This window comes from Paenibacillus glucanolyticus, assembly GCF_037333485.1.
GTDB lineage: Bacteria > Bacillota > Bacilli > Paenibacillales > Paenibacillaceae > Paenibacillus_AQ > Paenibacillus_AQ glucanolyticus.
On record NZ_CP147845.1, the window covers coordinates 5641885 to 5690000 of the forward strand.

Genomic DNA, 48116 nt, shown 5'->3' on the forward strand with positions numbered 1-48116 from the left:
GCTGATGCAGCTCTCGGCGAGTGCTGCTGCAAGGCCACCCTCCGACACGTCATGCGCGGATTGAACCAGACCGGATTGGATCGCCTTCAGTACGCCGTCAAGCAGTTTCTTCTCGGTACCGAGGTCAAGCTCCGGCGGTCTGCCTTCCGACACCCCATGAACGACCGCTTGGAACTCACTGCCGCCCAGTTCTGCAAGGGTATCGCCCAGCAGATAAATCGCATCGCCTTCCGCCTTGAAAGCTTGTGTCGTAATATGATCCGTATCATGGATCAGACCGACCATGCCGACAACCGGCGTCGGATAAATCGCGCCCTTCGTGTTCTCGTTATAGAGGCTGACATTGCCGCCAATGACCGGAGTTCCGAGCTCGCGACAAGCCTCGGCCATGCCGTCAACGGCTTTTTCCATCTGCCAGAATATTTCCGGCTTCTCCGGGCTGCCGAAGTTCAGGTTATCCGTAATGGCAAGCGGCTCTGCGCCAGAGCATACGATATTGCGCGCTGCTTCGCTGACCGCAATTCTGCCGCCCCGCTCGGGATCGAGATAGACATAACGGCCGTTGCAGTCCGTTGTCATCGCCAGCGCTTTGCGTGTTCCATGAACCGTCACGACAGCGGCATCCGAACCCGGACGAACCGCCGTGCTGGTACGAACCATGTAGTCGTATTGATTGTATACCCATGCTTTGCTTGCAAGGCTTGGTGAGCCCAGCACCTTCTTAAGGGCACCGCCCAAATCCTTCACTTCTTCATAACGGAGTGTATCCACGGCGGCCTGCTCTTTATAGTAAGCGGGCTCTTGGGATGGTTTATCATAGATCGGACACTCGTCAACAAGTGCTTTCACCGGCATATCGCCCACCACTTCATCATGATGGATCAGCTTCAAGCGGCCATCGTCCGTTACCTTGCCGACTTTGGCGCAGATCACGCCCCACCGGTCGAAGATTTCGCGAGCTTGAGCTTCATCCTTCGGCTCTACCACGAACAGCATCCGTTCCTGGGATTCCGACAGCATCATTTCATAAGGCGTCATGCCCTCTTCACGCTGAGGCACCTGGTCCAGGTACAGTTCAAGACCATTGCCGGCTTTACTTGCCATTTCCGCACTGGAGCAAGTCAGTCCAGCCGCGCCCATATCCTGAATGCCCAGCACGATGCCGGAATCGATCAGCTCCAGGCAGGATTCCATGACCAGCTTCTCCATGAACGGATCGCCGACCTGAACGGCCGTACGGTTCGCTTCGGATTCCTCCGTCAGCTCAACGGAAGCGAAGGTCGCGCCGTGAATGCCATCGCGTCCGGTTGGAGGTCCAACATAGAAGACCGGATTACCTACCCCTTTTGCCACACCGCGCTGAATCTTGTCATGGTCGATAATGCCGACACACATCGCATTGACCAGCGGATTGCCTTCATAACTCTCATCGAATACAACCTCGCCGCCTACCGTCGGGATTCCGATGCAATTGCCATAACCTGCAATACCGGATACAACGTGCTCAAACAAATATTTCACGCGATCGCTCTCGAGCTTGCCGAAGCGAAGCGAGTTCAGGATCGCAACCGGTCTTGCCCCCATAGAGAAAATATCGCGAATAATGCCGCCCACACCCGTAGCTGCGCCTTGATAAGGCTCAACCGCGGACGGATGGTTGTGGCTTTCGATTTTGAATACAACCGCCTGGTTGTCGCCGATATCCACGATCCCTGCGCCTTCGCCTGGTCCCATCAGGACGCGCGGACCGCTTGTCGGGAAGCGACGAAGGAGCGGCTTGGAATTTTTATAAGCACAATGCTCGGACCACATGACACTAAACACGCCGATTTCCGTATAATTCGGTTTGCGTCCCATGAAGGAACAGATCAGCTCATACTCGCTGTCCGAAACTCCCATCTGCTTATAAATCTGAAACTCTGCGATCTGTTCTGCTGTCGGTTCCTTAACGGACGTTTGCTGCGCCATGAGTATCCCTCCATGCCTGTAATATGGATGTGAACATTGCCTTGCCGTCATCCGAGCCGAGCAGACTGCTCACCGCGCGCTCCGGATGCGGCATCATGCCGATTACGTTGCCGCGCTCGTTGCAGATGCCTGCGATATCCTCTACCGAGCCATTCGGATTGTTTTGATACGTAAATACGATTTGCCGGTTGTCCCGGAGCTTTTGAAGCGTTTCTTCATCACAGTAATAGTTGCCTTCACCATGGGCGATCGGAATGACAATCTCTTGTCCTTGTGCATAATCGCGCGTAAATGGCGTCGTATTATTGTTCACTTTCAGCACACTGTCATGGCAGCGGAATTTCATCGAATCGTTGCGGCGCAAAGCCCCTGGAAGGAGTCCCGCTTCCGTCAAAATCTGAAATCCGTTGCAGATGCCAAGAATATACTTGCCCTCTTCCGCCGCCTTCGCCACTTCATTCATAACCGGGGCGAACCGGGAAATCGCACCACACCGCAGATAATCTCCGTAGGAGAATCCGCCGGGTACCAAAATACAATCATATGGGGAAAGGTCGGTTGCCGTATGCCATACGTAATCCACCGGCTGACCAATCGTCTCTTCTACCGCCTTATAACAGTCAATGTCGCAATTCGAGCCAGGAAAGACCAGCACTGCAAATCTCATCGGTTTAGCCCTCCAATTCATAACGGTAGTTCTCAACCACCGTATTGGCCAGAAGCTTCTCGCACATTTCTTTCACACGCTGCTCGGCTTCCTCACGGTTATCCGTACCCAGCTCAAGCTCCATATATTTACCGATGCGAAGACTCTCTACTTCCTTATATCCGATTGAATGAAGTGCACCCTGTACCGCTACCCCTTGAGGGTCCAATACGCTCTGTTTAATCGTGACGTAGACCTTTGCTTTCAACATTGTTTCCTGTTCCTCCTCGGTATATATGAATGAAATGGTTTATAAAAGCTTACAAGCTGACACCCGTGATTCGGCTGTAAATATCAGTGTAGCGGCGTGTTGTTTCCTCCACCACGGCTTGCGGCAGGGGACCCGGTTCACTGTTCTTATCCCAGTCGGACGAAGCGAGGTACGTGCGCACCGGCTCCTTATCCATACTGTCAATTTCAATGTCGAGCGCATAATGGTTCACATCCCAGAAACGGGAGGAATCCGGCGTAAAAATCTCGTCGATCAGCACGATCTCTCCATCGATCAAACCGAACTCAAATTTGCAATCTGCCAAAATAATGCTGTGCTTGCTGCAATAGTCGCGGGCGAACTTGTAGAGCATGAGGCTGCGATCCTGCAGCTGCAATGCGAGCTCTTCACCGACAAGCTCTTGCATCCGATCAAGCGAAATATCTTCATCATGACCGACATCGTTCTTGGCAGCCGGCGTGAAGATCGGCTTGGGAAAAGCCTCATTCTTGCGCATGCCCTCCGGCAGCTTAATACCGTTAACCTCGCCCGTGGACTGATACTGCCTCCAGCCGCCGCCGGTAATATATCCGCGGACGACGCATTCGATATCGATGCGCTCGGCTCTGCGGCACACCATGATTCGGCCATCGAGCAGCGCCTTATCCTTGACGGCATCACCCAGGAGATTCACGTCCGTATGCACAACATGATTGCTGATAAGCTGTTCCGTTTGCCCAAACCAGAAAGCGCTCAGCTTGTTCAGCACGGTTCCTTTGGCCGGTACAGGCGGCTCCAGCACATAGTCAAAAGCGGAAATGCGATCGGTGACGACGATGAGTACGTGCTCCCCCAGGTCGTACAATTCACGCACCTTGCCCTTGTACAGCAGCGGTACGTTGACCAGATGAGTGGCGGTCGATAATGCCGGTAATGTCATGTGTTCCTCCCCTTGGGGCGACGTATATCTCAATCTGAGACTGTCGCTCCCTGTATTTCTGTCGGATGAAAAATAGAATGCTCAGTATCATGTGGACTAAAGATCTTTAGCTTGTTCATCACTACGAATGCGGATTGTTTTTCCGATCCCTGTTGCCCCCAGATTTCCATGAATATGATTCAAAGGTTAAAATCCGGGGGCAAAGGGGACCGCTATCGCTTCTACAAAACAATTCCGCCTTCTCCGCTGTAGAACTTCTTATACCGACATCCTTACTCCAGCCCCAGCTTGGCAAAAATCGTATCCACATGCTTCAGGTGCCAGCTTGGATTAAATGCATCCTCAATCTCCTCAGCGCTGAGCACCTCGGTGATCTCAGGCGTGGCTTCCACGATCTCGCGGAATTGGCGCTGCTCTTCCCATGCCTGCATGGCGCGCGGTTGAACGGTATCGTACGCTTGCTCGCGGCTGAAGCCTTTGTCGATCAGTTTCGTCAGGATGCGGCCCGAGAAGGGAACGCCATAGGTGCGAGCCATGTTGCGCTTCATGTTCTCCGGGAATACCGTCAGGTTCTTCACGATATTGCCGAAGCGGTTCAGCATGTAGTTCAGCAGCATCGTCGCATCCGGCAGGATGATGCGCTCTACCGAGGAGTGGGAGATATCCCGCTCATGCCAGAGCGGCACGTTCTCGTAAGCGGACACCATGTGACCGCGAATGACGCGCGCCAGGCCCGAGATGTTTTCCGAACCGATTGGATTGCGTTTGTGCGGCATCGCGGAAGAACCCTTTTGACCTTTAGCGAATGCTTCTTCTACCTCGCGAACCTCACTCTTCTGCAATGCGCGAACCTCAGTTGCAAACTTCTCAAGCGATGTAGCGATAAGTGCCAGGGTTGCCATGTATTCCGCATGACGGTCACGCTGCAGCGTCTGGGTCGAGATCGGCGCTGCCTTCGTGCCGAGCTTGCGGCATACGAATTCTTCTACGGAAGGATCGATGTTGGCATATGTTCCGACCGCCCCCGAGATTTTACCGTATTGGACGCCGTCAGCCGCATGGCGGAAGCGCTCCAGATTGCGGATCATCTCTTCATGCCACAGCGCCATTTTCAGACCAAACGTTGTAGGTTCAGCATGAACACCATGCGTTCTGCCCATCATCGGGGTATGTTTGTAGGCCAGTGCCTTCTCTTTCAAAATACCGATAAAACGCAGGATGTCCTGCTCCAAAATATCGTTAGCCTGCTTGAGCAGATACCCCATCGCGGTATCCACCACGTCCGTCGAAGTCAATCCATAGTGGACCCATTTCCGTTCCTCGCCCAGGCTCTCCGATACCGCGCGGGTAAAGGCGATGACATCATGGCGGGTTTCCTGTTCAATCTCATATATCCGATCCATATCAAAAGTCGCATTCTGTCGAAGTTTAACGGTGTCTTCCTTCGGAATGACGCCAAGGTCTGCCCATGCCTCACATGCGCACAGTTCCACTTCCAGCCACGCTCTAAATTTGTTCTCCTCGGTCCAAATTGCTCGCATTTCCGGTCTGCTGTAACGTTCAATCATCGTTTAATCCTGCCTCCAAATATTCATTTTCTCTACCCATTCTAGGGCGGCATCCACATCCCCGCACAAGAGGTTGATATGTCCCATCTTGCGGTTAAGCTTCGCCTCGCTCTTGCCGTACAGATGAAGTTTAGGCACAACACCCAGAGACTCTGCCAGCGTATCCTCATTACCGAAGCGCTGCACGACCTCCTCCAGATGCTGGCCGAGCACATTCACCATAACAACCGGGCTCAGCAGCGTGGTATCTCCGAGTGGAAGATTACATATGGCTCTCACATGCTGCTCGAATTGGGAAGTTGAGCAAGCCTCCATCGTGTAGTGGCCCGAGTTGTGCGGACGTGGTGCAAGCTCGTTCACGTACAGCTCGCCATCCTCGGTCACAAACATCTCCACGGCCAGCAGGCCAATCGCTCCTAAGCCTTCAGCCACGCGTTCCGCGAGCTGACAGGCCCTGCGCTGAACGTCGCTTTGCACACGCGCAGGTACAACCGACAAGTGCAAAATATTGTTGACGTGCACGTTCTCTGCCGGCGGAAAGCTCTTCACGATACCGCTTGGGGTGCGTGCAGCGATCACGGAAATCTCGCACGCAAACTTCACAAACTTCTCCAATACGAGCTCCGTTCCACTGGCTGCCAGCTCCCTGTAAGCCGACCCCAGCTCATCCTCGCTGCGGAGAACCGCCTGCCCTTTACCATCATAACCTCCCGTAGCGGTCTTAAGCACGCACGGAAGTCCAAGCTCAGTGGCGGCGGACTGCAAATCTGCAAGGCTTGTTATCTCACGATACGGTGCAACCGGCACGCCTGCGGCTTCAATTGCCGCCTTCTCACGCAAACGGTGCTGCGTGGTATAGAGCAGCTTGCTTCCTTGCGGAACATAAGACTGCTCCTCCAGAAGCTTGGCTACGCCCGCATCGACATTCTCGAATTCGTACGTAATGACATCAGCACTCTCTGCCAATTGACGTGCAGCTTCGACATCATCGTAACCTGCCGTAATCTGCTCAGCCATCTGACCGAGCGGCGAGTTCGGCGTCGGGTCCAGCGTGACGAACGAATAACCCATCCGGATGCCGTCCAGCGCGATCATCCGTCCAAGCTGGCCGCCGCCCAGAACGCCAATGACGGAACCAGGCAAGAGCTTTTTACCGGATCCGGTTGTCTGCTGTGTTCCGTTCTCCATCATAAGTTATTGCTGCTTTCCAGCACTTCGTCACGAATACGGTCACGACGCGCCTGCACTCTTTCACGAATCCCTGCATCCGAAGTACCCAGTATTTGAGCTGCGAGAAGTCCAGCGTTAGTGGCCCCCGCTTTGCCGATGGCTACGGTGGCTACCGGAATGCCCCCTGGCATCTGTACGATCGACAGCAATGAATCCAGACCCTTCAGCGCTTTGGATTTAACCGGAACGCCGATGACCGGCAATACCGTCTTGGATGCGACCATACCAGGCAGGTGCGCGGCTCCACCAGCTCCGGCGATAATGACGCGAAGCCCCCGGCCCTCCGCTTCCTCGGCATAACGGAACATCAGGTCCGGTGTGCGGTGAGCAGATACGACTTTTTTCTCATACGGAATTTCAAGCTCGTCTAACACCTCGCATGCATGGGACATCGTATCCCAATCCGATTTGCTTCCCATAATAACTCCTACTTGTGCTGACATGAAGTTACCCCCGCTTTCTTCGAAATTCGACAATTCGTTGCTGACCACTGAAAAAAGTCCGATCCCGTAAACACAAAATCTGTGCAGGTCTCGGACATACAAGGATTACGAACGCTGCTGCTCCAAGCAGAAGAGTCATTCGCATCCGCCGCCAAAGAGGCAAACAAGAAGTCAGGCCCCGTTGTTGCCGCACCGTTTGTATTCCCTCGTAGTCCGAAAATTTACGGTTTTCGGGTAGAGACTTCCGGGCCATATCCCCGGTTTTATACGAGAAATATTAAATTTCATCAATCACGCTTCATAAGTTATTTTGAACCTCAACATCCTCAGTTTATCAATTTCTGACACCTAGTGTCAACCTAAACACGAACAATCAGATTTGCACAAAAAAATAATGTTCGTATCTGGCAAGTGAGGCGTGCAGCAGCAAAAACTTCTTGGAGACTGCGGGCTTTATAAGGCCTGCCAATTGGTGGATATGAAAAACTGTAAGCAGTACATGTTGAGCAATTAGCAGCGCTGCGCTGACGCATCGTGATTCCGATCGCTGTTAAACACGGGAAACTGGATTGAACTATAATGGATGTTTCCCGTGTTTAAAGGCGAACGCTGGCGCTTCTCCATCCACGATTCGTCCGCTCCGCTGGAGCATATTCAATGGAGATTTTTTTGCTGCTGCATTGAGGGTAAGGGAAAAGTATTATCGCAGAATAAAATAAGACCGTATTCTGCTCTTTAATTGTAGTTACTTACACGAAAGATGGGGGCTAGTGTCGAAATCTTATCATCCGACATCTGGGGGGGAGTTTATCTTGCGAGATAAGAATGGAAAGCCTCTGACGTTTATACTGTCTTATCTTTATAAAAAAAGGGACGCTCTCAGCGTCCCCAACATCATTATTTCACGACCAATACTGGAACCGTTGCATGCTGCACCACGTTATGGCTGACACTCCCGAGCACAAACTCGCGAATACCGCCAAGACCGCGGCTGCCGATAACGATCAGGTCACTGCCGTTCTGATCTGCATACTCCAGAATAACTTCAGCCGGAGGACCCTGAATCATCTCCACCTGACCAGGCACGCCAGAATTCTCAATTCGCTCGCGGATCTCCTCAGTCGTCTGCACGGCAAGATCGTAAACATCTTTATTGAGTGAAGCTGGAATCGGAGCTAGCCCTTCCCCAACGAAAAAACGCGGAAAATCGTAAGCATGAATGACATCCAGCGCAGCTCCCGGCGTTACCTTCGCAAGTTCAACCGCACGTCCGAGTGCTTTATTCGCTGCCTTGGAGCCGTCGTAAGCTAGAAGAATTTTAGTAAAAAGCATACAGGCCACCTCTTTCTGTTGTTAAAAGACCTACTACTTATTATTAAACAACTTCATACCCATATGAAACGAGCTAACTGACTTGCTGTTCGGCTGTCCCCTTATGTAAAAACCAGGCTAATCCGACTTCAACCCCAGAAGTACGTATACAGCGCAACGTTCACGATTAATAACAGCGGTACTCCGATTTTAAAAGATAAATGCCTTGTCTTATGACGTTTGCGGTACATCGCAATCCATACGCCCAAGGCACCGCCAATTGCAGCCAGCAAAAAGAGCGTTCTCTCCGGAACACGATCCCGTCCCAACCGGGCACGCCGCTTATCCTCGGACATGACCAGATAGGCTACCGCATTGATAAAAATAAACCAAACGATCAGTGCAGGTCTCACGTTGGCTCACGCACCCCCATTTCAACTGATCCATGCTGCTCAATCAGCCATTAGTTCTACCATCATTATAAAACCGCAGGCTATTGAAGACAATGCCCGGCTAATCAGCCCTGCCGCCGCATCATCCGCAAATGCCATTACGAGGACACCGGTTTGCCGGCAAGAACCGACTCCCCGATGCCCAGCACAATGACAACTAAGATAATCGAATCATTCGACCGTTACGAAAGCTCAAGATTCATTCTTGGGTATTTCGTTCAGGCTTGGTACATAGTCTGCAGCCTTTTTCGGTTTGAGGGTTTTACTCTCCTCAAGAATGCTTGATTTGTTCTGCTGATTTTCGGTTTTTCTCGCTTTATGATTCGGCATGCAAATCACCCCCTGTCCGTAGAATGGGCCATTGCGCCGGAGGTTATGCTAACAGCGGCAAGAAAAAAAGCATTTCGAGCATCTGAGGTCTCATAAACAACCGACTACTCCTTGCCCTTCTGTTCAAGAGCTGCTTTCAACAGGTCGCCCAGATTCGAACCGATCGACTCCTGTTTGCTGAATTGCTGTACGAGCTTCCGTTCCTCCCGTTTGTTCACATGTTTGGCGTCCTGCTTCAGCGTTTCGGTAATGCCGCAGCCAAGGCACTGCACAAACATTCCCGCCTTGCCTTCTTTCATCTCCATCTTCTTATGGCACTGCGGGCAGCGACGGTTTGACAGACGTTTCTCACCGGAACGCTTATATCCGCAATCTTCGCTCGGGCAGACCAGCAGCTTGCCGCGCTTGGTCTTCTTCTCCAGCAGCCTTGTACCGCAGTCCGGACAGTGGCTGTTCGAGACATTATGCGGCTTATATTCCGCGTCGCTTCCCTTAACCTCGGTGACCAGTTTCTTGGTCATGTCCCGAATGCCACGCAGGAACGGCTCCGGCTTGCCTTGCCCCTTCGCGATCCGCTCCAGCTCAGCCTCCCAGCGTGCCGTAAGCTCCGGTGTTCTCAGCTCTGGAGCAACAAGCTCAATCAGTTGCTTGCCCTTACCTGTCGGATGCAGGGATTGCCCCTGCCGTTCGATGGTGTCCGAGCTAACCAGCTTCTCAATGATGTCCGCCCGGGTCGCGGGTGTTCCAAGACCGTGCTTCTCCATCTGCGAGAGCAGTGCCGCCTCGTTGTAGCGCTTGGGCGGCTGTGTCCGTCCCGGTTTCAGCACGCAGCGAACCACCTTCACCGTCTCTCCTTCCTTCAGTTCAGGCAGGAGTTTGCCTGAGGACGCACCCTGGGCATCCTCAGGCTCATCATCGCCGTCATCATCATAATCACCGCCATAGACCTCACGCCATCCGCTGTCCTTGATCGTTGTCCCTTTCGCGTAGAGCAGCTCTCCTTCAATCTGCACGGTTACCGATACGTTATCGTACCGGGCAGGAGGATAGAATAGGCTGATGAAGCGGCGCACGATGAGATCGTACAGCTTCCGCTCATCAACAGACAGCTGATTAAGCAGCACGGTTTGCTCCGTTGGAATGATTGCATGATGGTCCGTTACCTTGCTATCATCCACAACCCGTTTGCCTGGCGATATATTTTTGCGCAGCAATGGACGTGCAAGCGATGCATAAGGTCCTATCGCAATGCTCGACAATCTCTCCTTCAACGTCCCCACCATATCGGATGTCAGATAGCGGCTGTCCGTTCGCGGGTAAGTGACCAGCTTATGCTGTTCATACAGGCGCTGCAGCACATTCGAGGTCTGCTTGGCCGAGAACCCGAACCTGCGGTTGGCATCCCGCTGCAGTTCGGTTAAATCGTAAGCCAGCGGATGCGGCTCGTTTTTCTCGCTCTTCTTCACGCTGGTGATTTTCCCGGTGCTGCCTTCCAGCTTCGACTTCAACTTCGCGGCCTTATCCTTCTCAAACAGACGACCGTCTCCGCCCGCCGGACGCCACGAAACCTCGAAGCTTCCCAGATCGGCCTGCAGTGTCTCATACTCTTGGGAGCGGAAATGGACAATCTCCTTCTCACGGTCCATGATCATTCCGAGCGTTGGCGTCTGAACCCGGCCTGCCGACAGCTGAGCATTGAATTTGGTCGTAAGCGCACGCGTCACATTGAGGCCAACCATCCAATCGGCTTCCGCCCGGCAGCGTGCGGACTCATACAGTCGATCAAACTGCTGTCCCGGCTTCAGCGATGCGAACCCTTCCTTGATTGCCTTATCGGTCTGGGAAGAAATCCATAACCGCTTGAACGGCTTGTTCCACTTCGCCATTTTCAGAATCCAGCGCGCAAGCAGTTCCCCTTCGCGGGCGGCATCGGTAGCAATGATCATCTCCCCGACATCCTGTCGCTTCATCAGATGCTGCACCGTCTTGAACTGGTGGCTGGTTTCCTTAAGCACTTTAAGCCTGGTGTTATCCGGCAGGATCGGCAAATCCTCCAGCACCCAGGTTTGATATTTCTTATCATAATCCTCGGGTTCTGCAAGACCTACCAAATGCCCAAGCGCCCAGGTCACAATATATTTCGGTCCTTCAAAATAATTCTTCTGCTTCTCTCGGCTGCCCATCACTCTGGCAATTTCCTTCGCGACGGACGGCTTCTCAGCCAATACTAATACTTTCATAGCCCTCCCCTTCCTCTGTTCCCCTATTATAACCTCCCTTCGTTTATTTCCACAAAAATGAATCAGATCGTTCGCTTCGCGAGCCAGGCAAACGTATGGCTGGCACATATCGGGCAGCCCTGGTTCTTCAACTCCTCTATCGTGGGGAAATCGCCCTGGATGCCCACCTGCAGCACGCCGCCGCATTGAATGCATCTGTAGGTGCGGACCGTTCGCCTCACCTCGCCTGTATAGAGCTCATCTTCAAAAAAATCCGTAATATGCGGCGCAGTTAATTCCGTTGTTTTCAGTACAATCATTTGCCCGCTGTTCCCGATCATCTGCGCTCCGATATATTGATTGAAATGAAGCAGCACTTGTTTCACCGACAAGCCCATCCGGACAAATTCGCGCTGCATGGATAACGTAACATCAGGAGACTTATGCGCGAAGGACAGAAAGATGGGATTTCCCTTCCCTTTTTTCAACGTATGAATCCCCCGGGACAAGAACAGGGTCATCCCTTGAAGCGTGTATGGCGGATCCGTGAAGAAACAATCATACTGTCCGCTCCATTCCCTGGCTAATGGCTGCCTGAGATCGATACGTAGGCAGGCAATCGATAAGCCTTCTCTCTCGGCCATGCCGCTTATAAATTGCAGAAATCGCTCATCGATATCGATTACGGTTATACCCGCTCTTTGACCCTCCATGTTCGGGAACAGCCGTTTAAGCAACAGACCGAGCGAGATGCTCACAAGATCGTCGTCTCCAACACACATAATGTTCTTACCGATCAGACTATGCTCCCTCAGACACAGGACAGCCCTTCGCAGACTGGTTTCCACCGTGCATTGGGACTGATCAATCTGAACATCAACCTGCGGTCGCAGCTCAAGAATTTCCGTGAGCCTTGTCAGCACATCCGAAAGCTCCGTCTGCCAATCGTTCTCCTCTGCCATAAGGCTCCGATACAGCTCCTGATCCAAGCCGCCGTATCCAAGCTCATGCTCAACATACAGCTTCCCTAAATGGGTGCAGCGCACACCTCGCTCCTGGACCAAAGCTCCTGCCTTCATAAACTCCTTCTTGATCGCTGCGGCAACAGGTACAGGGAGATAAGTGTGCCGAGCCAGCTCTTTGGTGGAAATACCGGGCCGCATATAACTCGCTATCAGCAGCTGTTCAATTACCTGTGGGCCTTCCTGCAGGCGAACTCTTGATTGTACAGCCTCTATATAATTAATCACGTGAATCACGCTCTTTTCCTTGAGAATGGACTTGCCTTTACCCTGGAAAAGAACACACGCGATCCCATAGACGCTTCTTCAGTAAACGAACAAAAGGACAGAAGTCCATGAACCATAGTCCACCTCCTGTCCCTTATGCGGGAAGCCGCGCCAATCGCACAGCTATATACAGTCAATATATAATGGATGGGTTGTTGTGTTCTTAACCAGGTTGACTCCATTCCTTGCGCCATAGCAAAATAAACCTCGCATCAAGCGGGCTTTTTTCCAATAAAATGCACAAGTCAAGAGTCTATAAAGTTTGGTTAGTTAAGAACACACACCGACATCAAAACATCTCCTAAATTTCATAGTGGAATCAGGCAGACCACAGCCTGCGGAACATACAATAGTTCAAACTTCGCTTATACTGCTTGTTCATATCGACTACGCAGCTATTGCTGTTACCCTAACATTCCCCACATTTCTCATCGGCATGGGGAATGTCTGAACCGTCCGAGCGCTGACCCTATTGGGGATAGGAGCAAAGTCATACAGACTTAACTCCTTACCTAATATCGGGTCATAGTTCACGTTCCTTTCGGAAGAGGGATCCAGTCTGCTCGCCAAAATGCCGCGAGCCCGATGCAGCCGGGATTTCACCGTACCTTCCGGTACTCCTACGATTTTGGCGATATGCCGAATCGGCATATCCCTATAATAGTGAAGCTGAATGACCTTGCGTAAATCGTCTTCCAGATGCGCCACAGCTTCCTTAACCTCAATCGCTTCATACGGCACGACATCAACGTCCTTAATAGTGGTTTCAGCCGTTCGCAGCCGCTTCTGAGAGCGCAGCAATTGAAGGCATTCATGTATAAGGATGCGGCACAGCCAGGTTTTGAAATAAGCAGGCTCCTTCAAGGTCGAGATGGCTCTAAACGATTTGAGGATCGCTTCCTGTACGGCATCCGCACAATCCTCATCCTGTTTCAGGTACATCCGGGCTAAGCCATACAAGCTGCGTTCGTAAACCCTTATCAACCTGCTGAAAGCTTCACGATCCCCGTATTTGGCAAGCTGAACATCGCGCTCTATATTAGGTTTCTTATTCACATTGCGAGACCTCCTCTGCTGCATAACATTGCTTTCTATAAGTTTAGATACCTGAGGGTCTAACTAGGTTCACGTAAAAATAAATTTTTATTAAAAAAATGACGGATATGTTGTGGACACCTTCATTTTTGCACATTTTCGTTCATCGTTTCCATACGAAATCATAACACGGAGCTTCACTTGCTTGTATTTATAAAAAAACACCGCAGGGAGTTTGTCCCAACGGTGTCCACGTAACCCTGTTAATATTTCATATCATGAAGCTGAATCCTATCCTATAGATTTCCATCCCATTCAGTTCATATCTTTATTAACGTATCGTCCATGATCGGGAACGGCAAGGCGGTTAAACTCTCGGGCCAGCCGATCCAGCGAATCCCTCATCTCATCCCCGTGCATCGACACGCCGTGTCCAGTTATTAGAATCCGGGGTTTTAATTCAGCCAGGCGGCGAACCGATTCCTTTGCAAGGTCCCAGTCCGGTGTAAAGTACATCGGTGGGCCATGCAGCTCCTTCTCCTGCCCTATGACAGCTAATGCAGATTCCTGCTTCACCGTAATGACAGCATCTCCGGCAATTAGAACGCCGTCTGTAGCGCGATACAGGGAGATATGACCGGGACTATGCCCTGGTGTATGAATCCACCGCCAATCAGGGAGATTCGGCACCGTGCCATCATGGGGCAATGGACGAATTCGTGAGCCCAGATCGATCGCTTTATGAGGATACATCGGGGCGACACGGGCCAATAATCCACCGCCCACGCTTGGATCTGCTGGAGGGTAATCCTCATCTCCAGTCAGGAACGGCATTTCGTTCCGGTGAGCGTAGACAGGTACGCCCCAGCGGTCCGACAATGCCTTCACATTGCCCACATGGTCAAAATGGCCGTGCGTAAGCACAATACAGACAGGCGGACGAGCGAACCTTTTTTCTGCTGCCTCTGCAATCGCTTCTTCAAAATTACCTAGGCCGCTGTCCACCAATACCCAATCACCTGAACTCGGCAGGCCAATCATCTGGATGTTCACCATCACGATGCGCATAGAAAGGATATCCGGCACAATCTCTTCAGACTCTATCGCACCCGTCTTTAACATACTGTGATCATTCATTATGAAAAGTCGCCCCCATCCTCGTTATAAAGTGCTTCTTGTAATAACATACCCGTTTTGACACTTTTCAACGAGGAAACAGGGGAATGCTACTGAATCATTTTGTTGAGACGCTCCAGGTAACGCCATCGAGTAATAAAGAAATACATGATCTGTATGCTGAGGAAGAAGATAAAAATCTTCAAACTGTGACCTACAATGGAGAAGTCGACCAACTGCTGAAGGGCAACGAAGGCAACACCGCTATGGATCAGTGCAATGAGCATCGGAAGGAAGAACATGATGACAAGCTGCTTGGTGATGATGATGCCAAGCTCTTTTTTACTGAGACCGACCTTGGCAATCATGCGATATTGCTGTTCATCCCGTGCAAGATCCGCATACAGGCGGAAATAGACAAAGCTTGCTGCAAAGGTAAAGAAGACGATGCCAACCAATCCGCTTACCATGAGTAAGATGCCGTTCTGCTGCTGGGCGTTTTTCCAATCGAAATACAACGATTTTAGATAATAGCTGTTGTCTTCATTCTCGTTAAAACGTTCCAGAATCGATCTGGACACGTCCCCGGTATTCTTCCAATCCTGCACGTAAAATGTATGGTAGGCCGCATAGCCGTATTCTTGGTCCTGCTGTGCCTGCAGCGCATCCTCGTACAAGCGGTCGGATACAACCAGCGTCTCCCCGTAGCTTTCGGGTACCGCAATGAACGTTTCGGCCTTGAGCACCTTGACGATTTCCGATGTTTTGCCGTTTAATACCTCGAACTGATCAGACAAAGGACCGTCGATGCGGTAGCTGTTCTTCTCCGAGACCGTTCCCGGAGTCAGAATTCCTTCCAGATCGCCCAATGTTTCTGCCGGGTAACCCAGCGATTGAATGAGACCGTTATATTCGCTCAGCTTAATCAGCTTAACCCCGTTATCCGTGAAAATCGGGGTAACCTCTGCCTCCTTATAATCCAGTCCTCCCTTCTTGAGCTCCTCCCTGATGATATCCAGATGCCGATTCCCTTTATCCTCATCCTCGTCATACATGGAATATGTGTAAGCATAAGGGTTCTCCATCGCAGACAAGCCCGGATCCCCAATCGCCAGCGTCGTCCCAATGCCGGTAAAGGCGGATGCCGAAATGACCGATACAAGGAAAAACATCACTGCATTGTCCTTGATTCTGTACAGCAGCTCCGATACCGTCAGCAGGTTGGTTTTGCGAAAAAAGAATCGTTCCCTCTTCTGCAAGTACCGCATGAAATAAACGCTGAACTGGGTGAAGAGAAAATACGTGCCCGTGATGACCAATACAACACCGCCCAGCAGCAGCAATAGATTGAAAATTTGGAGAATGGCAAAGGCCATAACCATGCCGTATCCCGCAGCAATCAGGAAAACGGCGAGCACAGCCAGCCAGGGTGAGGCTTTCGGCTGGGGCTTGGGGCTTTCCTCCGCTTTGACAAGAGCGAGCAGCGTGCCCTTACGGAGCATAAGCGAGGAGAACAAGGCAATGAGCAAGAACAACACGGCGTAAGCCACTGCCGTCATCACAAGCGCTTGGAGTGGAAAATAAAACGGCAGGCCCTGATCCACAGCCATCAGCTTGGCGCTGATTAACAGAATGAGCTTTGAGAACAGCATGCCGATTCCCATACCGGCGATGATCGCAGCAGCGCCAATCAAAATATTTTCGATAAACAGCATCCGATTCAACTGTTTGCGGGACATTCCGAGTATCATCAGTATGCCGAATTCCTTCTTCCGAACCTTGATAAAGGCCCCAACGGAATACAGCAGGAAAAAGAATGAAAAGACAAACACAATATATTGGGATACCGTCATGCCCATGGTTCCCAGCATGCTCAGGGTTCCGCTGGAGGAGACCAAGCCGTCCTTGAGCTGCGGGTGAAACGAGAGCAGGCCATAAGTAAAGAAAATCATGACAGAGAAGGCACTGCTCAGAAAGTGGGCGATATATGTGCGCTTGCTGCGCAGGACATTATTAATGGCGAACTGGCGAAAATTCATGTCCCGAACCCCCCAGCAGCGATAACACGTTGATAATTTTCTGATAAAAAGCCGACTGGCTGTCACCGTACGTGATCTCGTTGTACAATTGACCGTCCTTGATAAACACCACCCGATTGCAGTAACTTGCGGCCAACGGATCATGGGTGACCAGCAGCATGGTCACTTTGTCTTCCTTGTTTCTGCGATCCATGATCTCCATGACGTCGCGCGCGGATTTGGAATCCAGATTCCCCGTCGGTTCATCCGCAAGCACCAGCTTCGGAACGTGGATCATCGCCCGCGCTACAGCTGTCCGCTGTGCCTGTCCCCCTGAAATTTCATAGGTCCGCTTATCCAGAATCGATGTAATGCCCAGCTTCTCTGCCAGAACGCCGACCCGTCGGTTCATCTCGTCCAGATCGACACCGTCCAGCGCCAGTGGCAGCAGAATATTCTCCTTCACGGTCAGTGTATTAAGCAGATTGAAGGACTGGAAGACAAACCCGAGCTCGCGGCGGCGGAACATCGCCAATTGATCCTGTGACAGACGAAACGGATTTTTCCCGCCAATGCTGATCTCACCGGATGTGGGACGGTCGATGGTGGATATCATGTTAAGCAGCGTCGTTTTCCCGCTGCCGGAAGGTCCCATAATGCCAACGAACTCCCCTTCGTTGATGCTCAAATTGATATTGGAAAGCGCCTCGTGGGACACCGCGGCCTTGTAGACTTTGCCCAGATTGCGGACGTTCAATATTTCCATCTTGTTAAACCTCACTCTCGTTATTTCGTAATCTTGTAAGGTTAGTGTATAGCATCCCCCGGCCTTCTCCTATCGATCACTCTTTCACCAGTCTTACATCGGTGTAAGATTCACTTTTCCCCAAATCTGAAAGACGTCAATACATACTTAACCATAAGAAAAAACCTTATCTCTGACAGATGTCTTCAACCGAAGGCATTTCCCCGAGATAAGGCTCCTAGCTTAACAGCTTGTATGCTATGGCTTGCTATGGCTCCAGTACAGCCTCGATATGACAAATCCGGGGCGCAGAGCGGAACAGAATCATGCTTGATCTTCCCGCAGCTGCATCTCTAACGAGAATAACGCGATCAATGAAATAAGCCTCATCCCTAGAAAATCAGCCTCACGGTTGTGCCTTTCCCCGGCTCGGATTCCAGCTCAATCCGGTGGTTCATTTTCTGGACGACCTCCTTGACGAGGTATAAGCCCATGCCTGTGGACTCCTTCAGCTTGCGGCCGTTCTCCCCGGTATAGAACGGGTCGAACACCCGGTTCATATCGGACTTTGGAATTCCCATTCCCCGGTCCGTGATCTCCAGCATCACATGACGGCCATCCTCCGAGCGGCGAGCTTGAATCGTCACCTTGAATCCGGTACCGGCAGAATATTTAATGGCATTGGAGAGCAGCTGCAGCATAATAAACCGCAGCCACTTGGCATCCGTCTGAACCATAAGGTCTGGATCCACCAGCAGTTCGGGATATACATGACTATGGATGAAGAAGCGCTTGTTCTCATGAACCGCGTCGACAGCTATCTGGTTCAGATGTACCGGCTCTACGCTGAAATCCTGCTCGAAAGTTTCGAGCCTGGACATATACAGCACCATCTCAAGCCCCCGCCGGATTCGGTCGGATTCCTCGGAAATGCTCTTGAACGAATCGTTATCGTCCTCCTGCGTGATCATCTCAATGACCGAGAGCGGCGTTTTCATCTGATGCACCCACTGATTCATGAAGATCATATGCTCTTTGCGCCGTCGCTCCCACTCCTCCATGACCGTGCGGTATTGACGGTACTGTTCTTCCATAAGCTCGCTGAGAGCGGTTGGCAGGGGAGCGGATTCATTATGCTTTATCGATTCCTCCAGCGATCGGATGGGCTGTGACAGCCGCTCATAGAAATCCCGGTGCGTGAAATACCGGAAAGCCAAGTATCCCCCCAGAATGGTTAAACCAAGAAAAACCGCATAGGCAGCTGTTACCGGATGATCATAACCGTCATACCAGAAAACGAGCAGCACCACAAACAGCGCTGCAAGCGTGAACATAATCAGCGGCAGATGCTCTCGCCAGAACAGCTTTTTCATGACTGCCTCTTCCACACCGTATGAAGTCGGTATCCCGAGCCGCGGACCGTTTCAAGGGCATCCTCAATGCCCAGCTCGGCAAGCCGTTTCCGTACCCGGTTAATATTGACGCTGAGCGTATTATCATCAACAAAGGTATCATCCCATAACTTCTCCAGAATGGTCTCGCGCGTAACAAGGCGGGGACTCCGGCTTAGCAGCGTCTCGAGGAGAATCGTTTCCTTTTTCGTGAGAACGGAGGTCCGTTCGTCCAAACTCATCTCCATTCGCTCGGGATACAGGACAAGCCCGTCCTTCTCCACCGTTCGTTCGGCGGATGCTGTCGCATAATCGCCATATACGCGCCGCAACTGACTGTGGATTTTGGCAATGACGATATCGTAGGCAAATGGCTTCGTAATATAATCGTCCGCTCCGTTCTCAAGGGCTCTTAATTGATCCGGGGTTCCGCTTCTGGCAGATATGAAAATAATGGGGCAGGTGGATAACGACCGAATTTGACGACACCAATAGTATCCGTCAAAGCTCGGCAGATTCACATCCAGCAGAACCACATGCGGCTTCAGCTCCTGGAACTGTTCCAGCACCTGATCGAAATCCTCAACAATAATCGCTTCGTTGCCGTACCTTTCGATATGCGATTGCAGCAACCCCGCCAGCTTCGGGTCATCCTCTACGACCATGATTTTGTACATCAGGCTCTCCCTCCGTGCAGCGTCAGGCACTTCCCCTCCTATCCGGATTAGCAGCCTGATGGTTTATGGTTCCCTAACGATAGCCGCTTCAAAAAAGTTTATCCCGTCAGGTGAAGTGCCTTGCACATACACCCTGCTGTTCTCTTCAGCCGAACGGCTGAGGAGCATCGTATCTCCGAGTCTGGCCTCGTTGTGATATGTAATCTTGAAGCCCGTCACTTTCCCTTCCTGTAGCTCCTGCTCGTCCAGCACATCGAAGCACAGATCCGCATACCGGGCATTATTCAGATGCCCGTTCACATCAATTCCACTGTATCGAACTTTATACGTATAGGCCTCTGCAAGCTGCACGCCTTCAGCCAATACGGCTTTGTTTGGCAGCTCTCCTACCGATTCTTTACCGATCGGCACCTCATACGGGAACATGGAGGGACGCAGGATTTTCCGTTTGTGAATATCCACCAGCGCCCATACCGAGCGGGCTTCACCCAGCTTTTCTCCGTCAGCATTTTTTATCCGATAATCCCGATGCCACAGAGCCCCCTTGGAGCCGCGGCTCCAGGTCTCGACATGGACGGTCTCCATATCCCTTGGCATTCGCCCCATATCAAGCTCAAGCGTAATGAGCATCCAGCCCATCCCCCGCTCAATCATCTCCTCGCGACTGATCCCAAGCGCCTCGACATGCCGGTCTGCCGCCCTTTGCAAAATACTGAGCAGCGAGGACCAGCGGCAATCCCCCCGAAAATCCGCATCAACGGATTGAATAGTATATTCTTCTATCCATTTCTCTGCCATGAGCCTCATGCCAACTCCTTTATAATTTTCACGTTCATGATACTTCAAGCATAATCAAAAGCCCTCTATTTATCAAAAGAACAACTCCCTTTTGTTAGCTGGAAAAAAATGATTTTATCAATGTTCGGGATCAATCCGGTTTAAAAGTCACTTCTTTGGTTAATAGTAAGGCACAAACAACTATAACTTATACGAGGTGATAAACATGAGTTTTCTTTGGTCATTAATTGTCGGCGGTATCATTGGTTGGATTGCAGGTTTGATTATGGGCAGAGACATTCCCGGCGGTATCATCGGTAACATCATTGCTGGTTTTGTCGGTGCTTGGCTGGGTGGACTTTTGCTCGGGTCTTGGGGACCGGAAATGGGAGGTTTCTTCATCTTGCCTGCCCTGATCGGTGCCGTTGTCCTTGTCTTTATCGTCAGCCTGATCATGGGCTCGATGAGACGCGGCCGCTCGTAATGAGCTGAAGTCTAAAACCTTGACTTCCACTGCGATGTACCGCTATTGCCGATACAGACGTTCTCACAGCGGTACCGCTAAATGCTAAGTCAAAGGAACATTTTTACCCATCAAAACAGGGTGCCTATTCGCCGCCATGGCTATAGGCACCCTGTTTTTACGTATCTTCTTACGATATGGGAAGACCCTGCTCCTTCGCATAATGGCCCCAATGCGGACTGCGGCCGTCAATGTCGCGGAAGCCGTATTCATCCGACAAATCCCAGCTGGTCAGCGCTTTACCGCTCTTGGCTGCAACATCCGGATCAGCCGCCAGCGCCGCAACCCCCTGCGCCAGCAAATACGGCGTCTCCGACGCGATGAAATGCGGTTCTTGCGTTGCGGCATCCTGCCAATTCTCTTCTGTAACACCGAAGTGATCCAGCATTTGTTCGGAACGCAGAAATCCGGGTGTAACGGATAACGCGGTTACATGATAGGGGCGCAGTTCCTCTGCCATTGCTTCTGCCAGATGAATCGGCGATATTTTGGCCAAACTATAGTAAAGGTTCCCGCCGAATTACTTGCAACTAATTGCTATATATAAGGATCAAAACATAAAAGAATCTTACTGTCAGATCACCAGGCATATTTACAGATGAAATCCGCAGCTCCACCGACAAACAAACTCAGGACGCTGGTCCGTTCATATCCAATAAATTCTCCTTCATCGTTTTCAAACGATTTTTATCTTCTAATTTAGTACGTAGATGCATATTAATCGTATATTTTCGTTAAAATGTTGGCGCAACCCCTAAATGAAATTATTGTCTTCCCGAAAAAACGGGCTTTTATGGAGGTCAAACAGAAAATACATCGATGAAACTGACATTTTCAACTCAGAAGTATGTAAACAGGCATTGACGGGATATTCTGGAACAAAAAAATAAGGGAAAAAATAATTCAAGAAATTCTATAACTTTCTTCGATATTTTTTGTTATATATTATGAGTGATGGAAAATTATAGAATATGCAACATGTTACATACAATTAGTTTCCTGCTCAAAAAAATGATAGGGAGTTTGAAGAAAATGTCTAAGAGTAAGATCAAGTTATTTGGATTAAGTTTGGCTGCAACTTTAATGTTTACAGTGACTAGTTCATCATTGTATGCAGATCCTGGTGCACAAAACGAAGGATTGTTTTTCGCTACATCAGAAGAAGTTAATAAAAACGTAGCTCAGTCAAACATTGTAATTGAAAAACCTAGCTCTGATTTACCAAATCTTAATGATTACAGCTCTTTCGCCTATGATGTAAAAGAAGTTGAAAGCAACCCAGAACTGAGATCATTCTTACAAAAGGCGCTTCAGAGTGGGGAAAAAGTTTACTTATATGGTGGGCTGACTCCAGGGAAATATGAAGAACTCTTAAACCAACCGTTAGAGTTTAAAGTCAGAAATGCAGTTGAAGGGGAAGTCCGATCCCTTTTTATAAAAGATGTTGACCAACTACACGAAGGTAAACAACTAAAAGAAACAACGGAACAGGAAATTGTGGGTTACTCCCTACAGGACACAGATGGTAGAATGTTCATGCTTAACTATAAAAATATGGATGAGAACGGAAATGAAATACCTACGGATGCATCCATTATTTTGTCTCAAATAGTTAAGCATGAAGAAAGAACAAATCAAATCACTCCGGCTTCTACTGTTATAGATAGTAACGATTATGATATTAGGACTGTTGGCGGTCTCTATGGAGTAGATAATGCCGAAATGATTACTCAATGGTTCTTATACAAAGAAAAGAATGAGTCAGATACAAAATTTGATTATTTTGCAATTAAAGATATTATTCGAATAAACAAAATTGGCGGCTCTACCAATTCCAAAAAGCTAACTGTTACTCACGATGTAATTTATACAAAAGATGATTTCTACGGTGCTTCTCCTGGAGACAAGAATAATGGACCTTATCAAATTTCATTTGCGTATCCGTGGAGTTTGCAGTGGAGTTTTACTTATGACGGTAATCCAAACATCGATCTCACAGAGAATGTGAATACAGATACAGCGAATTGGGTAATCACACCAGATTACTTACAGAACCTCCAAGGAACAGATAAATTTGAACTAGGCACCAGTTGGAAAGCAAATTCGACATATAAGTATACAGGGGTACAAGTTAGTCATGTTTCCGAATGGCACAGTGCCGTTCAACACATGTTTGATTTAAGCAACACATTCAACATAGGGTATAATTGGTAATGGACAAGTTTCGAATTATTGTTGCCGTTCTTCTGATCATAATCGCTGTCTTTCTGGGCCTTATCTATTTTGAAATGAGGTATAGCAACGAGCTACAGAATATAATCATTGAGTATTTGTATAATGATAGATCCTAATCAAATAAATCACAATTTTCAAGGAAGCCTAGTTCACTCTAAGCTTCCTTCTCCTTTGTCCATAAAGGTGTTGTTTTATAATTAAAAACTTTTATAGTTATCGGAACACCTTTGTAAGCTCCAGGAGGCGATTATGCGAGATAATACGGCTATGCTGGGGTATCCACCAAAGATCAGAATGAAGATCGACAATTAACCGTATTATGGGAACAGGCTATTCAGGAGGAATACATTTTTGCTGACAAGGTTAGCGGCAAGGATTTTGACCGTCCGGAATATCATCTCCTAAAGCGTGTACTTCGAGAGGGCGTAACCTCCATCATATAACAGATTTTCTCAACACCTTCATCCTATCAGGCTTATATGACATCCATTGTCTTATATCCATGCTACAATACATTTATCTTCTACAGTTCTTAAAAGAGGTGACACGATATGAGAGCCGACCGTTTACTGTCCATCATGCTGATGCTTCAGAACGGTGGTAAAAAGAACACCCATTATTTGGCGGAGCAGCTCGAGGTATCGGAGCGAACGATTATACGCGATATGGAGAGCCTGAGCTCAGCCGGCATTCCCGTTTATGCGGAGAGAGGTTCCCACGGCGGCTGGGTGCTGGAGGAGAGCTATCGTACAAACCTGACGGGCATGACGCCTGACGAACTCATCTCCCTGCTGGTTTCCAGCCATAGCCCGCTGATCGGAGATTTAGGCATAGGCAAACAGTTTGATGCCGCTTATCAGAAATTATTGGCTTCTTCCCCGCGCTCCATTCGGCAGGATGCCGAAATCATTCGGGAGAAAATCCATATTGATGGCGCTGGCTGGCACGCTTACCGTGAATCGCATCCGTACCTTACGGTGCTTCAGGAGGCAGTATGGCTGGATCGCGTACTCCGCATTCATTATATGAAGGGAGAGGAGCGTGTCGAGAGAATCGTCCTTCCTCTCGGACTGGTTGCAAAGCGGAGCACATGGTATGTGGTGGCAGAATCCCAAGGCGAACTGCGGACTTACCGCGTATCCAGAATCGTGGATGCCGTGATGACCGATGAGACGTTTCATCGTCCGGCTGATTTTGACTTGGCCCAGTATTGGGAGGAATCATTGACACGGTTCATGCAGAATCTACCGCAATATCCGGCACAGGTTCGAATGACCGTTTCTCTAATCAAACGTTTTGAGCGGGAGCGATATGTGAAAATCATTCATTGCGACACGCAGAACCCGCAGGAAGGGTGGATAACGGCCGATTTGGAATTCAATACGTTGGAATCTGCGTCCGCGTTTCTCTTAAGCTGCGGGGCGGAAATCGAGGTGCTTGCACCCCAGGAGCTCCGTGAGCATGTCAGCTCGGCTGCGACTGCCATTGCTCGGCTCTATCAACAGTGAATTCATAAGCAATATGAAAAAAAGCATCAGGAAGCCCATCAAAAATTGCGGCTTGCCTGATGCTTTTTTAGGTTAATCCCGTGAGCCCGGATTTATTGAATGGTATGGATGGGCTTCAGGTTGGCTTCGATCTGCTCCCTCTTCGGCTCCAGGAACGGCGGCAGCGCCAGGGATTCGCCAAGATGATCGATATGCTCATCCGTGTCAAATCCAGGTCCGTCGGTAGCCACCTCGAACAAAATGCCATTAGGCTCCCGGAAATACAAGGAACGGAAGTAGAAACGATCGACAAATCCCGAATTTGAGAATCCCACATCCCCAATCCGGTCAATCCAGGAACGAAGCTCTTCCTCATCCTCGACGCGGAATGCAACGTGATGAACACCGCCTCGTCCAAGGCGTTCCTGTGGAAGGTCTGTTCTTTCCTCGACATGAACTTCTGCGCCCGTACCGCCTTCCCCGGTTTCGAATACAAGGATATCCGGCTGCCCGTCTACAGGCGAGGCATACTGCCCTTTATAACGGAAGCCCATCAGCTCCGTCAATACCTTAACCGTCTGTAACACACGAGGTACTGTCAGCTGCACCGGACCTAAACCGATGATGGCGTATTCTGCCGGAACCGGCCCCTTTTCCCAAGGAATGCCCCCAGGAACTCCTTCGTTATGTTCATCCGAAACCAGAATGATCCGCTGGCCCTCAAAATCTCTGAATAGCAGTGTCAATCGGCCGGCACGTTCCTGTATCTCCTCACGTTCTACGCCGTATTCGTCCAGTCTCCCGGTCCAATATTCCAACGCGCGGTCACTGGGCACTCGCAGGGAGGTTGCCGAAATACTGTTGTTTCCCTCACGGGTCCTGCCGGCCATCGGAATTTCGAAGAAGGTAAGCTCGGTTCCGGGATTTCCTTTCTCGTCGCCATAAAACAAGTGGTACACGGAGACATCATCCTGGTTTACTGTCTTCTTGACCAGCCGCATGCCCAGCACCTTTGTATAAAACTCGAAGTTCTGCGAAGCTGCTGCTGTAATTGCGGACACGTGATGAATTCCTTTGAACTTCATGACCTCAACTCCCATCTATAATTTTTTTCTCTAATAAACGAAATCATGTTCACCATTGTAAGCACATATACGCTAAGACTAGACGATGCTTCGAAAACAATCTCTTTATACAGGCAGCTGCGCTCTGGCCGCTGTTTTCTTCTATCGCTGCTCCATCGCAGCGGCTGGATCTTTGCTAATTTCAGTTTAATATTTAACTTAGTCATCGTCAAGTCTTAATATTAAGATATTTAAAACGAAAATAACAGACTCCCCTTTTCCCGTCATTACAGCCGGAAAAATGGATCTGTTATTTATTCCTTGTTACGTTATTTGGGATCCGAATGCTATCCTCACAAGTTTGGATCTTGAACTCCATGGAGGATCTTTGCGCTTTTATGTTTTGGATGTCGCCTCTTCCCGATACTCGGAAGGGGTTTTGCCTGTTATTTTCTTAAATACCTGCGTGAAATACCGCGGATCCTGGTACCCTACAAGCGGTGCCACCTGATACACCTTCACATCCGTATTCAGCAGAATGCTCTTCGCCTTCTCGATCCGGCACTCCGTTAAGTATTCCAGAAACGTATATCCCGTTGTTCCCTTAAACAAGGTGCAGAAATGGCTGATGCTCAAATCCGCCAGCTCCGAAACCTCTTCAATGCTGAGATCCTTCTGATAATTGTCCGCAATGTACTCCTTGGCTTTCCCCATCACAGCCTGAACATTGTCCTTGGCCTGCCCCGATCGGCTCTGTGCAATCCATTTGCTGAAATGATTCTTGATGACATCCATCAGCTGCTGCAGGGTGCCGGAAGCATGAAGCTCCTGCAGCAGCTCCTCTAACGACCACTCAAACAGAACCTTCATATGCTCAAACTGCCGATACAGCACAACACTCATCTCCAGCAATACCCGCTCGGTCATTTCCCTGCTGAATGCATGCTCCTCTATATAGGCCCTGGTCTCATCAAAAAGCTCCAGCAAACGCTCCTTATGAAGCGTGCGGATGCTTTCGACCATCAGCGACTCCAGATGTTTCGGGTATCCTGCTTCGCTGGCCGTTTCCATAACTGAATCCGCAGTACCGATAAACACACCTTCTTCACCGGAATAGAAGCGCTGATATAACGCGCGTACTGCCGTCTCATAAGCCGTTCCCAAGCGGTCGATCCCCGCCATGCTGGAACTGAAGCCAACAGAGCAGGACAGCTTGGTGTTGCGCTTGATCAATTGAACAAGATCCCGGCCAATGTCCTCCTGTCGCTCCCTCGCAAGACTCGGAAACAACAGCACCCATTCCCCGCTGCGGAAAGGAAATACCGTCAGCCCTCCATGCTGCACGGACCATTCCTCCAGAACATTGCGCACGGCAAAGAGCCATAGACGCTTCTCATCCATGCTCCACTGCTCATTAAGCCGCAAATAGTGATCCAGTTGAATGACAGCCATCGTGTAGCCATGCTCCAATTCGCTGTCTTCCAGCCACTGCATATGCTGGAGCGGACTCCGGTTGCCCTCGATGAACTCCGTTAGCATCCTTTCCCGAGCCAACAGGGATAATACCTTGATCGAGTGAAGCATTTGATCATCCGCCATTTGCTTCTCCAGGGTTCTGGCTGCTCTGGCAATCGTTTCGGTCAGCTCATCGTGATCGATCGGCTTGAGCAAATAATCAAAAGCCCCTTCGCGCAATGCTTCCCTCGCGTATTCAAATTCACCGTAGCCGCTAATAAATATGATCAACCGACGCGCCTGATCCGCCTTCAGTTCCTTCATGAGTGTGATGCCGTCCATTCCCGGCATGCGGATATCGCTAATGATCATATGCGGCGATACCTCGCGCGCCAGCTTCAGAGCGCTATCCCCGCTCTTCGCCTCCCCTACGACCTCCAGTTCAAGCTCATCCCAGGGAATCGCTGCCTTTAGACTGCGCAGGATGATAGGCTCGTCATCGACCAGCATCACTCTGAATTTACCGTCCGCTCCGCTCATGGCTTCTCCCCCTGTCTTTATGGTTACTCCGTCACCGTGTTCCGTCTAAGCTGCCAATAGCGTATCGAGGACTTCTGAATTTGCTCCAGCGCATTGTCAGCATCGATCCGTTCTCCAATCATGTCCTCGATCACTTTAAGGAATGAACTGTTCACTTCAGGCGATAGCTTGTTGTCATACGGGAGGAAGGTACTCGCAGAATCCTCCATCAGCTCCGTAACCTGGGCAAATACCGGACCGGTTTTCTTGGAATCATAGGTTATCTTCATGGAAGGAACGCGCAGCCCTTCATACACCAGCCGGGTCTGTACCTCCGTGGTATAGAACATGCCCAGCAGCTCCAGGGCCGCTTGCTTTTTCGGCTCATCCAAATCCGAGGAAAGTCCGATGCCAATGGTGTAACCACCTGCCAAGGACCGTTCCTCTCCGGAATGCAGGGATGGGAAGGGGATAACCCCCACCTCATTCTGAAAATCCGGATGATCCTCATTGCGAAACAATGTAATATCCCAGCTGCCGTTCAGATACATCGCTGCCTTCCCTTCCGTAAACTGAGCGATGGCTTCCTCGGTGGAGAGATCGTTGGCATGGGGACTGAACGCCCCTTCGCTGATCCACTGTTCCAACTTCTCAAAGGCCTTCAAATACGACTGATGCTGAAAGCTAACGCCATCCTCTCCTTCAACCAGCCTGTCGATGAGTTCCGGTCCCGCATAACGATCCATGAAATAATGGGCAAAAATCCCTGCCGGCCACCGATCTTCATTCCCTAATGCAAAAGGGATCTTATCGTTCGCCTGGAGTACCCGGATCACTTCATCCAGCTCTTCCATCGTCTTCGGAGGCTCCAGATGCAGCTTCTGGAATAAAGCCCGATTATAATAGATCGGCTCCGCATGGCCCTCAAAAGGCAAACCATAGACCCGGTTATTAAAGGTCCAGTGGTGCAGATCCTTGAACTGCTCCCTCAAGCCGGCATTCTCCAGAAATTCCGTTAAATCCATCAGCCGGTTGGATCTGGCATACGGCACAATTTCAGCTCCGCCAAACAGGACAAACATATCCGGCGGCGTCCCGGTGACCATCTCGCTCTTCAGCTTTTGTTCCCGATGGATTGTTTGATCGATGCTTTCAAAGCTCACCTTCACATTTGGATGCGCTTTCTCATAAGTGCGGACGACACTCTCAAAAATAGCCAGCACCGGCTTGTCATGCTCCTTGTTCCAGAAATGCCGGAATGTCAGCGTGATTTTCTCCGGCTGCGCCTCCTGAGCCGGTCCCTGGTTCTGCACCGTAACCCACACAACAGAGAGCGCGAGCAGAGTGGCATAGCCTACAATCCAGCCCCAATTCCAAAACCATCTCACGCTGCGCCGCCTCCTTGTCATGTCAGTATTTTCGGAATACGAATTCGTATCAATGAACCGTGACCGGGGGAAGAACAGATCATAAGTCCGTAACGGCTGCCAAACCGTATCCGCAGCCGCTCGTGCACGTTTTTCAGCCCAACTCCGTTTTCCCGATACTTCTTCAGCTGTCCCTGATCCGTATTCCACAGCTTGATCAATGTCTCCGGATCGAACCCCGGCCCGTTATCCTCCACGTCAATTACGATATCCTCATGGTCCTCCGACACCTTGATGGAGATATAGCCGCTGTCCTCCATCGGCTCAATGCCGTGGTATAAAGCGTTCTCCACAATGGGCTGTACAATCAGCTTCTGCGTAACGTAGTGCTTCAGCGAATCCGGAAGCTCAATTCCGTATTCAAACTTCTCTTCAAACCGGAATTTCTGTATCCGCATATAATGCTGGACATGCTCCAGCTCCATATGGAGGGGGATCAGCTCATGATGCTCGCTGATGCTGATGCGCAGCAGCTTACCCAGGGAGACCACCATTTTGCTGATATCCTTGTTGCCCTGAAGGACAGCCATCGAGTTAATCGATTCCAGTGAATTATATATGAAATGCGGATTGATCTGAGCGACAAGCGCCTGCAGCTCCGCTTCCTTCTTCCGGGCCTGCTCCATCTCGACCTGACCAATCAGCTCATGGATCTGCGAGCTCATCCGGTTAAATCCGTCGATTAACAGATCCGTCTCATCCTCTGCCGCATGATGCGATGGGATCGGAACGAATATTCCCTGCTTCACTCGCTTCATCCCGTTCACCGCACTGATGATGCTGCGGACCATTCTGCGCACAAAAAAACGGTCGAACAGAAACGCCGACAGCAGCGAGATCAATCCCAGGATCAAGGCAAGGTTACGGATGGAGACCGATTCGGCAGAGATGAGTTTGCTTGGCGTGATGGCGACGAGAAACCATTCCTTATTATGAGAAGGGGAATACGTGATGAGCGATTTTTCATCTAAATATGGATCGACATAGTATCCTTTCCCATTCGTATAACTGTCCGAGAGAAACGGAAATTCCGTCCGCTCCCCGATATGCTCGCCTGATTTCGTAAATACGATATGGCCCTGCTTGTTGACCAGCAAAATATCGCCCTGCTTCAGCGTTGCCGCCTCCCAGAAGACTTGGTCGAGGAGATCCGGCTTCACGTAAATCACAGCCGTCCCGATATCCTCCAGAGAGTAATAATCCTTAATCACTCTGGACTGAATCAAGACGGGAGCACCGGATGAAGCAGAGCCGTTCTCTCCGGGACCGACCCATACGGGGCGACCCTCTGCCTTCACGACCGCTTCATACCAATCTTGCCGCCTCAGCTCAGCAAGCTCCATTCCGCCATCTGTATGATAAATCAATTGATCATTCGAATAAAAAGCAAACGAGGCAATCATCGGATGATTGATCAGATTGTTGATCTCCTGCCTCCGGTCATAGGTTACCGCGTAGTCCGGCTGCTTCAGCATCTGCTGAACCGATTGCTGGGTAATCGCGGAGTTCGAAATCGTCGTAATTTCGTTCAAGGCAAACTTCAGCTTCCGGTCCGTTTCCAAGAGCGAAATCCAGTAGAAATCATTCGACTTCTTCTCCATCGCTTCCGAAAAGCTGTAATAAGAAACACCGCCCAGCGCGATGACCGGAATGAAGACCAGAAGAATAATAGCCAGCAAAATCTTTCGGCGGAGTTTCATGAACCATTTCCTCCCTCCACTCTACTATGTCTATTATTCTTCATGGCAGGTGGCATTCCTTGTCAAAGTTCCCGCGCCTTTTAACTTTTTATGGCGCCTGATGTCAGACCCGCGATGACATAGCGGCTGAACAGCAGAAAAACAATAAGCAGCGGCAGTGTTGCCGTGAAGGTTGCCGACATGATCATCCCGAAGTCGAGGCCGTCCTTATTGGTGAACAGCTGCTGCAATGCTATTTGAATGGTGTAATTCTCTCGGTTTTTCAATACGACGAGCGGCCAGAAGAAATCATTCCACACATTCATGAAATTCAAAATCCCAAGCGTGGCCATCGCAGGCGTCACAACAGGAATGGCAATATTCCAGAAGATCCGGAAATGTCCGCCGCCATCAATCCGCCCCGCTTCGATCAGCTCGGTATGAACGGCAGATGTGATGTACTGCCTCATCCAGAAAATACCGAAGGCATTGACCATGGCCGGGACGATCAGCGCTTTGTAGCTGTCGATCCAGTGCAGCTTGGCCATAATGACATACTGTGGAAGCACGCCTAACTGAGCCGGCACGAGCATGGTAGCAATGACAAATACAAACAGCGTCTTCTTCAAAGGAAACTCGTACTTCGCAAAAGCATACCCTGCCAGCGTGCAGAGGAACACAACGGACACTGTAACCGATGTCGACACAACGACGGAATTCAACAAGGCTCTGAAGAAATCCGTGCGCTCCAGCACGCGTGAGAAGTTATCCAGGAACTGCGTTCCTGGTGTGAGCAGCGGCGGAATATGGAATGCCGCATCCTTGTCATTGGTAGCCACAACGAACATCCAGTAGAACGGGAAGATCGATACAAGCGCACCCAGAATCATTAACAGATAGAAAAAGAATTTTGCGATTACACCGGGTTCATCCGGTTTTTTACGGCTTATGGCAACTGAACTCATGCTTTTTTACCTCCCGTCTCCCCGCCTTCACGGCCCAGCATCATGTTCAAGACCGAGAATAGGATGGTGGCGACAAACAAGAGGACCGCCGTTGCCGCAGCCGTACCGAAGAAACCGTTCTTAAATGCTTCGTTATACAGATACGTTACCATCGTTACCCCTTCCTGACGAGTAGAGCCTGTGCCGGACTGACCGAGGAAGACATAGGGCTCCGTAAACAGTTGAAGCGCGCCAATCGTCGATATCAGGGTAACGAACAGGATAAACGGACGCAGGAGCGGCAGTGTAATATAGCGCAGCTGCTGGCCCCGGGTTGCGCCGTCGATTTTGGACGCTTCATAGATATCAGTCGGAATGCTCTGCAGCCCCGACAGAAAAATAATGGCGTTATAACCCATCCAGCGCCACATCACCATGGACGAAATCGCGATTTTGACTCCCCACCAGCCGGAATTGAACGGAACGCTCTCCGCACCGAAGGTATTCAGCATCCAATTCACCATCCCGTTGTTGCCGAACATGGTACTGAACACCAATGTGACGGCTACGATAGACGTGATATTCGGCATAAAATATAGAATGCGGAACGTGTTCTTGAATTTGTTCAGGGCCGAATTGAGCATAACCGCAACAAATAATGCCACAATGAGCTGCGGCACGGTTCCCATCAACGCCATAATGAGTGTGTTGCTGAAAGCGATCCAGAATGTCGGGTCACTTGTAATCAGCTCGTAGTTCTTGAACCCGACATATTTCATCGGTCCGAGTGCGTCCCACTTGAAGAAGGATAGATAGATGGTAAATACAATCGGATAGAGTCCAAAGATTGCAAACAGTATAAAAAATGGAGATATAAACGTATACGCCGTAAATCGGCTGCGCACGGTCTCCGTCAACAAGCGCCGCTTTTTCGGCACGGATTGCGATGACTTTGCCGTTGCTGTGTCTGCCATAAATGCACCTCCAGGTGGGTAAGGATAAATCCGAAGCCGAGGGGAGGGCTATATCCCATCTCGGATTCGGATGCATCACTTGATATGAACGAGCTAAGCGAAAGCTTATCCTCAGTTTCTTAGCTGCGATCGACCAGTGTCTTAATTTGTTTCATTGCGCTTTCCCACTCTTTTTGCGGGTCCGCTTTCTTCTCCAGCACGTTCTTAAGCGCGTTCTTGATAATGGTATCGGTCTGGTCATGCAGCGGTCCGTAATACACCGGCTTGATACGCTCGGCTGACTTGGCATATGCTTCGGAAATAACCTGACCGCTGAAGAATTCATCCTTCTCTTCCGTGAAGGAAGGCTCGCTGTAAACCGCAGGAATGGACGGGAATAAGCCGCTATCCTTAAACGATTTCAGCTGGTTCTCCTGGTTCAGCACCCACGAGATAAATTCATACGCTTCCTTCGAATGCTTGCCTTCCTTCGGCAAGGTCAGGAACGATCCGCCCCAGTTGCCTGCTCCTTCAGGGAGCTGGGCAATTTGCCATTTGCCTGCGGTGTCCTTGGCATTACGAATGGTACCGGCAATCCAGGCCGGGCCGAGCATAACGCCGAAGTCTCCATCATTAATCGCTTTTTGCCATTCAGGGGACCACAGTATCCAGTTGCCGATCCAGCCCTCCTGAATCCCTTTGACCGTAAAGTCATAAGCTTTTCTCACTTGCGGGTTCGTATCTCCTATAAAGGAACCGTCTTCTTTGTTGAAATAGATTTGATCCGGCGATTGGTCGCGAACCCCGTTGTATACCAAATCCGTCAGGTCAGCAAACGGTTTACCCGTTTTGCCTGTGAATTCCTTGGCCACGCTTGCGAATTTATCCCATGAATCAATCGCAGCGCTGAACCCGTCCGGATCCGTAGGCAGTCCCGCTTGCTCAGCCAAATCGGTACGGTAGTATACAACCGTAGGGCCGATGTCTGTAGGAAGACCCAGTTGGAACGAGCCATCCACCGATGTGGCTTGCTTCCATTTCCATTCCAGATAGTTGCCTTCTACATCTTTGGCACCGAGATCATACAGGTTATAGAACTTATCCTGGTTGTTAATAAAGCGTTCCATAAAGGCAATCTCAAGTTGAAAAATATCAGGTGCGCCAGAGCCTGCGGACAACGCCGTTGTCAGATTGTTGTGATGCGCCGTCTGGTCCGACGTATTCTGGAATTTGAACGTGATGTTCGGATGCTCTTTGGTGTATTCCTTAGCCAGATCCTCATAATTGGTCGTACCCAATGACCAGAAGGACAGCTCGATTTTCTCTGTAGATGGTGCTTCTTCCTTCGTATTGTCCTTCTCTTCGGTGCTGCCTCCCCCCGGAGATTCAGCCGTTTTGCTTCCGTTGCCGCCTCCACACGCCGCCAGCGAGAACACCATGATGATACTCATGAGCAGCAAGCTCCATGATTTAAACCTTTTCATTCTTCTACCCCTCTTCCATCAAACGTATTTTTCTTTTATAGTCTAATGAAAGCGGCACCAAATTTTGAGGAGGCAAACTTTCGAATTTGAGTTGAATTTATTACGATTCACGTTTGTCCACTTCGTAATTCCACCACAAAAAAACCGCATATCGAATGTCGATAGCGGTCTTACGGATATTTTAGATGTGAAACTCTCGGACTGATGAGCCCTTTGACAGCCGGATGATTCCTGCGGTGGTGGTGGTTTTACCTATGCTGCCTTTCCGTATTCCTTCGGAACTTGGCGCCTGTCCATGACAGGTCGATTTCTTATATCATGCAAGAGATCATATCGTCCATTTAACGATGGAGCCGGCATAGGTCATTCCCCCGCCAAATCCATAGAGCAGCACATGGTCTCCTGCTTTCAAGCGTCCTTCATCCACGGCCAGCTGAAGCGCAAGCGGAATGGAGGCTGCCGATGTGTTTCCCCGGTACTCAACGCTGGTTAACGTTCGGTTCATTGAAAAAGGCCCTCGCTCGTTGATCGCTTCGATCATGCGAAGATTGGCGCTATGCGGTACGAACCAATCCACTTCGTCCGCGGTCATGCCCCCTTTGGACAGTAAGGTACGGACACCCTCCGGAATGTTCCGAATGGCCCACTTATATATCTCACGGCCATTTTGAACAAGACACCCGCTCTTTAACTCCGCTCCGTCCATCTGCTCGGAAAGGGCTGTCTTGTACAGATGAATGCCGCCTTCGCCAAACGTACCTGATATGGAAGCTGCAATGCTCGGCGAATCCTCATCCCGCTCCAGCAGTACAGCGCCAGCACCGTCCCCAAACAGAACACATGTCGTTCGGTCGGTGTAATCCGTAATCTTTGATAAGGTTTCCGCCCCAATGACGAGTATCTTGTTGTAGGCTCCCCCGGATATTAATCCGTCGGCCATCTGAAGTGCATATACAAATCCCGCGCAAGCTGCATTCAGATCGAGTGCCCCCGTACTGGTTATGCCCAGCTTCGATTGCACGCGAGAGGCCGTGCTTGGAAAAGAATATTCCGGCGTGCTTGTAGCCACAAGAATCATATCGACATCCTGCACGGTAACACCGTACCGATCAACCATATCTCGCACAGCACGAATGGCAAGGTCAGACACAAACTGATCCGGAGCGGCTATCCGGCGTTCCCGCATGCCTGTGCGCTGGACAATCCATTCATCGCTGGTCTCGACCATCTTCTCTAAATCCGCATTGCTTAATATCCGTTCAGGTACATAGGTCCCGATTGCTGTAATCCTTGATTTTGATTGGCTCATCATTCACACCTCCAAGTTTATAATCATTATATCACCAAGTACTAGTACTTGGTACTAATTTATTTTTATGCAGGTTATGATTACCCTTCACCAACTTCACATTCCTCTAAACACAGGCGAATGGAGGCTGTGAGAATCCCGCGAACAGCCTATAAGGCCATGAGAACCCTACGTGGTAATCTATGAAACACAAGCAAAAAACCTCCATCGCCAATGAAGCGACAGAGGTTCCTGGATTCCCAACTATTAGAAGTGTACTTCCTCACCCACCGAAATGGAGTGAATGTGAATATGGGGATCAGTTAATTCCTCGACCAGACGGACTCGTAACCGGTCCGTTTCTGCTTTGTCTGCATGAACAAGCACGGTATGCTGCGCCGGTATAGCGGTTATCATCTGCCGAACGTCCGCCAGACCCTGATGCACTTTATACCTGATTTTCATAACAGAACAATCCCCGTAATCCTCTGGATGCTGAAGGAGATGCTGTCCAAAGGTTCCATTAGAAACATGCCCAGTGAGCAGAACCAGGTTCCGGGAATCTCTGGAAAACCGATGGTAGTACCACTGTGCCAGATCCGACTGCATCATTCCGTCGGTTACGAACCACAACGAGGCTCCCTGTTTCTCAAGCCATGACTCGCGTTCTGCATCGCTACCGGGTACAATCCAATTATTTTGGCTCAGCAATAACTCAAGCTCGCTTTTCATTCCCTGACCGGAATCCGTGCTGCGAAGCCACTCCGAACGGCAAAGCAGCCGCTTCATCCCTTCGATCAGCGGAGCTTCAGTCACGATCGGGATATGCCCCCAATTTCGGGATGCCCAGAGAATCATTTCTTGACCCCGACCCACAGCCGGGACCGGCAATAACACTTTTCCTCCGCTTTGCAGCGTGCTCTGAATCGTTTGCTCCAATTGCATCAGCCTGTCGGCCTGTGAATGAGCATCCGTCCCGTAAGCTGCATCTACAATAGCCAGATCCAGCAGCATGGCGGATGACGTGTCTGCAAGTGAGGGGTTATCGTCCTCCAGCAGCAGAGATTCCGAGGTATAATCGCCCGAATAGAAGATCCGTTTTCCTTCGGCCTCTACCAGCAACCAGACAGAGCCCATCAAATGTCCGCTTCTCCCCCACATCACCTTAACACCGGGGAGCGCGTCAAACCATGTCAACCTCTTCGCCTCTTCCTCCAGAAACCGATAGCGGATAGCACGCTGATCTTCTTCCCTATAGGGAAGTTTCTCGCCCACCCGTTCCGTATACTCCCGCCAGGAGGCGAAATAGGCCGTTAATTGTGCCGCCGTCTCCCGGGTCGTCCATACCTCCCCCTGATATCCAAGGCTATACAAGAGCGGAATCGCCACCGAGTGATCCTCATGAGCATGAGACAGAAACACCGCATTAAGCTGCGGAACCTGCTCCGGCTGTATAATCGGATAGACCCCGTTTCCTTCCTTCATAACACCGCAATCCAGCAGCAAATGGACCCGATTGCCGCTCAGCAAATAGGCGGAGCGGCCATGCTCGCCCGCACCGCCCCACACTGTCAGTTTCATCATGATGCATTCCACTTTCTTTTAGAATTCATGGCTTCGACCATCAGCAGCAGCACCACCGTCATTCCGACGGAGACCACCGCCATAGCCATGCCGAGAGACACCTGGCCCTGCTCAAACTGGGCAAATATATACGTAGCCGATGTCTGCATCGAAGGCGGCAGAATGAGCAGTGACCCAACCAGCTCCCGCGACGCAATCGTGAACGTCATAATCCATCCCGCCAGCATGCCCGGCATAATCAGCGGCAGCAGAATCCGCCGCAGTATAAGCAGCGGACCGCCTCCGAATACCTGGCCTGCTTGAAACAGGGTGCCATCAATCTGCGTAAAGCTGGCCTTCACATACTGCACCGTGTACGGCAGGAACAATACAACATAAGTAAGAACGACCATTCCATAGGTATTATAGAGCGTCACCGGCATCCATGGTGCATTCCAGAACAGGATCAATCCGACCACCATCACGATCCCGGGCACCGTGTTGGGCAGGAGGCTAAACAGATCAATGACCCGCTGCATCCGCCCCTGGGACTTGCCAATCGTTAGGGCAAATCCAGTACCCAATACAACCGCCACCGTTGATGCCGCAAGCGACAATCCCAGACTGTTACCAAGCGCTTTCAGGCTGACAGATCCCCATGACAGCAGTTCCTTATAATGATCGAGCGTCAAATTATCTATAGATAATCCGGCTCCCCGGAGCTTCATCAAGGAAGCGGCAATGACGGAAAAATAGGGGATTCCAACCGACAATATTAGCAGTAGCCCGATATATAGCGCGCTGACTGCGCCTTTGCTGCCGCGCAGCGAATATCTTTTGGAGCGCTGGCCTTTACCTCCGACAAGGCGGTAGGTAAATCTCCGGCTGACTGTGGACTGCATGTACCACATCACCAGACAGACGGACAGCAGTACTGAGGCAAGCGAGGTGGCTTTACCGAAATCAATCGGCCAGCTTGATATATATTTGTGAATTTCCGAAGTCATCACATAATATCCGATACGTCGTCCGAATGTTGCCGGTGTGCCGAATTCGGCAATGGTTTTTACAAACACCAGCATCGCGCCCATGCCGTAAGAGGATAACAGCAGCGGCAGGATAATTTTTCTGAACCGATACCCTGCACCTGCGCCGTGAACCGCGCCGGCCTCCTCCAGATTGCCGCCGATCCGAATCAGCGCATCCCGCAGCAGCAGGTACAGGAAAGGGAACAAGTGCAGGCTCATAATCAGCACCATGCCCCCGAAGCTGAAGAATGACTCGCTCCACCTCGCTGCTCCCGGCAGCCATTGCTGTAAATATCCGCCCTTCTGCATGAATAGAATCCAGCCCATCGAACCGATATATGGCGGGGTCATGAACGGTATCATCAGAATCACATCCACCCACCGATGCTCTCCCAACCGGGTCTTGGCCATGATCCACGCGAGCGGAAGCGCGAACAGTGTTGATCCTGCCACCACGCATACCCCGAGCCAAATGGACTGCAGCAATATGCCGGACAGCTCATGGCCTGCTATCGTTCGTATCGGAGCCAGCCAATCCAAGTGCTGTTCCGGGTATATGCTTTGCCAGAATATAAGGAGCAGTGGCACGCCAATGCTTATGATAAGAAGAAACAGGGCGAGAATAACGCCCAGTTTCCGAAAAAATGTCTGACTGTCCATGATGACAGGTCTCACCGCTGTTCACCTCACATGCCTTTTACGTGATTCACTTTTAAACGGTTTATTTGAATACCTCGGAAAAACGAGCGGCCGTTTCATCCCCGTGATCATTCATCCAGGACCAGTCCACCTTAAATACCGGAATATCCTTCAGATTGGTGCGTCCCTCAGCCTCCACATCCTCGCGGCCCGGAATCAGATAAGCTTCTGCCACCAGTTTCTGTGCCTCGTCAGACAGCAAGTAGTCAATAAAGGCCTTCGCATTATCCACATTCGGGCTGGATTTCAGAATCGCCGCAGGTCTTGGACTCACAACGGTTCCTTCTGCCGGATATACGATATCAAGCGGCTCCCCTTTGGCTTTGGCCGAATATGCCATATAATCCACGCCGGCAGCAACCATACTCTTGGCACCGGTGATCACCGGGTCGAGCGCTTCCTGATTCGCCCCAGCCATCGCGGTGCCATTGGCTTTATAACTCTCGAACAATTCCCAGCCTGCATCGCCTTTTACACTCAAATACCCGGTGATGAAATCAAGCGCGGATCCCGACAGCGTTGGATCAGGAATGTTGACGGCATCCTTCCACTCCGGCAGACCCAGGTCCGCCCAGCTTTGTGGTGGCGTTGATACCAGATTGGTGTTGTATACAATCCCCAGTGCAGATGCGCTTGTGCTGAAATAGTTTCCTTCCGCGTCAGACCAATCCTTATTCAGCTTGTCCGCATTGGCGGCTTCCGGATAAGGCAATGTCAATCCATCCGCCTTCAACGCCTGTGCGGACGGAAGCGAAGCGAGAATGACAACGTCCGCGACCGGATTTGATTTTTCCGCTTCCATTCGCGCCAATATTTTGCCTGTTGTGCCTTGGAACATCTCGACCTTCACGCCGGTCTTGGCTTCAAATCCGCTCACAATATTGTCGGCAAGCTTCTGCGGTCCTGCGCTGTACAATACAAGCTTACCGCTTGCTGCAGCCGTACCCGATTCGGACGGCTGGCTGTTATCCTGCGCCGGCTTAACCGAATCGCCGCTCGGCGCGCTCCCGCATCCAAACAAACTCAAACTCATTACCGATGTCAATAATAGCAGCGTGCTTTTTTTCCCCAACTTCAGACCCTTCATCTCCCCAACTCCCTTTCATCATTAGCCTGCGACAACAGGCGTCTGTTCTGCTGTATTTTGTTGCATACTTCTACCTTGAAATGAGCCTTCATCCATCCGGCATATACAACGGGGAGAAACGTACAGATTAACGCGTTCCCCAATGACCACTCTCTTGTCCAGATAAGCTGTCCACTTGTTATCCGACTCGTCCAACTGCAGCCGGATTTCATATCGCTCGCCTACGTAGCTGACACTCAGCACCGTTGCCTGATAGCATAAATCCTCTGTGCTGCTTCTGTTCCAGGTCACATGCTCCGGCCTCACCATCGTCTGATCAGGCGTCAGCCAGTTGGACTTGCCGATAAACGAAGCCACGAACGGGTGGCTTGGCGCTTCATATATGGTCTCCGGGGTTCCCCGCTGCAGCACCTCCCCCTTCCGCATGACCACAATTTCATCCGACATCGACATGGCTTCAACTTGATCATGGGTCACATAAAGCGCAGTCAGTCCCATGTCCTTCACCAGTGACATCATTTCGATCCGCATCTCCTCCCTAAGCACCGCATCCAGCGCGCTTAAAGGCTCATCAAACAATACGAGAGCTGGACGTATAGCTACCGCTCTGGCAAAAGCAACCCGCTGCTGCTGTCCGCCGGACAGCTGGTGAGGATAACGGTTCTCCATCCCCTGCAAGCGGACCATAGCCAGTGCTTCGGTTACCTTTTGCCGGAGATCCGCTTTATGCTTCGCCGCCTTTAATCCAAACGCCACATTCTCGTATACCGTCATATGAGGCCAGAGAGCGAAATCTTGAAAGACCATCCCAAAATTTCGTTTGTGCACGGGAACGTCAATCCTTTGATGCACCGAGTAAATACACCGGTCTTCCGCGTAGATTTCTCCTCCGTCCGGCTGTTCAAGCCCTGCAATCATTCGGAGAAGTGTCGTTTTGCCGCAGCCGGATGGCCCCAGCAATGTTGTGAATTGACCATGACGCAGCGTTATATCGGTAGGCAGCAAAGCGGCTGTACCTTGAAACGACTTATGAATGCCCCTGATTTCAATCTCCACTTTCGATCCCTGCCTGTCTTCTTAAGCTGTTTCCAGTGTAATGCTCACGTTTAAGCGTTGTATTAGACTAATGTAAACACAGAATTAACTTTTTGTTTGAATTCTGTTGATACTCATAGATTAAATCTATATAGAGAGCATAAATAAGGAACAACTAACACCCAAGGGAGAGATGCAAACGTGAATCTGATGAAGCTGCAAATCGTGGAACTGATCGACCGTCATCATCATATGACCAGCGTTGCGGAGATACTCGGCATCAAGCAGCCAACCGTTACTTTTCATATGAAGTCACTGGAGGAAGAGCTGCAAGTCCGATTGTTCGAATCCCGAAGCGGAAAAACATTTCTCACCGAAGCCGGACAAGCCCTGCTGCATTATGCGGTTAAAATAAATTCGCTTGCCAGGGAATCCGAGCGGGTCGTCCGGGAGTACGACAGCTTGTATCGCGGAACGCTCCATATTGGAGCCAGTTATGTCCCCGCGACCTATCTGCTGCCCGCGATCTTGAATACCTTTTCCCGTGAATTTCCTGGCATTCGGATATCCTTATCCGTTAAACCTTCGCCGGTTATCCGTGATATGCTGGTCCGGCACCAGATTGACATGGGCATCATCTCGTCGGAGCCCTTTACGGGTTCCGGCCTGCAAGCTGAATCCTTGTGCAAGGATGATTTAACCTTGATATGTTCCCCAGGCCATCCACTCATACAATCGGATATGCTTCAGCCCGAACACATTGTTCGCACGCCCTTTGCCCTGCATGGAAGCGAATCCAGCACAAGGCAGCTGACGGATCTTTGGCTGCAGCAGCACAGCCTGCATATGCGGAGTCCCGTGGAGCTGGACTCACTGGAAGCGATCAAGCAGCTTGTGTTATTGGGCGATCATGTCTCCTTTATGTCGCGAATGGCTGTGCAGCGGGAGCGGCAGCAGGGATTACTGCACGTCCTGCCGATTCCCGGTCACAGGGCATCCCGGCATATTTACAGCGTTCATAACCAGGACCGTCTTCCTTCCGTGCAAATTCATCGTTTTCAGGAGGTGCTGCGGGAGATGGGCAAACAATTGGAGCAGGCACTCTAATAAAGCGAGGATATTTATTTCGGGCAGCGAGCGAATATAAAATGGATGCAGCTATTCAATAATTCTATGGATATTTTATACAGTTCATCCTCTCCGTTAACAGCTAACAATCAATCGACGCTTAAAGTAGGATTGAACCTAAATCCAGCTTATGGGAGTGATTGTATTGAGAAGATGGAAACAGCTGACATTGTCTTTCATGGTAAGTTTCGTGGCCCTGGGAAGCGGTGTGACCGGACTCCACGCATCACAAGTTTCAGCCGCTGCCAATGCCGTGCCTTCCTATGAAGTGAAGTTCCTTGCCAAACCCGAAGCCGTTCTAGGAACCAGCGGGAGTCTTCGGAATGACGTCATTCAGACATTCGGACTGGCTTCTGTTCCCCAAGCAATCGGGGTAGCTTACTATGACACGAACCATCTGGAACTGGATGCCGAAGGCTGGAATGTCCGTTTCCGCAAAAAAGAGGACAAGGATAACTACGAGCTTACCTATAAAAAACGGTATCCCATCCTAAACGGAGATATTAACGCCGCGCTAAGCTTGGCAAACCGTGAGGGCTTTGATGCTTCGGATGACAACTACGAGGCAGAGATTGATTGGGGATACGGCAAACAAACGCTTAGCTTCTCTAACACCAAGAAGGTGAACACCACAACAACCGGCACACAGCTTCCATTGGAGCAGGTATCCTTGGCTTTGCTGCTGGATAAACTGCCCGGTAAACTCAAAAAATGGTCCTCCCCCGATTGGGGTCAACAAAAGCTTTCACAGTCCCGTCTGCATGGTCCGCTGACCTTCTATCGTTACGAAGGCACGTGGGAGGGGCAGAAGATGAGTCTTGAAGTATGGCCTATTCGCAACGCAGAGGGCACAGGAACCGAGAATCTGATTGAAATCTCATTCAAAACAGCTGATGCTTCGGTTGCCTCCCAACTTCGAACCGAACTTATGGACACGCTGGTGTCTAACGACTGGCTTCTCCCCATTGATGGCTTGAAAACTCAGCTGATCTTGGAAAGATATTAATTTTGGAAAAAAAGGACGTCCGCAAAGACCTTAGGTCTTGTTGGGCGTCCTTCTGTTCGTTGCCATCCTCCATGTAACCACCTCATAATGACTAACGTACGCAGTGAGTTTTGTTAGTGGAGGTTGGGTTTGGGGACTGCTATAGGAAAGTGGCACGGATGATCTACTTTTGGAAAACTGGTTGCAAGTACTGCTGAAGACTTGTTACTGAAGACTTGTTACTAAAGACTGTTACTAGAAACTGCTGCCGAAATCGACTACTGAAATCGACTACTGGCCCCCTCTACTGCTGATGAAGCCCATCTTTTCAGAAAATCGTTCTCGGGGTTCTTGATCTCTACAGACGCAAACCACTACTGTAAAGCCACTACTGTAAAGCCACTTTTGGTGGTCTTCTTGATCTCTAACGGACTCAGATGACGCTATTCGCGGAAAAATGAAGCTATTGAAATTCTAACGGACCGGATTGAGCTTATATCGTCAAAAATGTGATCAAAACCGACTCATAGCCTAATATAACATCTGTGGGGTCCGTTACATTTGAAATCATCTAGTTTATTGCTGTATAACACTCCTACGGTCCGTTAGATGGGGAATACTTGCATACCAGAGAATCTGCCATTGCTAATCTACTTTTGGAGCTGGCTGCCCATGCGAAATGCTGCCGAAGACCACTACTGGAAACGGTTACTGGAAAATGCTGCTGAAATCTGCTTCCAATGACCGTTACCGGGAACTGCTCCTGAAGACTGCTACTAAATGCTATTGCAGGAAACTGCTGCTGGTGTTCTTCTTGATCGCTAACGGACTTAGATGACGCTATTTGCGGAAGAATGAAGCTATTGAAATTATAACGGACCAGATTGAGCTTATATCGTCAAAAATGAGACCCAAACCGACTCATAGCCTAATATAACATCTGTGGGTCCGTTACATTTGAAATCATCTAGTTTATTGCTGTATAACGCTCCTACGGTCCGTTAGATGGGGAATACTTGCATACCAGAATATCTGCCATTGATAATCTACTTTTGGAGCCAGCTGCCTATGCGAAATGCTGCCGAAGACTACTACTCGAAACTGTTACTGGAAAATGCTGCTGAAGTCTGCTGCTAAGGACCGTTACCGGAAACTCCTCCTGAAGACTGCTACTAAGGACCGTTACCGGGAACTGCTGCTGGTGTTCTTTCTTCTTGATCGCTAACGGACTCAGATGACGCTATTCGCGGAAAAATGAAGCTATTGAAATTCTAACGGACCAGATTGAGCTTATATCGTCAAAAAATGCGATCCGAACCGACTCATAGCCTAATATAACATCTGTGGAGTCCGTTACATTTGAAATCATCTAGTTTATTGGTGTATAACGCTCCTACGGTCCGTTAGATGGGGAATACTTGCATACCAGAGAATCTGCCATTGATAATCTACTTTTGGAGCCAGCTGCCTATACGAAATGCTACTGAAGACTACTACTGGAAACTGTTACTGGAAAATGCTGCTGAAGAACTGAAAACTGCTGCAGAAGACTGTTACCGGAAACTATTATTGAAAACTACTGCTCAAGACTGTTTCTAGAAACTGCTACTGGTCTTTTTCTGCAAACAGGAAAAGACCGCTATCGATAACTCGATAACGGTCTTTATGGTTGTTCGCTTGGCGACGTCCTACTCTCCCGGGACCCTGCGGTCCAAGTACCATCGGCGCTGGAAGGCTTAACGGTCGTGTTCGGTATGGGAACGCGTGGAACCCTTCCGCCATCGCCACCAAACGGCTTCAGATGTTTGATCACCTGAAAACTAGATACGAAACGAAGTTGCAGCACATTAAAATATGTTTGGATAAGCCCTCGACCGATTAGTATTGGTCAGCTCCATGCATTGCTGCACTTCCACCTCCAACCTATCTACCTCGTCGTCTTCAAGGGGTCTTACTAGTTGGGAAATCTCATCTTGAGGGGGGCTTCACGCTTAGATGCTTTCAGCGCTTATCCCTTCCGTACGTAGCTACCCAGCCATGCTCCTGGCGGAACAACTGGTGCACCAGCGGTACGTCCATCCCGGTCCTCTCGTACTAAGGACAGCTCCTCTCAAATTTCCTACGCCCACGACAGATAGGGACCGAACTGTCTCACGACGTTCTGAACCCAGCTCGCGTACCGCTTTAATGGGCGAACAGCCCAACCCTTGGGACCTACTTCAGCCCCAGGATGCGATGAGCCGACATCGAGGTGCCAAACCTCCCCGTCGATGTGGACTCTTGGGGGAGATAAGCCTGTTATCCCCAGGGTAGCTTTTATCCGTTGAGCGATGGCCCTTCCATGCGGTACCACCGGATCACTAAGCCCGACTTTCGTCCCTGCTCGACTTGTAGGTCTCGCAGTCAAGCTCCCTTATGCCTTTGCACTCTTCGAATGATTTCCAACCATTCTGAGGGAACCTTGGGGCGCCTCCGTTACTCTTTAGGAGGCGACCGCCCCAGTCAAACTGCCCGCCTGACACTGTCCTCGTACCGGATCACGGTACCAAGTTAGAACCTAGATACGATCAGGGTGGTATCCCAACGTCGCCTCCACACAAGCTGGCGCTCATGCTTCGAAGGCTCCCACCTATCCTGTACAGATCGTACCCAAATCCAATATCAAGCTGCAGTAAAGCTCCATGGGGTCTTTCCGTCTTGTCGCGGGTAACCTGCATCTTCACAGGTATTAAAATTTCACCGGATCTCTCGTTGAGACAGCGCCCAAGTCGTTACGCCATTCGTGCGGGTCAGAATTTACCTGACAAGGAATTTCGCTACCTTAGGACCGTTATAGTTACGGCCGCCGTTTACTGGGGCTTCGGTTCACAGCTTCGGATTGCTCCTAACCGCTCCCCTTAACCTTCCAGCACCGGGCAGGCGTCAGCCCGTATACTTCGCCTTACGGCTTCGCACAGACCTGTGTTTTTGCTAAACAGTCGCTTGGGCCTTTTCACTGCGGCCCCCTCGGGCTATTCACCCTACCGAGGCACCCCTTCTCCCGAAGTTACGGGGTCATTTTGCCGAGTTCCTTAACGAGAGTTCTTCCGCGCGCCTTAGAATTCTCTTCTCGCCTACCTGTGTCGGTTTGCGGTACGGGCACCTTCACCTGACTAGAGGCTTTTCTTGGCAGTGTGAGATCATGACCTTCGCTACTGTAATTTTCACTCCCCATCACAGCCCAGCCTTATCGATGTGCGGATTTGCCTACACATCAGCCTCACTGCTTGGACGGACATCCATCAGTCCGCGTCACTACCCTCCTGCGTCACCCCATCGTTCATAACGGTTTACGGTGGTACAGGAATTTCAACCTGTTGTCCTTCGATTACGCCTTTCGGCCTCACCTTAGGTCCCGACTTACCCTGAGCGGACGAGCCTTCCTCAGGAAACCTTGGGCTTTCGGCGGATCAGATTCTCACTGATCTTTTCGTTACTCATACCGGCATTCTCACTTGTATGCTGTCCAGCGCTCCTTACGGTACACCTTCAACCTACATACAACGCTCCCCTACCCCTGAATCGACTTCACTCCGCCTTCGAAGTGTGTTTATCCCCTGAGTGCATTTGGTCATCCTTGATTTCATCTCAAGCCTGACAAAAATGTTCATCTCAGTATTCACTACCTCAAAGAAGCAGTGAAGTCGATTCAAGCCATAGCTTCGGTGGTGTGTTTAGCCCCGTTACATTTTCGGCGCAGAGTCACTCGACCAGTGAGCTATTACGCACTCTTTAAATGGTGGCTGCTTCTAAGCCAACATCCTGGTTGTCTGTGCAACTCCACATCCTTTCCCACTTAACACACACTTGGGGACCTTAGCTGATGGTCTGGGCTGTTTCCCTTTTGACAATGGATCTTAGCACTCACTGTCTGACTCCCGGATATAAGTCTATGGCATTCGGAGTTTGACTGAGCTTGGTAACCCTTGCGGGCCCCGCACCCAATCAGTGCTCTACCTCCACGACTCTTAATTCCGAGGCTAGCCCTAAAGCTATTTCGGGGAGAACCAGCTATCTCCGAGTTCGATTGGAATTTCTCCGCTACCCCCACCTCATCCCCGCATTTTTCAACATACGTGGGTTCGGGCCTCCAGTGCGTGTTACCGCACCTTCACCCTGGACAGGGGTAGATCACACGGTTTCGGGTCTACGACCACATACTATATCGCCCTATTCAGACTCGCTTTCGCTGCGGCTACGGCTTCTCGCCTTAACCTTGCATGGGAACGTAACTCGCCGGTTCATTCTACAAAAGGCACGCCATCACCCATAAATAGGGCTCTGACTTCTTGTAAGCACACGGTTTCAGGTTCTATTTCACTCCCCTTCCGGGGTGCTTTTCACCTTTCCCTCACGGTACTGTTTCACTATCGGTCGCTAGGGAGTATTTAGCCTTAGCAGATGGTCCTGCTGGATTCATACGGGGTTTCACGTGCCCCGCACTACTCGGGATCCGTCTCGGAGGGAATATACTTTCGACTACAGGGCTTTTACCTTGTATCGCGGGCCTTTCCAGACCTCTTCGTCTAATATGTTCCTTTGTAACTCCATGTGAGACGTCCCACAACCCCAGAGAGCAAGCTCTCTGGTTTAGGCTGTTCCGCGTTCGCTCGCCGCTACTGACGGAATCACTCTTGTTTTCTCTTCCTCAGGGTACTTAGATGTTTCAGTTCCCCTGGTATGCCTCTTACTATCCTATGTATTCAGATAGAAGTGACTGACTATTACATCAGCCGGGTTTCCCCATTCGGACACCCCCGGATCAAAGCTTGCTTACAGCTCCCCGAGGCAGTTTCGTTGTTCGCCACGTCCTTCATCGGCTCCTAGCGCCTAGGCATCCTCCGTGTGCTCTTAGTAGCTTAACCAATCGCTCCGGTTATTGTGCTCATCGCTCTGTTGTCCGCCTGTTTCTCTGATTGGATTAAACCACTCAAAGGTAGAAACAAGCTTCCAAAGGATCGATGATCCCAAAACCTTCGCTGCTACTTTTATAAAAACTTGATCAATCACTTGACACAAGTTCAGCTAAAAGGAATATTTCTAATTGCGCAAATTCGTTTCGTTATCT

General features: G+C 50.3%; 37 protein-coding genes, 2 rRNA genes, 2 pseudogenes and 1 riboswitch (1 of these 42 running past the window's edge). Of the genes and pseudogenes, 7 read left to right on the top strand and 34 right to left on the bottom strand.

From position 1 onward, the window contains the following. The 19 genes from purL to WDY75_RS26310 all read right to left on the bottom strand — a co-directional run. On the bottom strand, window positions 1-1968 hold the 5' portion of the coding sequence (gene purL, locus WDY75_RS26220; RefSeq protein ID WP_006208287.1) for a phosphoribosylformylglycinamidine synthase subunit PurL. Its footprint begins 276 nt before the window's first position; 1968 of the gene's 2244 nt are visible here — the first part of the coding sequence; the start codon lies at window positions 1966-1968; its stop codon lies beyond the left edge, outside the window. After that, window positions 1946-2635: a phosphoribosylformylglycinamidine synthase subunit PurQ gene (gene purQ / locus WDY75_RS26225; RefSeq protein ID WP_063478596.1), complete on the bottom strand. Its 690-nt coding sequence runs from the start codon at window positions 2633-2635 to the stop codon at window positions 1946-1948. The genes purL and purQ overlap by 23 nt, the downstream gene beginning before the upstream one ends. A 4-nt stretch (window positions 2636-2639) precedes the next feature. Next, the gene (gene purS, locus WDY75_RS26230; RefSeq protein ID WP_006208285.1) at window positions 2640-2885 is read right to left on the bottom strand and encodes a phosphoribosylformylglycinamidine synthase subunit PurS; all 246 of its coding nucleotides are present in this window, start codon (window positions 2883-2885) and stop codon (window positions 2640-2642) included. 49 nt (window positions 2886-2934) lie between these two features. After that, window positions 2935-3825, bottom strand: a complete 891-nt coding sequence (locus WDY75_RS26235; RefSeq protein ID WP_006208284.1) for a phosphoribosylaminoimidazolesuccinocarboxamide synthase — start codon at window positions 3823-3825, stop codon at window positions 2935-2937. A gap of 272 nt (window positions 3826-4097) precedes the next feature. Continuing rightward, complete coding sequence (gene purB, locus WDY75_RS26240; protein WP_006208283.1) at window positions 4098-5393, bottom strand: adenylosuccinate lyase; 1296 nt, start codon at window positions 5391-5393, stop codon at window positions 4098-4100. A gap of 3 nt (window positions 5394-5396) precedes the next feature. Beyond that, a complete protein-coding gene (gene purK, locus WDY75_RS26245; protein WP_063478595.1) occupies window positions 5397-6584 on the bottom strand; it encodes a 5-(carboxyamino)imidazole ribonucleotide synthase in 1188 nt (395 codons plus the stop codon). Beyond that, window positions 6581-7066 carry a 5-(carboxyamino)imidazole ribonucleotide mutase gene (purE, locus tag WDY75_RS26250; RefSeq protein WP_006208281.1) on the bottom strand — a complete coding sequence of 162 codons (486 nt, stop codon included), beginning with the start codon at window positions 7064-7066 and terminating at the stop codon, window positions 6581-6583. Before purE ends, purK begins: the two co-directional genes overlap by 4 nt. A 189-nt stretch (window positions 7067-7255) precedes the next feature. Beyond that, a riboswitch (purine riboswitch) is annotated at window positions 7256-7357 on the bottom strand. A gap of 606 nt (window positions 7358-7963) precedes the next feature. After that, a complete protein-coding gene (locus WDY75_RS26255; RefSeq protein ID WP_006208280.1) occupies window positions 7964-8398 on the bottom strand; it encodes a universal stress protein in 435 nt (144 codons plus the stop codon). Window positions 8399-8526: 128 nt separating this feature from the next. Next, on the bottom strand, window positions 8527-8790 hold the full coding sequence (locus WDY75_RS26260; RefSeq protein ID WP_063478594.1) for a DUF1294 domain-containing protein: 264 nt from the start codon (window positions 8788-8790) through the stop codon (window positions 8527-8529). Between the two features lie 231 nt (window positions 8791-9021). Beyond that, window positions 9022-9159, bottom strand: coding sequence for a hypothetical protein (locus WDY75_RS26265; protein ID WP_006208278.1), 138 nt, complete (start codon window positions 9157-9159; stop codon window positions 9022-9024). Between the two features lie 104 nt (window positions 9160-9263). Next, window positions 9264-11399 (bottom strand): DNA topoisomerase III, encoded by a 2136-nt coding sequence (locus tag WDY75_RS26270; protein WP_063478593.1) that lies wholly within the window; start codon window positions 11397-11399, stop codon window positions 9264-9266. Window positions 11400-11461: 62 nt separating this feature from the next. Further along, complete coding sequence (locus WDY75_RS26275; RefSeq protein ID WP_063478592.1) at window positions 11462-12628, bottom strand: bis-aminopropyl spermidine synthase family protein; 1167 nt, start codon at window positions 12626-12628, stop codon at window positions 11462-11464. A gap of 426 nt (window positions 12629-13054) precedes the next feature. After that, window positions 13055-13723: a sigma-70 family RNA polymerase sigma factor gene (locus WDY75_RS26280; RefSeq protein ID WP_231888000.1), complete on the bottom strand. Its 669-nt coding sequence runs from the start codon at window positions 13721-13723 to the stop codon at window positions 13055-13057. Window positions 13724-14017: 294 nt separating this feature from the next. Next, window positions 14018-14839, bottom strand: coding sequence for an MBL fold metallo-hydrolase (locus WDY75_RS26285; protein WP_063478591.1), 822 nt, complete (start codon window positions 14837-14839; stop codon window positions 14018-14020). Window positions 14840-14928: 89 nt separating this feature from the next. Further along, window positions 14929-16857, bottom strand: coding sequence for an ABC transporter permease (locus tag WDY75_RS26290; protein ID WP_006208274.1), 1929 nt, complete (start codon window positions 16855-16857; stop codon window positions 14929-14931). Further along, window positions 16832-17602: an ABC transporter ATP-binding protein gene (locus tag WDY75_RS26295; protein WP_063478590.1), complete on the bottom strand. Its 771-nt coding sequence runs from the start codon at window positions 17600-17602 to the stop codon at window positions 16832-16834. The genes WDY75_RS26290 and WDY75_RS26295 overlap by 26 nt, the downstream gene beginning before the upstream one ends. A gap of 371 nt (window positions 17603-17973) precedes the next feature. Then, window positions 17974-18954 carry a sensor histidine kinase gene (locus WDY75_RS26300; protein WP_006208272.1) on the bottom strand — a complete coding sequence of 327 codons (981 nt, stop codon included), beginning with the start codon at window positions 18952-18954 and terminating at the stop codon, window positions 17974-17976. Further along, window positions 18951-19649 (bottom strand): response regulator transcription factor, encoded by a 699-nt coding sequence (locus WDY75_RS26305; RefSeq protein WP_006208271.1) that lies wholly within the window; start codon window positions 19647-19649, stop codon window positions 18951-18953. The genes WDY75_RS26300 and WDY75_RS26305 overlap by 4 nt, the downstream gene beginning before the upstream one ends. A gap of 63 nt (window positions 19650-19712) precedes the next feature. Further along, window positions 19713-20447, bottom strand: coding sequence for an acyl-[acyl-carrier-protein] thioesterase (locus WDY75_RS26310; protein ID WP_006208270.1), 735 nt, complete (start codon window positions 20445-20447; stop codon window positions 19713-19715). Window positions 20448-20652: 205 nt separating this feature from the next. Between WDY75_RS26310 and WDY75_RS26315 the strand changes: the two genes are divergently transcribed. Continuing rightward, the gene (locus WDY75_RS26315; RefSeq protein WP_006208269.1) at window positions 20653-20910 is read left to right on the top strand and encodes a GlsB/YeaQ/YmgE family stress response membrane protein; all 258 of its coding nucleotides are present in this window, start codon (window positions 20653-20655) and stop codon (window positions 20908-20910) included. Window positions 20911-21079: 169 nt separating this feature from the next. Here WDY75_RS26315 and WDY75_RS26320 read toward each other — a convergent pair. After that, window positions 21080-21469 (bottom strand): annotated as a pseudogene (locus tag WDY75_RS26320) (short-chain dehydrogenase); the annotation flags it as partial. Window positions 21470-21981: 512 nt separating this feature from the next. On the opposite strand from WDY75_RS26320, the gene WDY75_RS26325 reads away from it, so the two are divergent. The 3 genes and pseudogenes from WDY75_RS26325 to WDY75_RS26335 all read left to right on the top strand — a co-directional run bounded on the left by WDY75_RS26325 (window position 21982) and on the right by WDY75_RS26335 (window position 24692). Then, window positions 21982-23163, top strand: a complete 1182-nt coding sequence (locus tag WDY75_RS26325; protein WP_063478589.1) for a hypothetical protein — start codon at window positions 21982-21984, stop codon at window positions 23161-23163. A gap of 341 nt (window positions 23164-23504) precedes the next feature. Then, window positions 23505-23627 (top strand): annotated as a pseudogene (locus WDY75_RS26330) (recombinase family protein); the annotation flags it as partial. A 108-nt stretch (window positions 23628-23735) separates the two neighbouring features. Then, window positions 23736-24692, top strand: coding sequence for a YafY family protein (locus WDY75_RS26335; RefSeq protein WP_063478588.1), 957 nt, complete (start codon window positions 23736-23738; stop codon window positions 24690-24692). Window positions 24693-24784: 92 nt separating this feature from the next. Here WDY75_RS26335 and WDY75_RS26340 read toward each other — a convergent pair whose 3' ends face one another. From WDY75_RS26340 to WDY75_RS26395, 12 genes are all read right to left on the bottom strand, one after another. After that, the gene (locus WDY75_RS26340) at window positions 24785-25756 is read right to left on the bottom strand and encodes a ring-cleaving dioxygenase (protein ID WP_063478587.1); all 972 of its coding nucleotides are present in this window, start codon (window positions 25754-25756) and stop codon (window positions 24785-24787) included. Window positions 25757-26131: 375 nt separating this feature from the next. After that, complete coding sequence (locus WDY75_RS26345) at window positions 26132-27730, bottom strand: response regulator (protein WP_063478586.1); 1599 nt, start codon at window positions 27728-27730, stop codon at window positions 26132-26134. Window positions 27731-27753: 23 nt separating this feature from the next. After that, entirely contained in the window at window positions 27754-29097 is a 1344-nt protein-coding gene (locus tag WDY75_RS26350) for an ABC transporter substrate-binding protein (protein WP_063478585.1), read from the bottom strand. A gap of 17 nt (window positions 29098-29114) precedes the next feature. Continuing rightward, window positions 29115-30836 carry a sensor histidine kinase gene (locus tag WDY75_RS26355; RefSeq protein ID WP_006208263.1) on the bottom strand — a complete coding sequence of 574 codons (1722 nt, stop codon included), beginning with the start codon at window positions 30834-30836 and terminating at the stop codon, window positions 29115-29117. Window positions 30837-30916: 80 nt separating this feature from the next. Next, on the bottom strand, window positions 30917-31780 hold the full coding sequence (locus WDY75_RS26360) for a carbohydrate ABC transporter permease (protein ID WP_006208262.1): 864 nt from the start codon (window positions 31778-31780) through the stop codon (window positions 30917-30919). Beyond that, a complete protein-coding gene (locus WDY75_RS26365; RefSeq protein ID WP_006208261.1) occupies window positions 31777-32733 on the bottom strand; it encodes a carbohydrate ABC transporter permease in 957 nt (318 codons plus the stop codon). Before WDY75_RS26365 ends, WDY75_RS26360 begins: the two co-directional genes overlap by 4 nt. 119 nt (window positions 32734-32852) lie before the next feature. Next, entirely contained in the window at window positions 32853-34196 is a 1344-nt protein-coding gene (locus WDY75_RS26370; protein WP_006208260.1) for an ABC transporter substrate-binding protein, read from the bottom strand. A 328-nt stretch (window positions 34197-34524) separates the two neighbouring features. Then, entirely contained in the window at window positions 34525-35505 is a 981-nt protein-coding gene (locus tag WDY75_RS26375) for a ketoacyl-ACP synthase III (RefSeq protein ID WP_006208259.1), read from the bottom strand. A gap of 246 nt (window positions 35506-35751) precedes the next feature. Continuing rightward, on the bottom strand, window positions 35752-37068 hold the full coding sequence (locus WDY75_RS26380; protein WP_063478584.1) for an MBL fold metallo-hydrolase: 1317 nt from the start codon (window positions 37066-37068) through the stop codon (window positions 35752-35754). After that, complete coding sequence (locus tag WDY75_RS26385) at window positions 37065-38735, bottom strand: ABC transporter permease (RefSeq protein ID WP_036640934.1); 1671 nt, start codon at window positions 38733-38735, stop codon at window positions 37065-37067. The genes WDY75_RS26380 and WDY75_RS26385 overlap by 4 nt, the downstream gene beginning before the upstream one ends. A gap of 61 nt (window positions 38736-38796) precedes the next feature. Continuing rightward, window positions 38797-39861, bottom strand: a complete 1065-nt coding sequence (locus tag WDY75_RS26390; protein ID WP_006208256.1) for an ABC transporter substrate-binding protein — start codon at window positions 39859-39861, stop codon at window positions 38797-38799. A 21-nt stretch (window positions 39862-39882) separates the two neighbouring features. Next, a complete protein-coding gene (locus tag WDY75_RS26395) occupies window positions 39883-40917 on the bottom strand; it encodes an ABC transporter ATP-binding protein (RefSeq protein ID WP_063478583.1) in 1035 nt (344 codons plus the stop codon). A 189-nt stretch (window positions 40918-41106) separates the two neighbouring features. Between WDY75_RS26395 and WDY75_RS26400 the strand changes: the two genes are divergently transcribed. The 3 genes from WDY75_RS26400 to WDY75_RS26410 all read left to right on the top strand — a co-directional run bounded on the left by WDY75_RS26400 (window position 41107) and on the right by WDY75_RS26410 (window position 43847). Continuing rightward, complete coding sequence (locus WDY75_RS26400) at window positions 41107-42003, top strand: LysR family transcriptional regulator (protein WP_051449228.1); 897 nt, start codon at window positions 41107-41109, stop codon at window positions 42001-42003. A gap of 157 nt (window positions 42004-42160) precedes the next feature. After that, a complete protein-coding gene (locus WDY75_RS26405) occupies window positions 42161-43030 on the top strand; it encodes a hypothetical protein (RefSeq protein ID WP_231888106.1) in 870 nt (289 codons plus the stop codon). A gap of 658 nt (window positions 43031-43688) precedes the next feature. After that, a complete protein-coding gene (locus WDY75_RS26410; RefSeq protein WP_156515042.1) occupies window positions 43689-43847 on the top strand; it encodes a hypothetical protein in 159 nt (52 codons plus the stop codon). An 837-nt stretch (window positions 43848-44684) separates the two neighbouring features. Here WDY75_RS26410 and rrf read toward each other — a convergent pair. Continuing rightward, window positions 44685-44801 (bottom strand): 5S ribosomal RNA (rrf, locus tag WDY75_RS26415). Between the two features lie 66 nt (window positions 44802-44867). Continuing rightward, a 23S ribosomal RNA gene (locus WDY75_RS26420) occupies window positions 44868-47913 on the bottom strand. Window positions 47914-48116 lie beyond the last annotated feature (203 nt).

Excerpts from the sequence above, each read along its gene's own strand:
- purQ (WP_063478596.1), bottom strand. The coding sequence starts at position 2,635 with ATGAGATTTGCAGTGCTGGTCTTTCCTGGCTCGAATTGCGACATTGAC.
- purS (WP_006208285.1), bottom strand. The coding sequence starts at position 2,885 with ATGTTGAAAGCAAAGGTCTACGTCACGATTAAACAGAGCGTATTGGAC.
- WDY75_RS26235 (WP_006208284.1), bottom strand. The coding sequence starts at position 3,825 with ATGACATTACCGGCATTATCGACCGCCACTCATCTGGTCAACGTACCG.
- purB (WP_006208283.1), bottom strand. The coding sequence starts at position 5,393 with ATGATTGAACGTTACAGCAGACCGGAAATGCGAGCAATTTGGACCGAG.
- purK (WP_063478595.1), bottom strand. The coding sequence starts at position 6,584 with ATGATGGAGAACGGAACACAGCAGACAACCGGATCCGGTAAAAAGCTC.
- purE (WP_006208281.1), bottom strand. The coding sequence starts at position 7,066 with ATGTCAGCACAAGTAGGAGTTATTATGGGAAGCAAATCGGATTGGGAT.
- WDY75_RS26255 (WP_006208280.1), bottom strand. The coding sequence starts at position 8,398 with ATGCTTTTTACTAAAATTCTTCTAGCTTACGACGGCTCCAAGGCAGCG.
- WDY75_RS26265 (WP_006208278.1), bottom strand. The coding sequence starts at position 9,159 with ATGCCGAATCATAAAGCGAGAAAAACCGAAAATCAGCAGAACAAATCA.
- WDY75_RS26270 (WP_063478593.1), bottom strand. The coding sequence starts at position 11,399 with ATGAAAGTATTAGTATTGGCTGAGAAGCCGTCCGTCGCGAAGGAAATT.
- WDY75_RS26285 (WP_063478591.1), bottom strand. The coding sequence starts at position 14,839 with ATGAATGATCACAGTATGTTAAAGACGGGTGCGATAGAGTCTGAAGAG.
- WDY75_RS26290 (WP_006208274.1), bottom strand. The coding sequence starts at position 16,857 with ATGAATTTTCGCCAGTTCGCCATTAATAATGTCCTGCGCAGCAAGCGC.
- WDY75_RS26295 (WP_063478590.1), bottom strand. The coding sequence starts at position 17,602 with ATGGAAATATTGAACGTCCGCAATCTGGGCAAAGTCTACAAGGCCGCG.
- WDY75_RS26300 (WP_006208272.1), bottom strand. The coding sequence starts at position 18,954 with ATGAAAAAGCTGTTCTGGCGAGAGCATCTGCCGCTGATTATGTTCACG.
- WDY75_RS26305 (WP_006208271.1), bottom strand. The coding sequence starts at position 19,649 with ATGTACAAAATCATGGTCGTAGAGGATGACCCGAAGCTGGCGGGGTTG.
- WDY75_RS26310 (WP_006208270.1), bottom strand. The coding sequence starts at position 20,447 with ATGGCAGAGAAATGGATAGAAGAATATACTATTCAATCCGTTGATGCG.
- WDY75_RS26315 (WP_006208269.1), top strand. The coding sequence starts at position 20,653 with ATGAGTTTTCTTTGGTCATTAATTGTCGGCGGTATCATTGGTTGGATT.
- WDY75_RS26325 (WP_063478589.1), top strand. The coding sequence starts at position 21,982 with ATGTCTAAGAGTAAGATCAAGTTATTTGGATTAAGTTTGGCTGCAACT.
- WDY75_RS26335 (WP_063478588.1), top strand. The coding sequence starts at position 23,736 with ATGAGAGCCGACCGTTTACTGTCCATCATGCTGATGCTTCAGAACGGT.
- WDY75_RS26340 (WP_063478587.1), bottom strand. The coding sequence starts at position 25,756 with ATGAAGTTCAAAGGAATTCATCACGTGTCCGCAATTACAGCAGCAGCT.
- WDY75_RS26345 (WP_063478586.1), bottom strand. The coding sequence starts at position 27,730 with ATGAGCGGAGCGGACGGTAAATTCAGAGTGATGCTGGTCGATGACGAG.
- WDY75_RS26355 (WP_006208263.1), bottom strand. The coding sequence starts at position 30,836 with ATGAAACTCCGCCGAAAGATTTTGCTGGCTATTATTCTTCTGGTCTTC.
- WDY75_RS26360 (WP_006208262.1), bottom strand. The coding sequence starts at position 31,780 with ATGAGTTCAGTTGCCATAAGCCGTAAAAAACCGGATGAACCCGGTGTA.
- WDY75_RS26365 (WP_006208261.1), bottom strand. The coding sequence starts at position 32,733 with ATGGCAGACACAGCAACGGCAAAGTCATCGCAATCCGTGCCGAAAAAG.
- WDY75_RS26370 (WP_006208260.1), bottom strand. The coding sequence starts at position 34,196 with ATGAAAAGGTTTAAATCATGGAGCTTGCTGCTCATGAGTATCATCATG.
- WDY75_RS26375 (WP_006208259.1), bottom strand. The coding sequence starts at position 35,505 with ATGAGCCAATCAAAATCAAGGATTACAGCAATCGGGACCTATGTACCT.
- WDY75_RS26380 (WP_063478584.1), bottom strand. The coding sequence starts at position 37,068 with ATGATGAAACTGACAGTGTGGGGCGGTGCGGGCGAGCATGGCCGCTCC.
- WDY75_RS26385 (WP_036640934.1), bottom strand. The coding sequence starts at position 38,735 with ATGGACAGTCAGACATTTTTTCGGAAACTGGGCGTTATTCTCGCCCTG.
- WDY75_RS26390 (WP_006208256.1), bottom strand. The coding sequence starts at position 39,861 with ATGAAGGGTCTGAAGTTGGGGAAAAAAAGCACGCTGCTATTATTGACA.
- WDY75_RS26400 (WP_051449228.1), top strand. The coding sequence starts at position 41,107 with ATGAAGCTGCAAATCGTGGAACTGATCGACCGTCATCATCATATGACC.
- WDY75_RS26410 (WP_156515042.1), top strand. The coding sequence starts at position 43,689 with ATGCTGCCGAAGACCACTACTGGAAACGGTTACTGGAAAATGCTGCTG.